A 54,793-nucleotide genomic window follows, 5' to 3' on the forward strand; every position below is an offset into this window, starting at 1 on the left:
AAACTCGACCCTAGCAAAATCAAGTACTTACGATCTCGTGTTCACTGCGCGTTCCGCCAGCGCTGTCCAACTTGGGTTTGGAAGACCGATGGCACAATCGGAAATACCCCTTATTCTCGCGAAGTGGGATGCGACTGCCATGCTTGGCCTATGCACCGGCACGGACTGGATGGACAGGCTGCGATCGGGGGTGAGCCATGAAGATCGCGGCCGGCCGGAACTACCGGAAACAGGATGATAAGCATATGACGGCGCGAACCGCGATTCGCCGCCGCTGTTTTCCCTAGGCCTTGGTGCCAATGCCGCGTTCCACCAGCGCGTTGGCAATGGCGGCGATCTCATCGGCCGGGCGGCTGTCATCCCAAACGCCAAAACGCAGGCCCAAAAACACATTCATGCCCATGATCGCCCAGGCATGAACTTCCTCAACATCAGCGCGCACATCACCACGCGCCGCCGCCTTGGTCAGTCGGGCTGTCATGCGCGATGCCGTATTTTCATAATGAGCGCGATAGGCGGCTTGATCGACGAACTCGGCTTCATCGATGATGCGGTAGATTTCCTTATGTTCGCGTGCGAACTCCAAAAAGCTTAGAAGGCCTATCCGTTCCGCCTCGATACCATTGCGAGCGTCGGCAATACGCGGGCCGACATAATCGCGCACCTGGCCCGACATGTCGGCAACGAGCGCGCGGAAGATATCATCCTTGCTGTCGAAATAGGTGTAGAAACTGCCCAGCGCGCAGCCAGCCCTACGGGTGATGCCGCTGATCGAGCCATCATGAAAACCCTTTTCGCCAAATTCTTGTGCGGCGGCTGCCAGCAGCGCATGGCGCGTGCGCTCGCCTCTGGCGGTACGCGGCGTCTTGTCATCCTTGGCGGTGGCATCCTCGGCCATGTCCACTCCTCGCAAAATCTGTGTTCTTTTTGCCGCACTGAACCGGCCTTGTCTGCGTCTCTCTATTTCAAGTTGAAAGATGGTTCAACTTTCATTATTGAATCGGGCAACGGTAAGTGCCCCGGCAGATTGGGCACCCCATTTTCAGGAGAGGACCGACCATGAAGGCCCATTGCAGCATCCGCGCCATCGCCCTTGCCTCCGCCGCCTGGAGCGGCATATTGGCCATCCCTGCCCTCGCTCAGAACGCTGCCGCGCCCGCAGTCGAAGAGGAGGCCGCTATCGTTGTCACCGCCCGCCGTCGTGAGGAAACGCTGATCAGCGTACCGATCGCGGTCAGCGCCTTTTCCGGCGACGCACTGGAACGGGGCGGAGCGATCGACATTACCGACCTTGCCAACATGACGCCCAACACCACGCTGGAAGCCTCGCGCGGCACCAATTCGACGCTGACCGCCTTCATCCGCGGCGTGGGCCAGCAAGACCCGGTTTCGGGCTTTGAACAGGGCGTGGGCATCTATCTCGACGATGTTTATCTCAACCGGCCGCAGGGCGCGGTCCTCGACATTTACGATGTCGAGCGAATCGAAGTGCTGCGCGGGCCGCAGGGTACGCTTTATGGTCGCAACACCATCGGCGGCGCGGTCAAATATGTGACCAAGATGCTGCCGCAGGAATTTTCGCTCAAGCTCAAGGGCACCTATGGCAGCTATGACCAGGCCGACGGCATCATCAGCGTGTCGGCACCATTGAGCGACCTGATCCGCGTCGGTGGGGCCTTTGCCCGTCTGTCGCGCGGCGGCTTTGGCGACAATCTCACCACGGGCGATGAAAATTACAACAAGGATATCTGGGCGGGCCGCGCCACCTTTGAAATGGGTGGTTATGGCGAGCCCGTGCTGATGCGGATCACCGGCGATTATACCAAGGATAATAGTAGCGCGCGGGGCGGCCATCGGCTGATCCCCGGCCAGCTATCGGGCGCGCCGGTGTTGGACAATGTGTTCGACACGCGCGGCGGCCTGGTCGATCCCAAACAATATGTGAAGTCCTATGGTCTCTCCATGAACATCACCGCTGAACTGAGCGACGCGGTCACGCTGCGGTCGATTAGCGCCTGGCGCAAGGATGACAGCGCCTCGCCGATCGATTTCGATGCGCTGCCAGCAGTCGACGTGGATGTGCCGGCCTTCTACTTCAACGAGCAGTTGAGCCAGGAATTCCAGCTTCTCTATGACAAAGGTCCGCTGCATGGCATGATCGGTTTCTACTATCTCGATGCCAAGGCTGACACGGCGTTCGATGTGAGGCTATTCACGACATTGGCCGGTCTCACCGCCTTTACCAGGGCGGATGTGGATACGGAAACCTACGCGATTTTCGGCGACTTCACCTTCGATATCTCGGATCAGTTGAGCGTATCGGCTGGTGGCCGCTACACGTGGGACAAGCGGCGGGCCGATATTTTGCGGCAGAATTATCTGGGTGGCGGCTCACCGCTATTTGGCGGCGCGGGCGTGGCCTTCGGCGCACCCAGCACCAATTTCAACGGCGAACGCGAATATAAGAAATTCACGCCTCGCTTTTCCGTCAGTTACAAGCCGACCCCTGATCATAATTTATATGCAAGCTATTCCAAGGGGTTCAAGGGCGGCGGCTTTGATCCGCGGGGAGTCGGCACCAACGCGCCTGATCTCAACGGCGACGGTATTCGGCAGGACAGCGAAATCGCATCCTTCCTGAGCTTCGCGCCCGAAGAGGTGGACAGCTATGAGGTGGGCTATAAGGGCAATTTTATGGGCGGCGCGCTCTATGTCGCGGTCGCTGGCTTCTACGCCGACTACAAGGACGTGCAGATACCTGGTTCGGTCGCTTGCTCTGTTGGTGGCATTCCCTCCTTCTGTGGCATCGTCTCCAATGCCGGCAAGGCGCGGTTCAAGGGGCTGGAGTTTGAAAGCACCGCACGGCTGGGGCGTGACCTGATGACGCCAGGCGATCGGCTGAACCTGTCCACTGCGATAGGCTATATCGACGCGGAATATCGCGAATATATCACCAATATCGGTGGCGTGCCGACCGATGTCGCTGCATTCCGCGAAGTGCAGAATACGCCCAAATGGACTGCCAGTGGTACAATGAGCTATACAACCCCCCTTGGCGCGGGAAGCCTGTTTCTGGCAAGCAGCGTGTCTTGGCGTAGCAAGACCTATCAGTTTGAAGTTCCCAACCCTTATATCGACCAGAAGGGCTATGCGCTGTGGGATGCGAGCATCGTCTATACCGCGCCCGACGATCGCTGGACGCTGGGCCTGCATGGCAAGAATATACTGGACAAGGAATATAAGACGTCGGGCTATACCTTCGTTGGGGCAAACAATGCCGCCGGTTTCCCGACGCCCACGCTGGGCCGCGAAGGCACGCTGACGGCCTTTTACGGCAATCCCCGGCAGGTGTTTTTGACCGGGACGGTCAAGTTCTGATCTCCACCTCATCTCCGTTCGGTTCGAGCCTGTCGAGAACCCTTGCGCAACGGTTCTCGACAAGCTCGAACTGAACGGAGATGGGTGAAGCCATATGACCGACCAATCCGCCACCCCCGCTTCCCCCGCCTATCGCGGCGTTGTGCTGGCGATGCTGTTGCTCGTCTATACGTTCAACTTCCTCGACCGGCAGATTCTCGGTATCCTCGCCGGGCCGATCAAGGCGGAGTTGGGGCTGAGCGATACGCAGTTGGGAGCGCTTGGCGGTATCGCCTTTGCGCTCCTCTATTCGACGCTGGCGATCCCGCTGGCGCTGCTGGCCGATCGCACCAGCCGGACTTGGGTCATCACCGTCAGCCTTGCTGTCTGGAGCGGATTTACCGCGCTGTGCGGTCTGGCGGGCAATTTCATGCAATTGTTCCTGTGCCGCATCGGCGTGGGTGTTGGCGAAGCGGGCGGGGTCGCGCCCTCCTATGCGGTGATCTCCGACTATTTCCCGGCGCATCAGCGGGCGCGGGCGCTGTCCATTTACTCGCTCGGCATTCCGCTGGGTTCGGCGGGCGGCGTGCTGCTCGGCGGCTATATCGCCCAGACCGTGGAGTGGCGTACCGCCTTCATTGTCGTTGGCTTGCTGGGCCTGCTGATCGCGCCGGTTTTTCGCCTGGTGGTGCGCGAACCTGTACGGCCGGTACAGGCCAGCGACGCTGCGCCCGTGTCCGCCGTGTTCGGCATATTGGCGGCCAAGCGCAGCTTTTGGTTCCTGGCGGTTGGCGCGGCGTGCAGTTCGATGTGCGGCTATGGCGTCGCCTTCTGGCTGCCCAGCCTGCTGATGCGCAGCTTCGGGCTTGACCTGATGGGGGCCGGGCAGTTTCTGGGCGGGCTGCTGCTGATCGGCGGAGTGGCGGGCGTGTTGCTGGGTGGCTGGCTGGGCGATGCGATGGGTGGCAAGGACAAGGCCTATTATGCCTGGGTGCCTGCGATCAGCTATGTGGTGGGGATGCCGCTGTTCGTGGTCGGGGTTCTTTCTGACAGTGTAGGTTTTGCCTTTGCGCTGTTCCTCGTGCCACAGGCGCTGGTCTATGTCTGGCTCGGCCCTGTCCTGACAGCCGTGCAACATCTCGTCCCTGCCCATATGCGCGCCAGTGCGGCGGCGAGCTTCCTGCTGATCAACAATCTTGTGGGGCTGGGGCTTGGTAGCTGGTTTGTCGGCGCGCTGTCCGACGCGCTGACCCCCGTCTATGGGATTGAAGCATTGCGCTACGCCATTGTCGGAGCCCTTGGCTTCTACCTGCTTGCCGGATTTTTCATGGCGCTGGGCGGTCGGGCATTGCGCAAGGATTGGGTCGTAGCCTGATCCAAAGGGGGCTTACCTGTCGGCCTTTTCGCCCTATAGGGACGGGCATGACGAACCTAGCCGACATTCAGGAAGAATATCAGTTCCTCGACGCGGACGATCGCTATCGGCTGCTGATAGATCTTGGTCGCGCGCTGGAACCGATGCCGGACGCGCTCAAGACCGATGCGACGCTGGTGCGCGGCTGTTCGGCGGCGGTATGGGTCTATCCGACCGTGCTGGACGATGGACGGCTCCACTTTCTGGCGGACAGCAATGCCGCGATCACCAAGGGGATCATCGCTCTGGTGCTGCAAACGGTGCAGGACCAGCCGCCCGCAGTCATAGCTGCGGCGGATATCGAGGAGGCGCTAGCTCCCTTCGATCTGCGTAATCAACTGAGTTCAAACCGGACGCAGGGCATCCCCAACATGATTGCCCTAATCCGGCAAACGGCAGCCCGTTACACCGCCTGAGCAGGGCCGCTGCGTTATTCGGCTGGCAGGATGGGATCGGCGGCGGTTGGCGCGCGCACGCCTGCACGGTTGCGGCGGGCGAGTTCGCGTTTCAGATCCTCCGGGCGCGGGGCGACCAGAAAGCCGAAGCTGACCGTGCCCTCCTTCGTTTCGACCACATGATGCAGGCGGTGGGCCTGGACGATCCGTTTCATATAGGGTGAGCGAGCGACATAGCGGTTCTTGACGCGCTGATGCACGATGATGTCGTGGAAGCCGAGATAGATGGCACCATAGGCGGCGATCCCGGCACCCATGGCCGTCGCCCAGCCGCCCCAGCCCCATTGCACGCCGCCTAGCAGCAGCAGGATGGAGGGCAGGGCGAAGATCACGAAATACAGGTCATTGGCTTCCCACCGGCCAAGGCGCGGGCGATGGTGGCTGGCATGTAGGAACCAGCCGGGACCATGCATGATCCAGCGGTGCATGACATAGGCGAAACCCTCCATCGCGACGACGGTGGCGAGGAAGATCAAGAGAGGCATGAGGAGGTTCATCGTGTTGATATAGGCGTGCAGGCCGATGGAAGCGACCCCGTAAAGTTACGGCTTTTGGGGTAGCTCGGCCGCGCCATGGATGACCCGCTGCGGATAGGGAATGGTGATGCCATTGTCGCGGAAGAGCTGCCACACGCGGCCCAGCACATCGGACTTCACATTGCCGACCCCGCCCTCCGGGTCGCTGATCCACACCAATATGTCATGTTCGACGCGGCTGTCGCCAAAGCCGGTCAGCCAGACATTGGGTTTGGGATTGCGCAGCACGCGTGGGCTTTCGGCGGCGGCTTGCAGCATCAGCGCCTGGGCGAGCTTGAGGTCGCTGTCATAGCCGATGCCGACGGGAATGCGGACGCGGACATTGCGGTCGGAATAGGACCAGTTCTCCACCTCCTGCGTCATCAGATTTTCGTTCGGGATCAGATGCTCCTTGCCATCGCGGGTGATGACGCTGACAGCGCGTACGCCGATCTTGTTCACCCAGCCGAAACTGTCGCCGACGACGATGACGTCGCCCGGCTTGATCGACCGATCCATCAGCAGGATGATGCCCGCGATCAGATTGCCGAACGTCTTTTGCAGGCCGAAGCCGACCGCCAGGCCGAGCGCGCCAGAAAAGACGGCAAAGGCGGTCAGGTCGATACCCAGCATGTCGACGCCGATGAAGAAGGCGGCGATGATGATGGCGATGGCGGCCAATTTCTGCGCCAGCAGCTTTTGTGTGGGGTCGAAGCCTTCCGCTTGACCAATTGATCGGCCGATCAATTTGTTCGCGAGGCGGACGAGCGCGAACAGTGCGACGCAGGTGGCCGCGATCGACAACAGGCTGAGCAGTGTGACCCGGCGTTTGCCGAGGCTGATGCCGACCGTATCGAGGGTGGCGCCTACAGGCGCGAGCCCACCATTGGTGCCGGAAACGATCGTCAGGAACAGCAGGAGTGCCAGCGGCAGGGTGGCCCAGCGCGGGATGGACAGGGTGCGCAACGCATAGCCTGCAAGCAGCGCCACGGAGAGTCCAAGGCCGATGCCAAGCACCAGATGGCCAACTGAATCATGCGGCCAGAAAGCCGTAGCGATACCGATCAACAGGGCCGAGAAAGCGTAACGCAACATGGCGCGCAGACGGCTCGCGAAGGATTCCCCCAGAGCTTCTACAGGAGCGCGGACCCGCGGCTCGACCCGGCGCGCCAGCCCGGCTGCGGCAAGATGCAGGACGAGCGCGACGCCCAGCGCGATCAGCGGATGGATCAACCCACCGCTGTCGGGCACGCGGTTGAGCAGCCAGGCGATGCTGAGCGTCATCGCGCCGCCCGGAAGCGGGCGAGGCCTGCATCGAGATCGGCGATCAGGTCGTCGGGGTCTTCCAGGCCGATATGCAGGCGGACCATTGGCCCTTCTGCCTCCCAGCGGGTTGCGGTGCGGTGACGGACGGGATCGACCGGCAAAGCGAGGCTTTCAAAGCCGCCCCAGCTATAGCCGATGCCGAAATGGACGAGGCCGTCGATCAGCGCGGCGCGGGCGGCTTCGTCGCCGCCGTCCAGGATGAAACTGAACAGGCCGGTCGAGCCGGAAAAGTCGCGCTGCCATAGCGCATGGCCGGGGCAGTCGGGCAAAGCGGGGTGCAGCACGCGCGCGACGCCGGGCTGGTCCTTGAGCCAATGGGCGACCGCGAGCGCACCATCCTGATGCTGGCGCAGCCGCACGCCCAATGTGCGGAGGCCGCGCGAAGCGAGCCAGGCATCGTCGGGGCTGGTCATCTGGCCGAACAGATAGGCGGTCTGGCGAACCTTGCCGAACCATTGGGCGTTCGCCGTGACACTGCCCATCATCACGTCGCTATGGCCGACGATATATTTGGTGCAGGCCAGAATGGAGATGTCCACGCCATGGGACAATGCCGGGAAAAAGAGCGGCGTCGCCCAGGTATTGTCGAGCAGCGTGACGATGCCCCGTTCCTGCGCGATGGCAGTGATTGCGGGAATGTCCTGCACCTCGAACGTCAGGCTGCCGGGGCTTTCGAGAAAGATAGCCCGCACCTTTTCATCGGCAAGGCGGACAGCGACCCGGACAGCATCGCACGGATCATAATAGATTGTTTCGATACCGTAACTATTGAGTGTCTGGTCGCAGAAATTGCGGGTCGGATCATAGGTGCTGTCGGGCATCAGCAGCCGATCGCCCGGCTTCAGCACCGCCATCAGCGCGCAGGCGATCGCGGCGACACCCGACGGGAAGAGCATCGTGCCTTCTGCGCCCGGTTCCATTTCGGTCAGCGCGTCGGCGAGGGACCAGGCGGTTGGCGTGCCCTTGCGCCCGTAGAAGAGCCGCTCATGCGTGCTGCTGCCCGCGGCCTTTCGCAGATGGGCGACATCGTCATAGAGGATGGTCGAGGCGCGCCAGACGGGCGGGCTGACGATGCCGCCGGGCTGGCCGGGCATGCCGGTCCATTCCGGCTTGCGCCCGGCCTGCACCAGTTTCGTCAGCGGCTTGCGGTCGTCACTCATGCCGGGCCGGTCGCCTTGGGCGTGGCGGGGTCGAAGCCCCATTCGGACCAACTGCCATCATAGAGGGTCACATCGTCCTTGCCGAGCGACTCCAGCCCGGCGAGCAGGATCGCGGCGGTGACGCCGCTGCCGCAACTGGTGATGACCGGGCGGTCGAAGTTGATTCCGGCGTTGGCGTAGAGGGCGCGCAATTCGTCGCCCGATTTCATGCTGTTGTCGGGGTTGAACAGCGACGGCGAGGGCAGGTTGCGCGATCCGGGGATATGGCCCGCCGCCATGCCGGGGCGCGGTTCGGCTTCCGCGCCGGTGAAGCGCCCAGCGCCGCGCGCGTCGAGGACTTGTTCCGCGCCGGTGGCGAGATTGGCGATCAGGTCCGCCTTGGCCCGTACCTGTCCGGCCGCGCGGCGGGCGATGGCGGTGCCGGGGGTCGGGGTGACGATGCCAGCCTCTGTCGGGCGGCCTTCCGCCACCCATTTGGGCAGGCCGCCGTCGAGGATTGCGACCGAGGCGCCCAAGCCATAGAGGCGCATCATCCACCATCCGCGCGCGGCACTGTGCAGCGGACTATTATCATAGACGATGATCCGGCTGTCGGGGTTGATGCCCAGCGTCTGGCAGCGCTGCGTCATCAGCGCATCGGGCGGAAGCATCCCCGGCGTCGCGTCGTCAGGGTCGTTGAGCGTCGCCAGGTCCATAAATACGGCGCCGGGGATATGCGCTGCTGCATATTCTGCGAGGGGATCGCGCGGCGTGCCGGGCAGGAACAGGCTGGCGTCGAGGATGCAGAGGTCCGGCGCGCCCAGATGCGTTGCGAGCCAGTCGGTGGAAACGAAAATGGTCATGCGGTCCCCTATGGCCTGCGTCTTGCCGCCCCTTCTAGGCCGGGGGGCGGCGACTGGAAAGGGCCACGCCTAGCGCGGTGGCAGTTCGGCGGCGGCGCGGGCGGCGGGACGGCGATAGTGGCGCGGTCCCTGGTCGAGCCGAAGGGGTGCGAGGCGCTCGGCGGGTGGTTCCTGCTCCTGCCCGACGATGAAGGCGCGGGCAGTACGGCCCTTGTCGTCCGCCGCATCGCTATATTGATAGCTTGTGTCGAAGGCCGCGATCGGGATCAGCAGGCTGCGATCGCCCATGGGCACCGGCACGATCTGGTCCGGTGCAAGGCGCAGTTCGCCCTCCAGCCGCAGGGTTTCGCCCGGCGCGAGCGCGACGGCAGCGTGGAGCGGCAGGCCGGTTTCGCCGATGAAGAAGCCATCGAGCAGCGCTTGCTGGTTCGCGCCGCCATTGCCGAGGATGCCGCGCACCAACATGTCCTGCGCGGCAAGCGACCCGCGATTGTGCAGCAACAGGCCATAGGTGATGGTGACCCCCATCAGCGAATAGCGCGCCTGCGTGACCATGAGTTGCATGTCGATCCAGGCGCGGTCGGCATCGGTCGGCGCTGGAGGAGGGGGCGGCGGCGCGACAGGGGCAGGTGGCGGCGGAGGAGGCGCGACAGGCGCGGGCACAGGGTCCGCTTCGACCATTTCGCCTTCGTCGGAAGAACGACGGCGACGCAGGAAAAAGCCGACGATGAGGGCCGCCAAGGCGAGCAAGCCGACAATGATCCAACCCCAAGGCATCGTCGATTCTGTAGTCGGACTGGCCGTTGGCGCGGGCGTTGCCGCCGGGGGCGATGTGGTGACGGGGCCTGTCTCATTGTCCACTGGCTCGGCTGGTGTCGGCTCCGGTGGGAGGGCGCTGTCATTTTGCGGGCTGGCAGCTTCCGGCTGGGCGCGCGACGGGAGGGCGGTGCGTGCTTCGCTTGGCCGTGCGGTCTGTCGCTCCGGTTGCGGTTCAGAGGGCTGCGTCGGAGACGGTGTCGGCACAGGAACAGGCGGCGGCGCAACGGTCGGCGCGACGATAGGCGGCGGCGCGACCGGAGTAGCGGGCGCGCGAAAGACATCAAGTTCCGGTCCTTGGCGACGAGGATCTACGGGGGGCGCTGTTGTCCGCGACGGTGGCAGACTGAAGCTGCCGGGTGCGGACTCCTCCGCTTGTTGGGCATGAACAGGCGCGGCCAGCAGCAGTGGCACGGCGAGCATCAGTGAACGAACAGACCCCATATACTGGCCAAGGCACAAGCCGCGCTGAATGGCAAGTGAACAACGTCGCCTGTCCCGTTGGGCCGATGACAACGGGCGGGCAATCGCGTAAGGAGCGGGCATGACCGACCTTAACCAAACCCCGCTCCATCTGGGCCAGACCAGCGCGCTGCCTGCCACGCCGGAAGCCGCCATCCTCGATTATGTGCCCAACCCGCGTCCGGGCAAACCCTATCTGGTACGCTTTACCGCGCCCGAATTCACCTCGCTCTGCCCGGTGACGGGCCAGCCCGACTTCGCCCATCTGGTGATCGACTATGCGCCCGCCGCGACGATAGTCGAATCCAAGTCGCTCAAACTGTTCCTGGGGGCGTTCCGCAACCACGCCGCCTTTCATGAGGATTGCACGGTGGGGATTGGCGAGCGGCTGTTCGCCGAGATGACCCCGATCTGGCTGCGAATCGGCGGCTATTGGTATCCGCGCGGCGGCATCCCGATCGACGTGTTCTGGCAATCGGGCGAACCGCCTGCGGGGCTGTGGCTGCCCGCGCAGGACGTGCCGGGCTATCGCGGCCGGGGCTGAACGCCGGTCAGACCAGCTCGCCGGTCAGCAGCCGGGGCAGCGCCCCGGACTGGCCGCGCGCTTCGGCCATGAAGCGCCCCTTGAGCAGCGACGTGCGCTGCACCGCCGCTAGCCCTGCGCGCCGCGCCAGCTTGGGCAGGCGGCCGGGAATGTCGAACAGGCGGACAAGGCCGTCCATCGCGACGCTCGTCATGATCGCGTCCAGCCCGCGCCAGCGCTGATAGCGCGCGAGCAATTGCGCATCGCCCGGATCGAGGCCGAGGCGCATGCCATCGACCAGCACTTCGACCAAAGCGGCGACGTCTCGCAGGCCAAGGTTCAGCCCCTGGCCCGCAATTGGGTGAATCGCATGGGCGCTGTCGCCGACCAGCGCCAGCCGCATATCGGTGATGCGGGCGGCATGATGGAAACCGAGCGGGTAGGAGGAGCGGGGGCCAGCCATACGGATCGCGCCCAGGAAACCACCGATTCGCTTCTGCGCCTCGGCAAGCCAGGCGCGTTCGGAGAGTTTGAGCATGGCGGGTGCCTGTTCGCTCGGCACGGTCCATACGATCGCCGAGCGGGTGCCCGGCAGCATCGGCAGCAGCGCGAACGGGCCGCCGACATAGAAAATCTCATAAGCCGTGTTGCCGTGCGGCACGTCATGGTCGATCGCGCTGACCATGGCGGTGTGGCTATATTGCCAGCGGGTGGTGCGGATGCCCGCCGCCTCGCGGGTTGGGCTGTTGCGACCCTCCGCCGCGACCAGCAGCGCACCGCGAATCGTCGCGCCGCTCGCCAGCGTCAGCACGACGCCATCCTCATTGCGATCCACATGGGTCGCGCGGTCGGGCTGGTAGCGGGTCAGGTTGGTCGCACGCTGCGCGGCCTGTTCCAGCGCGACGCGCAGGTCGCGGTTGGGGAACATGGTGCCCATCACGCCGTCATCGTCGGCGTCGGGCATGAAATCGAGCGCGCCAGGTTCCAGCCCATCGCTCACCCAGATGCGGTCGATCGGGCAACCCTTGCCATCGAGGAAGGGCATGACGCCGATCGCCGAGAGCATCGCGCAACTGGTCGAGGAGATGGCCGACACGCGGCCGTCGAAACCGCTGGCGGTGGTATCCACCGGATCGGCGGGATCGACGATGGCGGTGCGTACGCCATGGCCGGAAAGAGCTATGCCAAGGGTCAGGCCGACAAGGCCGCCACCCAATATCACGACGTCGAAGCGTTCCATGGCCCCTGTCTAGGCGGTCGGGACCGACTTGAAAAGCGATGGCTGGCCCGCTCGCCCAAAAGGGCAGGGGCCAGCTCGATAACCTCAGACGATATGCACCCAACCGGCCGGATCAGCGACGGTCCCGCGCTGAATGCCGGTCAGTTCGCCGCGCAGGCTTTCGGTGACGAGGCCACCATCGCCATTGCCGATGGTGAAGTCACCATCCTTGCTCCTGACCGTGCCGATCGCGGTGACCACCGCCGCCGTGCCGCAGGCAAAGGCTTCGCGCAGGGTGCCGCTGGCGGCATCGGCGCGCCACTGGGCAAAGCTGTACGGTTCTTCGCGCACATCATGGCCCTTGGCGCGGGCGAGGGTGATGATGCTGTTGCGGGTGATGCCGGGCAGGATGGTGCCGGTCAGTGGCGGGGTGACGATTGAGCCATCCTCCATCACGAAGAAGACGTTCATGCCGCCCAGTTCCTCGACCCATTTATTTTCGGCGGCATCGAGGAAGACGACCTGGTCGCAGCCCTGTTCGGTCGCTTCCTTCTGCGCGACCAGGCTGGCGGCATAATTGCCGCCGCATTTGGCTGCACCCGTGCCGCCGCGCGCGGCGCGGGTATAATGTTCGGACACCCACAGGGTAACGGCCTTCTTGCCGCCCTTGAAATAGGCACCGGCCGGCGAGGCGATGACGCAGAAAATATATTCCTTCGACGGGCGCACGCCGAGGAACGCCTCGCTCGCGAACAGGAAGGGACGCAGATAGAGGCTGCCTTCGCCGCTCGGAATCCAGTCCGCATCGATCTTTACCAGCTCCGCAACGGCCTCCAGGAACAGGTCTTCGGGGATTTCGGGCATCGCGAGCCGCTCGGCCGATTGCGCGAAGCGGCGGGCATTTTCCTCCGGCCGGAACATGGCGATGCTGCCATCGGCCAGGCGATAGGCCTTCATGCCTTCGAAAATTTCCTGGGCATAATGGAGCACGGCGCAGGCCGGGTCGATCTGGAACGGTTCGCGCGGACCGACGCTATGGCTGTGCCAGCCCTTACCCTCGGTATAGCGGATCGTCACCATATGGTCGGTGAAGAGGCGGCCGAAACCGGGATCCTCCAGCAGGGCGGCGCGCTCGTTCGCCGCCACAGTCTTGCTGCTGCGGGTAACGGTGAAACGCGAACTATGCTGGCCGTCCATAATCTGTCTCCTTGGGTTGGACGGGCTGCCTATGTCACAAAGCGGGACCGGAAACAACGTCACCTATGCTGACCCATCGGGCCGCTTGGGCCAAGCTGGCCTCTTGGCGCTGGGCCATAGCCTCGCTAACGCTGGCCCATGTATTTTTTCTCCGACAACGCCACCCCGCTTTGCCCGCCCGTCATGGCCGCGATCGCCGCTGCCGACCGGGAGGATCATGGCTATGATGGCGACCAGTGGAGCGCCCGGCTTAACGCGGCCTTTAGCGATCTGTTCGAAACGCCGGTCAGCGCGCTGTGGGTCGCGACCGGCACGGCGGCGAACAGCATCGCGCTGGCCTGCCTGTGCCCACCTTATGGCGGCATCCTCTGCCATGACGAGGCGCATATCGTCGTCGACGAATGTGGTGCGCCGGGGTTCTTCACCCATGGCGCGAGCCTGATGCCGCTGCCGGGCGAAGGCGCCAAACTGACGCCGGACGTGGTGACGGAGCGGCTGGCGGTGATTCGCCCCGACGTGCATCAAGTGCCCGCCCGTGCGATCAGCATCACCAATGCCACCGAATATGGCCGCGTCTACACGCCCGATGAGGTTGCGGCGCTGGGGGATATTGCGCGCACCCATGGGTTGGGCTTCCATATGGATGGGGCGCGGTTCGCCAATGCGGTGGCTTTCCTGGGCTGCGCGCCCGCCGATGTCACCTGGCGGGCGGGCGTCGATGCACTGAGTTTTGGCTGTATCAAAAATGGCGGGATGGTGGGCGAAGCGTTGCTCTTCTTCGGGCCGGAGCGGGAGCGCCGGGCCGCAGAAGCGATGCGCTGGCGCAAGCGGTCGGGCCATTTATTTTCCAAGGGCCGTTATCTTGCCGCGCAGATATTGGCGATGGTCGAGGACGGGCTGTGGCTGGCCAATGCCAGCGCCGCCAATGCCGCCGCGCAGGCGCTGGCCGCGGCGGCGACGGGGCGGTTGCTGCATCCGGTCGAGGCGAACGAATTGTTCCTGCGTCTTTCCGCGCCAGAAGCCGCCAGCCTGCGCGCGCAGGGGTTCGATTTCTATGATTGGGGCGCGGGCGCGGTGCGGATCGTTACCAACTGGTCGCAGGATGCGGCCGGCGTCGCGCCGCTGGCCGATGCCCTACGCAGGCTTGACCATGGCTGACGAAAGCCGGGGCGGCATCGTCCTGCCCTTCATCCTCGTCACACTGATCTGGAGTTCGACCTGGATCGTCATTCGCGATCAACTGGGCAACGTGCCCGCCAGTTGGTCGGTCTGCTACCGCTTCGCGCTGGCCGGGGTCGCGATGATGGCCTTTGCGCGGATGCGCGGCGTATCGCTGCGGATCGGTGGTGCGGGGATGATCTTCGCCGGGTTGCTGGGGACGGCGCAGTTCGTGCTGAACTTCAACTTCGTCTATCGCGCGGAAGAACATCTGACGTCTGGGGTGGTCGCGGTTTTCTATGCGATGCTGCTGATCCCCAATTCGATTCTGGCGTGGATCGTGTTTCGTCAGCCGGTCAGCCGCGCTTTCATCGCCGGGTCGGCGGTGGCCATGACCGGGATCGCGATGATGTTGGTGCATGAATATCGGGCAGCCAGCGTCGATCCGGACAAGGTTCTTTTGGGCGTCGGCTTTTCGGTCATCGGGCTGTTCAGCGCTTCGGCCGCCAATGTGATGCAGGGCATGGATATCGCCCGGCGGTTGCCGATGGTGGCGATGCTTGCCTGGGCGATGCTGATCGGGGCGGGGATCAATGCGCTGTTCGCCTGGGTGACGGCAGGGCCGCCGGTGGTCGAGCTGCGCCTGACCTACCTGTTGGGGATAGGCTGGTTGGCTTTGGCGGGATCGGTGGTTACCTTCCCGCTCTATTTCCGGTTGATCCAGCGATTGGGCGCTGGGCGGGCGGCCTATACGGCGGTGCTGATCCCGGTAATCGCGATGCTGATCTCGACGCTGGTGGAGGGCTATCGCTGGACGGGCCTCGCTGCATCGGGCGCGCTGCTGGCGGTGGTCGGGATGGTGATCGCGTTGCGCGCCAAAAAGGCCTAACGGCGCAGACCCGGCTGATAATGCTGCTTGGCCGCGTTGACCCGGTCGATCAGGCTGGACAGCGACGGCTGGACGCTCGTGATCGGCGCGGGTGCGGACAGGCGGGTCATGCGGTGGCTGAGTGCGGTGAAGGCAGTTTCGATACTGTCCATGGAGAGCGATCCTGTGGTTGCGACAGGTCTCTCTTCACGCGCACATGGTTAAGAAGGGGTAAGCATGACCCCTGTTTGCGGCAAACCGACTTCCTCCTTCAGGCAGGCCAGCAGTCCCTCGGCATAAGTGGGATAGCGCAACTGCCATCCCAACAGCCGCTTCGCGTGACCATTGGCGACGCGGCGATTTTCGGCATAAAAGCCCCGCGCCATGGGCGAGAGTTGGGCCTGATCCATCGTCAGCAGCGGGGGATAGGGCAAGGCCAGCATATCGCAGGCGGCTTCGATCACCCGATTTTGGGCGCAGGGCAGGTCATCCGACAGATTATAGATGCCGGGCGGGCCGTCGAAGGAGGCGATGATGCCCGCCACGATGTCATCGACATGGATGCGGCTAAAGACCTGGTCCGGCAGGTCGATGCGATGCGCGCGGCCCTCGCGCACCCGGTCCAGCGCCGATCGGCCCGGCCCGTAGATGCCCGGCAGGCGGAAGCGCCGCATGTCGGGGCGGAGCGTGCCCCAATCGCGATCAGCATCGGCGCGCGCCGTGCGACGGCCGGTGCCGATCGGACTGGCTTCGTCCACCCACGCGCCGCCGGTGTCGCCATAGACGCCGGTGGAGGAAAGATAGCCGGTCCAGCGGGCAGGCGCGGCGGCGATGGCCGCGCCGTAGCGAGGTAGGACGGGATCGACGTCGCCTTCGGGTGGGATCGAGGAGAGGATATGCGTGGCGCTGGCGATGGCAGCGCGGACGGCGGGTTCGTCATCGAAAGCCAGCGTGTCGGCCCCGGCGCTGCGGCGCGTGCCGGTGACATGCCAACCTTCGTTCCGCAGTCGGGTGGCGAGGCGGGAAGCGGTATAGCCCAGCCCGAAGATCAGCATATGGGACAAAAAACATCCCTCCGTTCGTTTCGAGCGCAGTCGAGAAACGCCGCGTCCATGTTTCTCGACTGCGCTCGAAACGAACGGCTGTAGAGATTAAACCGTGAAGCTCTCGCCGCAGCCGCAACTCCCCTTGGCATTGGGATTGGCGAAGGTGAAACCGGCGGTGAAATCATCCTCGACCCAGTCCATGGTCGATCCGATCAGATAGAGAACCGATCCGCCATCAATGTAGAAAATGCCGCCGGGGGTCTCGATCTTCTCATCGAATTTCGCTTCTTCGGTCACATAGTCGACCGAATAGGCAAGGCCCGAACAGCCGCGCTTGGGGGTCGAGAGCTTGACGCCGATCGTGCCTGCGGGCGCCTGCGCCATCAGGTCTGCGATACGCTGCTCGGCGCTCTTCGTCAGGATGACGGCAGCCGGGCGGGCGCGGGTCTTGGTCTCGACAGTCATTACAACATTCCCAGTTCGAGCTTGGCTTCGTCGCTCATCTTCTGCGGATCCCAGGGCGGGTCCCAGATCAGGTTGACCTGCGCGTCACCGACGCCGGGCACCGCGCCGACGCGCAGTTCGACTTCGCCGGGCATGGATTCGGCGACCGGGCAATGCGGCGTGGTCAGCGTCATGGTGACGACGACATGCGCTTCGTCCGTCACATCGACGCCGTAGATGAGACCAAGGTCATAGATATTGACCGGGATTTCCGGGTCGTAAATCTCCTTGAGCGCATCGACCACGGCATCATAGAGATTGCCGCCCGGCTCGCCTGCGGCGATCGGGGTCGGCTTGGCAGCGAGAAAGCCGTCGAGATAGTCGCGCTGGCGTTCGCCGGACGCGGGCGGGCTGTCGACCCGTGCCTTGGGTGGCGCTTCGACCGTTTCGACTTCTTCCACCATGATCTTGCGCTCTTCGCTCATCATCCAAAAATCTTTCTTACCCGCTCCAGGCCGCGCACCAGCGCGTCCACGTCGCTTTCGTCACTGTAAATGCCAAAGCTCGCCCGTGCGGTCGCTTCGACGCCCAGATGCCGCATCAGGGGTTGGGCGCAATGATGCCCGGCCCGGATCGCAACGCCGGTTTCGTCCAATATGGTGCCGACATCGTGCGGATGCACCCCCTCTACCGCGAAGGACAGGATGCCGGCGGAGTCTTCGGGGCCGAAGACGCGGATGCTGTTGAGGTTTTCGAGAGCCGCGCGCGCTTTGGCCACCAACGCACATTCATGCGTGTGGATCGCGTCCAGCCCGATCGCTTCGACATAGTCGATCGCCGCCGACAGGCCAACGACGCCGGTAATGTGCGGCGTGCCCGCTTCGAACCGGGTCGGGGCGGGGGCGTAGGTGGTTTTCTCGAACGTCACCTTGTCGATCATCGACCCGCCGCCCTGATAGGGGGGCATGGCGTCGAGCAGTTCCCCACGACCCCACAGCACGCCGATGCCGGTCGGGCCATAAAGTTTATGCGCAGAAAAGACGTAGAAATCGCAATCCAGCGCCTGCACATCCACGGCGATCCGGGGGACTGCCTGGCAGCCGTCGATCAGGATCTTGGCGCCAACCATATGCGCGATATCGGCGGCGCGGCGGCAATCCAAGACACTGCCCAGCACGTTTGACACATGGGACAGCGCGACCATCCGGTGGCGCGGCGTGATCATCGCGCGCATCGCGTCGAGGTCGATCCGGCCATCGGCGGTCAGCGGAAGGACGTCGATATGCGCGCCGACCTTTTCCGCCACCATCTGCCACGGCACGATATTGCTATGATGTTCGAGGGTGGAGAGCAGGATGCGGTCGCCCGCCTTGAGCTGTTCGCCCGCCCAGCATTGGGCGACGAGGTTGATCCCTTCGGTCGCGCCCCGAACATAGACGATTTCGCTGTCCGACGCCGCGCCGATGAAGCTGGCGACCTTGCGACGGGCGGCTTCGTAGGCGAGCGTCATGTTTGCCGAGCGTTCGTAGACGCCACGATGGACGGTCGCATAGTCCGCGCCATAGGCGCGGGCGATGGCGTCGATGACGGCCTGCGGCTTCTGCGCGGTCGCGGCGCTGTCGAGATAGTGCCAGTCGAGAACGCCGGGGAAGTCGTGGCGGAGGGAGAGGCTCCCCTTACAGGGGAGGATGGTGTTGCTCGTCATACCAGCGACTCCAGCTTGGCGATCGCGGCCGCTTCAAACTGTTCGCGCAGGGCTTCGTCGGGCATGTCGTCGAACACGCCGGCGACGAAGGAACGCAGCAGCAGCGTCTTGGCGGTCGCCGGGTCCATCCCGCGCGAGGCCATGTAGAAAAGCGCGGCCTTGTCCAGTTCGCCCACCGTCGCGCCATGGGCGCATTTGACGTCGTCGGCGTAGATTTCCAATTCGGGCTTGGCGTTGGCGGTCGCAGTGCGATCGAGCAGCATCGCCTTGATCGACTGGAACGCATCGGTGCGCTGCGCGTCGCGGGCGACGTTGATGCTGCCGAGATAACTGCCGGTAGCGCGGCTGCCGAGGACCGACCGGACGGTCTGGCCGCTGGTCGCGTCGGGCTGCGCATGGGTGACCGAGGTGATGATCTCCAGCGTCTGGTCGCCACCGCCGATGATCGCGCCATGCAGCCCGAAATGCGCGCGCGCGCCCAGCGTGACGGCAAAGGTCACCCGGCCGAGCTTGCCGCCGATGTTGAGCAGATGGAAATCGCAGCGCGCATCGTCGGCGACGGTGATGACATAGTCATGCACCGCTGCGCTGCCATCAGCAGCGTCCTGCAACAGATGATGGTTGGCGGTGTCGCCGGTGGCCACATCGATGCGGATCGGTGCGGGCAGGGGCCATAGCGAGGCGACAGCCTCCAGATCGCTATAGCGCCAGTCTTCCTGGCGGCGGGTGGGCAGAGCGAGGGCGATCACAGGCACGACTCCTCCGCGTCTCTGCGTCTCCGCGTGAACAAAGTCATCTCACGCGGAGGCGCAGAGACGCGGAGAAAAAGGGAGATGCCTGCGGCGCTCATGCGGCAACTACCTCAGCATAGCCCTCTCGTTCCAGCTCCAGCGCCAGTTCGGGGCCGCCCGATTTGACGATGCGTCCGTCGGCAAGCACATGCACAAAGTCGGGCTTCACATAGTCGAGCAGCCGCTGATAATGGGTGATGAGCAGCACGGCCTTGTCGGGCTTGCGCATGATCGCATTGATCCCTGCGCCCACGATCTTGAGCGCGTCGATGTCGAGGCCGGAGTCGGTCTCGTCGAGGATCGCGAGCTTGGGATCGAGGATGCCCATCTGCACCATTTCGGCGCGCTTCTTCTCGCCGCCCGAAAAGCCGACATTCACCGGCCGCTTGAGCATGTCCATGTCGAGGCCGAGCAGCGCGGCCTTTTCCTTGGCGAGGCGGATGAATTCGCCGCCGTTCAGTTCCTTTTCGCCGCGCGCGCGCTTCTGGCTGTTGAGGCTTTCGCGCAGGAATTGGAGGTTGGAGACGCCGGGGATCTCGACCGGATATTGAAAGCCGAGGAAAAGCCCGGCCGCGGCGCGCTCATGCGGCTCCAATGTGAACAAGTTCACACCGTCGTAGAGCGCCTCGCCGCCAGTCACGTCATAGCCTGGCCGTCCGCCCAGCGTATAGGCCAGCGTCGACTTGCCCGCGCCGTTCGGCCCCATGATCGCGTGGATTTCCCCCGCATTGATGGTGAGCGAGAGCCCTTTCAGGATCGTCTTGCCGTCGATGGTGTTGGTCAGATTGTCGATATTAAGCATGGATCATTCCCGGCGGTGCAATATTTGAAATCCTCCCCTGCAAGGGGAGGGGGACCATCGCATCGCGATGGTGGAGGGGTGTCACCCTATCGATGGCGGGACACCCCTCCGTCAGGGCTGCGCCCTGCCACCTCCCCTGCCAGGGGAGGACGAAGGATGCTCCGCACATCGCCTTATCCTTCATGCGCGCGCTGGAGGGTGCGGGCGGTCCAGAAGGCCATGTCGCGCACATCGCCCGGCGCGGGGAAGAGCGTGTCGATGTAGCGCTTCACCGGCATATAGGGCCACCAGTCGGCCTCGCCTTCGGGCGGTCCCTTTTCCAGCAGGGCGACGACGAACTCACTGACCGGCCCCATGCGGGCGAGGTTGGGTGCCTTCGCCTTGTGGAACGCCTTGTCCTTGCGCAGCTTCTCGGTCATCGCCGCGTCCGCCTTTTCGAGCGCAGCGCGGCTGGCGGCCTCGAACGCATCGAGATCGCCGAAATCGGCGCGGGCGCGGGGCTCCAGCTCGCCGTCTTCCAGTTCATAATCCTCGGTCAGGATACGGATCGCGGCGGTCCATGACTGGCCATTGCCGACATCCTCCGCGAAATCCGCGAGGGCATCCTGAATATCATCTTCGTCGCTCAATTTTCAATCCTTTAGATCAAGCAGAAACGAGATCGCGCTCTGCGCGTCTCGGTCGATAAAGCCTTCGCCTGGAGGATAATGCGGTGTCCCATCCGACGAAAAATAGTCCAGCGCCCGATCTGCTTCTCCAGCAACACGGACACTATGGGGCATCAGACCGTCGAACCAAAAGACCGACACTTTTGTCCAATCACCCGTTTCGGGTTCGAGGCCAGTCGTTTGAGTCAAAGCGACCAGCTTCAAGACCGACTCACTCATGACTCACTCCTTCAAGCCCCTCCCCTTCAGGGGAGGGGTTGGGGTGGGGCGTTCGCCGATCGGGGAGGCTTTCGAGGCAATCGAGCAGCGCTCGTCCCACACCTTCCAGATTGCGCATCACGTCATCATTCGTGACCCGAAAGACATGATAACCATGCACTGCCAATTGATCGGTACGCCGCGCGTCAGCCGTCTGATCGCCATGCGTGTGCCCGTCAATTTCCACCACCAGCGCTTTACGAGGGCACAGAAAATCAGCGATGGCGTTGCCGATCACGGCCTGTCGACGGAACTTATAGCCTCCAAGCTGAGAACGCGCGAGAATGCTCCATAACCTGGCTTCTGGATCGGTTGGATTGCGGCGATTGGCGCGGGCATATGTCGCCGTCGAGTCGAGCTGCCTGGCCGAGACGCCCCACCCCCGGCCCCTCCCCTGAAGGGGAGGGGAGTCTATCTGGATTGCCCAGTCGTTTAGGTCGGTCTGCTTGCCCACTAGCCAACCGATCCTTCCAGCGAAATGCCCAGCAATTTCTGCGCTTCCACCGCGAACTCCATCGGCAATTGCTGCAGAACCTCCCGCGCAAAGCCATTGACGATCAGGCTGACGGCGCTTTCCGCATCCAGCCCGCGTTGCATGGCGTAGAAGAGTTGGTCGTCGCTGATCTTGCTGGTCGTCGCTTCATGTTCGATCTGGGCGCTGGGGTTGCGGACCTCGATATAGGGGACGGTGTGCGCGCCGCACTGGTCGCCCAGCAGCAGGCTGTCGCATTGGGTGAAGTTGCGCACGCCTTCCGCGCCGGGGGCGACGCGGACGAGGCCGCGATAGGTGTTGTTCGATCGGCCCGCGCTGATCCCCTTGGACACGATGGTCGAGCGGGTGTTCTTCCCGTTGTGGATCATCTTCGTGCCGGTGTCGGCCTGCTGCATATTATTGGTCAGCGCTACGGAATAGAATTCGCCGACGCTGTTGTCGCCGTTCAGCACGCAGGACGGATATTTCCAGGTGATGGCGCTGCCGGTTTCCACCTGGGTCCATGACACCTTGCTGTTCTTGCCTTGGCATAAGGCGCGCTTGGTCACGAAATTATAGATGCCGCCCTTGCCATCCGCATCGCCAGGATACCAGTTCTGGACGGTGGAATATTTGATCTCGGCATCGTCCAACGCGACCAGTTCCACGACCGCCGCGTGGAGCTGATTTTCGTCGCGCATCGGCGCGGTGCAGCCTTCGAGATAGGAGACATAGCTGCCCTCGTCGGCGACGATCAGCGTGCGTTCGAACTGGCCGGTATTTTCCGCGTTGATGCGAAAATAGGTGCTCAGTTCCATCGGGCAGCGGACGCCCTTGGGGATGTAGACGAAGGTGCCGTCGGAAAAGACCGCGCAGTTGAGCGTCGCGAAATAATTGTCGTGCATCGGCACGATCTTGCCCATCCACTTTTTCACCAGATCGGGATATTCGCGCACTGCTTCGCTGATCGAACGGAAGATGACGCCGGCTTCCTCCAGTTCCTTGCGGAAGGTGGTGGCGACGGACACCGAATCGAACACCGCATCGACGGCGACGCGGCGGCTGCCCTTCACACCGGCCAGCACTTCCTGCTCGGCGATGGGGATGCCTAATTTCTTGTAGGTGGCAAGGATTTCGGGATCGACTTCATCGAGCGAATCCAGCTCCACCTTCTTTTTCGGCTCGGCATAATAATAGGCGTCCTGATAGTCGATCGGGGGAACGTTGAGCTTCGCCCAGTCGGGCGGCGTCATCGTCTTCCACATCGCAAAGGCCTTCAGCCGCCAGTCGAGCAGCCATTGCGGCTCCTTCTTCTTGGCGGAAATGAAGCGGACGGTGTCTTCGTTCAGCCCCTTGGGCGCGAAATCCTGTTCGATGGCGGACGACCAGCCATGTTCGTAGGTCGATGCGCGATCGGCCGCGTCCTGCGCTTCCTGGTTGCGGACAGTGGTGATTTGCTCGGTCATGCCATTTCTCGTGTAAGGCTGGCGATGGTCACGCCAGCCAGGGCAGCGCGGATCGCTTCATTGGCGACGTTCATATGCGGGCGAATGCGGCAATCCTGCTCCAGCGTGCAGTCATGCGTGCCCGTGTCGGCGCAGGCGGTCATGGCGATCGGCCCTTCGACCGCCTCCACCACATCAGCAAGCGTGATGGTGGCGGGCGGGCGCGACAGGCGGACGCCGCCGCCCGTGCCGCGGCTCGATTCGAGCAGACCCGCCGACGACAGGCGACCCACCAGCTTTTGCGCGGTGGGGAGCGGGATGCCGGTTTCGGCGGCCAGGGTGGTCGCGTTCATCTTGGCGGCACCGCAATGGCGCGCAGCGGCGGACATCAGCACGACCGCATAATCAGCGAAGCTTGATAATCTCATGCCAGTTGCGAACCATTCTTAAATCGGATCAATATCGTCCGATTGGCATTTGGTCCTCTCAGGCTGCGGAATCAAGGGCTAATTAGGACAGGCGGTTGAGCATCGCCACGTCGCTACCCAGCGAACGGCGCAGCAGGGTGAGCTGCGCGACGGCGGAGGGTTCGTTCTGCAACTGATGCGGGGTCAGGCCGATGAAGTGCTTGATTTCGCGGATACAATGGGACTGGTCGTAGAAGCCCGCCTCCTCGCATAATTGCTGCCAGCTCTCGCCGTCCAGCGCAATTCGGGCGGAACAGCGCAACGCGCGATATTTGCGCGCCAGCAGCTTGGGCGGAGCACCATAATATTTGTTGGTGAGCCGCGCGAGCTGGCGCGGCGACAGGTCGGTCGCTTCGGCCAGCGCCTCGATTCGCGGCGATCCTTCTCCCATCAGCCAGGCATCGACCGCATCCAGCAAGGCCCAGATCGGGCCGCGCAGCGGCTTGACGAGGCGGCCAAGCGCGGCCCAGCATCGTGCCGCGATCTCCTCGGCCTCGGCTTCGTCGATCGTCCGCAATTCCGCCAGCAGCTCGGCATGATGTGCGCCGCCAACCGCCACCAGGTCGCACAGGCGGTCGGCCAATGTGCTGGCGTCGCCGCCATGGAAGGATTGCCATCCGGCTGGCAGCAGCGAAATGCCCAGAACCCGACTGGGTCGGTCGAGTTCGAACCGGGTCGCGCCCATCGTTGGACCGAGCAGGCAGACTTCGGGCGTCTGCATCACGACATCGTCCTGAAAATGATAATGGCCGCCGCCTGCCAGCATGAAGCGCAATTGTGGCACATCAGCACGGGTCGCGTCGCCATAGTGATCGGCATCGACGGTGAACAGATAAAGCGAACCGAAATAGGCGCGCAATTGTTCGGGTGGCGCAAAATAGCGCAGTCGCACCGGCCCCTGCGCAGCGGCCACTGTATAGGACAGCGGACCCCCTTCGTCCGGCAGGGCAACAGCGCCCCCGGTCATGCCGAATTTGTGCAACCCCATTTTCTTCACCCCAAGGGGTTTACTATGCGCCAACTGCACCTGCGCGCAAGTAACATGGTGAAAGATCTGTTACTTTTCTGCTCTTTTACTGCACTGCACATAAAAATGACCCGGCGATTTTCATCGCCGGGTCAGGAAAAGGTCTCATCGGCTGGAAGCCGTCGAGCCTTCGGGTCGCAGGGATGCTTTAGGCGTGAATCGAAGCAAGATTATTGGATGAATCAGACATTCCGCTGCCCTAAACCGTCTCATTCATGACGTTTTCTGTCATGATATGTCACTAACAGTCGATTGTGGCGCTTTGGCCACAGCGACTCGACGTGTCGGCGTCGCGCTGGCATAGGCACCTCCCATGTCCTATCGTCTGATCCGCCCGCTGCTGTTTGCGCTCGATGCCGAGCGCGCCCATCATCTGTCCCTTGCTGCGCTGCGAATGATGCCGACGCCGACGCCGTTGGTACCCGATCCGATGCTGGCGACCATGGTAGCGGGCATTCGCTTTCCCAATCCGGTCGGATTGGCGGCAGGCTATGACAAGGATGGGCGGATCGCGCACAAGATGCACGGCCTGGGCTTTGGCTTTGCCGAACTGGGGACGCTGACCCCGCTGGCCCAACCGGGCAATCCGCAGCCGCGCCTGTTCCGTCTGGTTGAGGACAGGGCGGTCATCAATCGCTTCGGTTTCAACAATGGCGGGCAGGGTGCGGCGGCGGATCGCATCGCACGCTATCGGCGGCCGGTAGGTCAAGGCCCCGTCATCGGGATCAATATTGGCGCGAACAAGGATGCGGCGGCCGCCGGGCGTGGCATCGCCGATTATGTCACCGGCGTCACCTGCATGGCCCCGCTGGCCGATTATCTGACGGTCAATATTTCGTCGCCCAATACGCCGGGCCTGCGCGCGCTGCAGGGCCGCAGCGCGCTCGACGCCTTGCTGAGTGCCGTAATGGCCGCGCGCGCGCCGGGTGGGCCGCCTATTTTCCTGAAGGTCGCGCCGGATCTGGAACCGGCCGATGTCGAAGATATCGCCGCGGCCTGTATCGACCATCGGGTCGATGCGCTGATCGTGTCCAACACCACCATCACCCGGCCCGCGCTGCGATCGGCCCATGCGGGCGAAGCGGGCGGGCTGTCGGGCGCGCCGCTCACTGACCTGTCGCTGGCGCGGCTGCGCGATTTTCGTCGCCTGCTGGGCGATCGGATGCCGCTGATCGGGGTGGGGGGCATTGCTACGGGCGCGCAGGCCTATGCCCGCATCCGGGCGGGGGCGTCGCTGATCCAGCTCTACAGCGCGCTGGTCTATGAAGGGCCATATCTGGCGCGGCGGATCAACCGGGAATTGAAGGCGCTGATGGCGCGCGACGGGGTGGCGACCATTGCCGATCTGGTGGGTATCGACGGCTGATCCGTCCAAGGGGGTGGAAAGGGTTGCGATCGGCAACTCCCGCTATAGGGTAAGCCCCATGACATGTCGTTTTTCTGGCCTGCTGGCCCCTTTCGCCCTTCTCGCTCTAGTGCCGCTGCCTGCCGTCGCGCGCGAGCCGGTATCGACCAATGCCACCGTTTCCGCCGCAGATCCGCGCGCGGCGCAGGCGGGACAGGAGATATTGCGCAAGGGCGGCAGCGCCACCGACGCCGCCATCGCCATGATGCTGACGCTGAACGTGGTCGAGCCGCATAATAGCGGCATCGGCGGCGGCGGTTTCCTGATGCATCATGACGGGGAGACCGGCCTGCTGGAATCGATCGACGGGCGCGAGACGGCCCCGGCTGCTGCCCGGCCCGATCGGTTCATGGGGACCGATGGCCAACCGCTGTCCTTCCGCAATGCCTGGCCGGGCGGCTATTCGGTCGGGGTGCCGGGCAATGTGCGGTTGGCGTGGGACGCGCACCGCAAATGGGGCAAGCTGCCCTGGGCCGACCTGTTCCAGCCCGCCATCCGCGCGGCGGAAGAGGGGTATGAAGTGCGCCAGCGGCTCGACACCGCGATGAAGGCGGTGGCAGGCGTCTGGGCCGACTTCCCTGAAATCCAGAAATATTTCTGGATCGATGGCAAGCCCGCGCCGATGGGCACGATGCTCAAGAACCCGCCGCTCGCCGCATTGTTCAAGCGGATCGCGACGGAAGGGCCGGACGCTTTCTATACGGGCGAAAATGCGCGCATCCTGGCGCAGACCGTCACCAGCGCGCCCAAGAACCCGGTGCCGATGACGGAAGCGGATATTGCGGGCTATCAGACCAAGCTGCGCAAGCCGGTTTGCGGCAAATATCGCGTCTATACCGTGTGCGGCATGGGTCCGGCTTCGTCGGGCGGGGTCACGGTGCTGGAGATATTGGGCATGGTCGAGCGCTTTCCGCTCGGCACATGGGGGAAGGATGATCCCCGGTCGTGGCACGTTATCGGCGAGGCGATGCAACTCGCCTATGCCGATCGTGGCAAGTGGCTGGGCGACCCGGATTTCGTGTCGGTGCCGCTGACGGGGATGATCGACCCCGCCTATCTCAAGCAGCGGTCCGCGCGCATCCGGTTGAACAAGGCGCTCAACGACTATCAGCCCGGCACGCCGCCCGGCGCGCAGCCGCGCACGGCTTCGCGGCCTCAGCCCGAAAGCGGCACCAGCCATTTCGTCGCGGTGGACCGGGATGGCGACATCGCCGCCTGGACATCGACGGTCGAGAGCTTTTTCGGCAGCCAGTTGATCGCCAATGGCGTGATCCTGAACAATGAACTGACCGATTTCAGCTTCACCCCGGAAAAGGATGGCGCGCCGGTCGCTAACCGGGTCGAGCCGGGCAAGCGGCCGCTGTCATCCATGTCGCCGACCATCGTCTATGACGACAAGGGCACGCCTGTCTTCACCGTCGGCGCGGCAGGCGGCAAGACGATCATCATGCAGGTGGCCAAGGCGCTGATCGCGCATTTCGACTGGGGCCTGCCGGCGCAGGAGTCGATCGCGCACGGGCTGATCTACTTCAACGGCGAAGGGCTGGTGCTGGAGCAGGGGACGTCGCTGGAGGCGATGAAGGCACCGCTCGAAAAGCTCGGCCATCGCGTGTCGTTGTCGCGCATGGGGCTGAAGGCCAATGCGGCCGAGCGCCTGCCCGATGGCCGCTGGCAGGGCGCGGCCGATCCGCGCAGTCCGGGCGTGTCGTTGCAGGAGTGATGTCTATTGGGTGCCTTCCTCCCCTGGCAGGGGAGGTGGCTGCGCGTAGCGCGGACGGAGGGGTGTCACGCTCTCGATAGGGTGACACCCCTCCACCACTTCGTGGTCCCCCTCCCCTTACAGGGGAGGATTTAAGGGAGTTGGCAAAAAAAAGGGCGGCCCGTGAGCCGCCCTTTTCGTCTTACTTCTTGGCGAACCAGGCCGTCAGCGCGGGCTTCAGGCGGGTGCGGGTTTCGATGCGGGTGTTGATCGCGGCGATGGCGCGATCAACCACCTTGCGCGATTCGGGCGTCAGATATTGGGTGGCATAGGCGTCCAGCTTGGTCGCCATCGCCGGGTCGGCCGATCCGCCACCCAGCCGCGCGAGTGCCTGGCTGCGTGCGGAGACGTCGATCAGCCCTTCATATTGCGCGCGGTGCGCCAGTACATAGTCCACCGCCAGCATGGGATGCTCATAGCCGACCTGCGCAATGATCGCGGCGCTGGTGGTCTTGCCCGGTTCGTCGGTCAGGGCGAGGTCGAGCGCCTGGCGGGCGAGCTTTTCGTCCTTGGCCCCGCCGAGCAGCGCATAGAGCGTGCTTTTTTCCAGGTCGGTCTTTGCGCCCTTGGCCAGAGCGCGCAGCCTGTCCCACGTCGCCTGATCGGCATTTTTGGCGATAATCCCCATCCAGACGTTGCGCAGCGGGCCGTCGAGCGCGGCGGGATCGCTTGCCAGTGCGGCGAAGCGGCGATTGGCTTCGGCGACCACGGCCTTGTCACCCATCTCGCCCAATGTACCGACCAGCGCCGAGCGCAGCACAGGCACCTGCGGATTTTCACCCGGCTTGGCATCATAGCCGATTCCGGTCAGCACCGGCGACAGCTTGGCCGAGGCATAGGCCGCGACCTTGGCCTGCGCTGCCTTGTCGCTTTCCAGCATCGCATAGGCGCTGGCCAGATAGCCCGGCACCTGCGCCAGCACGGCGGGGGTGGCGGTGGTGGGTACGGCGTCGATCAGGTCGAGCGCCAGGCCCATGGGCTGATAGCCGCCGAGGCCAAGCTGGAAATTGTCGGCCAGCAGCCCGGTCTGGTCGATCGCGGGCAGCTTGGTGAAACTGGCGGCCAGCGCGTTCACATTAGCGGCGGGATAGAGCGAGCGATAATAGCCCGTCTGCCCGGCATTGACGACATAGGCACCACAGCCCGGCAGCGTCATCTGCCCCTTGCCCTGCAGGATCAGCCGCTGCGGCGCGCCGCCGATGGTTTGCGCCATCACGGGCACGTTCCAGCTCAAGGGCGCCTTGTCCTTCTTGTCGCGGCTGAATTCGCCCTGGCTCAGGGTCAGCAGCGTGTTGCCGCCCTGGCATTGCGCGCTGTCGACCTTGACCAGCGGAATGCCGGGCTTGGACGTGAAGTCATGCGCGATCGACACCAGCCCCTTGGCCCCTGCGCCCTCGACTGCCTTCCACAGGTCGTCGGTGACGGTGTTGCCATAGGCATGGGCCTTCATATAGCTGCGGATGCCGGTCTTCCATACTTCCTCGCCAGCATAGCCCTCCAGCATGGTGATGACGGCTTCGCCCTTTTGATAGGTGATGGCGTCGAACGCCTGGTTCACCTGATCGACGGTGGTGATCTTTTGGACGACGGGGTGGGTGGTGGCGAGCGAGTCGAGGCTCATTGCCGCCTCGCGCCCATCGACGCGGGTCAGCAGCATCTGCCAATCGGGCTGCAGCGTGTCGGTGACCTTGGTGGCCATCCAGCTTGCGAAGCCTTCGTTCAGCCACAGATCGTCCCACCAGGCCATGGTGACGAGATCGCCAAACCATTGATGCGCCATTTCATGGGCGACGGTTTCATAGATGCGGCGCTTGGTCGCTTCGGAGGTGAAGCGCGGATCGACCAATAGGGCGCGCTCGAAGGTGAAGATCGCGCCCCAATTTTCCATGGCGCTGAAAAACTGGCTCTGACCCGGCCCAGCGACATTGTCGAGCTTGGGCAGGGGATAGGGGACGCCGAAATAATCGTTGAAATAAGGCAGGATCGCTACCGATGCGTCGAGCGCCAGTTGCGCCTTGCCCGTATTCCCCTTGCCGGTGATGACGCCGATTTCGGTCGCGCCGGACATCTTGGTCGCGCGCTCCAGTTCGCCGAGACCGAAGAAGAGCAGGTAGGAGGACATTTTGGGGCTGGTGCCGAACGTCACCTGGGTCTTGCCGCCGCCCAGATCCTTGGTCGATGTGACCGGCATGTTGCCGACCGCCAGTTCGCCCGTGGGGATGATGGCGCTGAGGTCGAAGGTCGCCTTGTAGCTCGGCTCGTCCCAGCTCGGTACGAAGCGGCGCGCGTCGGGCGCTTCGAACTGGGTGAAGAGCGCGCGCTTCGCTGCGCCGTCATTGTCGGTATAGTCGAGCGCGAACAGGCCGTTCGCCTGGGTGTTGATGACGCCGGCATAGGCGATGGCGAGCTTGTAGGTGCCGGGTGCGAGCGGCTTGCCGAAGTCGAGCGTCACCGTCTGCGCGTCGGCATCGACCTTGGCCGTGCCCTTGATCGCCTTACCCTTGGCAGGCGTCAGCATGACGTCGCCGAAGGTCAGGTCGGCGGCGTTCAGCACCAGCGTCGGCATGGCCGTGCTGACGGCGACGTCGATCGTCACCTTGCCGGTGAACTTCAGATTGGCGGCGTCCGGCGTAACCGTGATCGCATAATGGCTGGGCACCGCGCCGCGCGGCAATTGGGTGGTGATCCCGGCGGCGGGACCGTCAGATGGGGGATTGGGCGTCGTAGCCTGGAGCGGCGTGGCAAGGGCGATGGGGGCGGCGGCCAGCAGCAGCGGCAGGATTTTGGCGAGGGACATAGGCTTTTGAGACTCCGACACGTCTTAACGGCGCGGCCACATGGCTCTGCGCCCTGATGCAACGCGGGATCAACCGTTTCGCTGCGTCGGTCAAGCGATGTAATGCTATTACAACGTCGTTGGTCGAACCCGAACGTCCGTTGGTCGGCGGGTGCCTACAGCATCCGCCGCATCACATTGTCCTTGAGCAGATAATGATGCCGCAACGCCGCGCCGATATGGAGCAGGATCAACGCCGCCCAGATGAAGCCCATAATCTCATGCCCTTCGCCCGCCAGATCGACGATCAGGTCGCCCTTGGTCACTGGAAATTTGGGGACATCGAACAGGAAGAACCAGTTCAAGGGCCGCGTGCCCGCCGACGTCATGATCCACCCGGACAGCGGCAGCACGATCATGAAGATATAGAAGAGCGCGTGGGTGGCGTGCGCCGCGCCTTTTTCCCAACCGGGCATGGCGACGGACAGGCGCGGCGCAGGATTGGCCAGCCGCCAGACGATCCGCACCAAAGTCAGCGCCAGGACGGTCAGCCCGATCGACTTGTGGATCGGGATCACGGCCCAATCCTTGGGCAGCGCATCATGACCGATGCCCAGCACCAGCGCGAGGATGATGAGCAAGGCCATGGCCCAATGCAGGGCGCGGGCGACTCCATTATAGCGGTCCATGGCAGCGCTTCCTTCTGTTCGTTTCCTAGCCGTGACGATTGGCGACGAGATTATCCACCACCGAAGGATCGGCCAGGGTGCTGGTATCGCCTAGCGCTTGCGCGGAGACTTCGCCCTCCGCAATTTTACGGAGGATGCGGCGCATGATCTTGCCTGACCGGGTCTTGGGCAGGCCGGGCGCGAACTGGATGACGTCGGGGGTGGCGATCGGGCCGATTTCGGTGCGGACCCATTTGACCAGCAACTGGCGCAATTCGTCGTCCGGCTCGATCCCGGCGTTTAGCGTGACATAGGCATAGATGCCCTGTCCCTTGATATCATGGGGGAAGCCGACCACGGCGGCTTCGGCGACGCTTTCATGCAGCACCAGCGCACTTTCGACCTCGGCCGTGCCCATGCGATGGCCCGACACGTTGATGACATCATCGACGCGCCCGGTGATCCAATAATAGCCATCGGCATCGCGGCGCGCGCCGTCGCCCGTGGTGTATTTGCCGGGATAGGTGGTGAAATAGGTCTGGAAGAAGCGGTCATGGTCGCCATAGACGGTGCGCATCTGCCCCGGCCAGCTACGCGCGATGACCAGATTGCCCTCGGCCGCGCCGTCCAGCACCTGCCCCTCGGTATCGACGATCTGCGGCACCACGCCCGGCATGGGCATGGTTGCGGACCCCGGCTTGAGGTCGGTGGCACCCGGCATCGGCGCGATCATCGCGCCTCCGGTTTCGGTCTGCCACCAGGTATCGATGATCGGGCAGCGGCCTTCGCCGACGACGCCATGATACCAGCGCCACGCCTCCGGGTTGATCGGTTCGCCGACCGTGCCGAGCAGGCGCAGGGAGGCGCGGCTGGTCGCCTTCACATGGGCGTCGCCCTCCTTCATCAGCGCGCGCAGCGCGGTGGGCGCGGTGAAGAGGGTCTGGACCTGATGCCGGTCCACCACTTCCCACATCCGCGCCGGGGTCGGCCAATTGGGCACGCCTTCATACATCAGCGTCGTCGCGCCATTGGCCAGCGGGCCATAGACGATATAGCTGTGCCCTGTGACCCAGCCGATGTCGGCGGCGCACCAATAGATGTCGCCGGGCCGATAGTCGAAGCAGAGTTCATGGGTGAGCGCGGCCCAGAGCAGATAGCCGCCCGATGTGTGCAGCACGCCCTTGGGCTTGCCGGTCGATCCCGATGTGTAGAGGATGAACAGCGGGTCTTCGGCATTCATGGGTTCGGGCGGACAGTCGGCCTCGACGTTCGCCGCCGCCTCGTGCAGCCACAGGTCGCGGCCTTCCGCCATCGTCACCGCGCCGCCGGTCGCCTGCACGACCACGACATGTTTGACGCCGGGGCAATGTTTGAGCGCGGCATCGACATTGGCTTTCAGGGGCACGGTCTTGCCCGCGCGGCGGCCTTCGTCGGCGGTGATGACCAGCGTCGAATCGCAATCGATGATGCGGCCCGCCAGCGCTTCGGGCGAAAAGCCGCCGAATACCACGCTATGCACCGCGCCGATCCGCGCGCAGGCGAGCAGGGCGAAGGCGGCCTCCGGGATCATCGGCATATAGATGGTGATGCGGTCGCCCTTGCGCGCGCCAGCCCCTTTCAGGACATTGGCGAAGCGGCACACTTCGGCATGAAGCTGCGCATAGGTGGTGCGGCGCGGTTCTTCGTCGGGGGAGTCCGGCTCCCACAGGATTGCGACCTGATCGCCGCGCGTCGCCAGATGCCGGTCGACGCAATTGGCGCTGACGTTGAGCACCCCGTCCGCGAACCACTGGATGCCGAAATCCGCCTCGGCAAAGCTGCTTTCGTCGCTTTTCGTTGGCGGTATGATCCAGTCGAGCCGTTGGGCGCGCTCCAGCCAATAGTCGTGCGACGCATCGATCGAACGCGCATAGTCGGCGTCCCGCGCGGCTTTGTTCATCAACGCATTGCTGGCCCAGTCCCCCGGCACCGGGAAGAAATCGTCAGGCATGGGGGCATCCTTTCCATCGCATAATCATTATCGCAGTCTCTTCTATCGTCCCGCCCGGCGGATCGGAAGGTCGGACCATGCCGTTTCTTGCCATGCTTTTGGACGATATGACCGAAATTCTTGCGTCGGCTTCCACCATTTTGCCGCTTCCCCCCCGACCCGCGCGCGCCTAACAAGGATCGCCTATGTGGCTGCTTTATCAATTTCCGCTTTGTCCCTTCTCTCGCAAGGTCCGGCTGCTGCTGGGCGAAAAGGGGATCGGCTATGATCTCGTCCGCGAATCGCCCTGGGCGATGCGCGACGAATTTCTCGATCTCAACCCTGCTGGCACCACGCCGGTCATGGCCGATCATGACAAGGGGCTGACCCTGATCGACAGCCAGGCGATCTGCGAATATTTCGAAGAGACGGTGGAAAAGGTGCCACTGATTTCCGGCACCGCCGCCGGGCGCGCCGAAGTGCGGCGGCTGACCGCCTTTTTCGACCAGAATTTCTATGGCGACGTGGTCGGCCCGCTGCTGCACGAACGGATGAAGAAGCGGCTGATCGAGCGCGCGCCGCCCGAAGCCCGCATCCTGCGCGAAGCGATGAAGCGTGCGAACGTGCATATGGATTATATGGACTATCTGCTCGACCATCGTAGCTGGATGGCGGGCGGTACGCTGAGCCTCGCCGACATCGCGGCGGCGGCGCATCTGTCGGTGGCGGACTATCTGGGCGGGATCGACTGGCAGGGGCATGAGCCGGTGCGACGCTGGTATGCCGGCTTCAAGTCGCGCCCGTCCTTCCGGCCGCTATTGTCGGAGCGGATGGAAGTGATTGCCCCACCACCCCATTATGAAAAGCCTGACTTTTAAGCGGGCCTACCAGGTCGGCTGCGCTTTGCATTGTGGAGCGGGTCGATCAGCCGCTGATAGAGGGTGAAGAGATATTCCACCCGTTCGCGGTCGGAGCTGAAAGCGGTCTTGCGGTAAAGCCGGTCGATCGCGAGATCGAGGTCGTGATGCGCCTTGCGCAATTGCGCGGGCATGGTGTCGGGGTCGTAGAGATCGGCCAGGGTCGATGTCGCGTTGCGGGGCAGCGCGCGGGCGTCGAGGACGGCTTGGGCGAAGGTTTCGATCTTGGCGCGCTGGATCGGGGTGGCATCGGGCCATGGGAAATTGTTGTAAACCAGGCCGATGGAGTAGCGATAGCGGCTTTCCAGCCTGCCGCCGATCTGACGCATCCAGGCCATATGCATATGGCTGGTGAGGATAGCGAAATGCCACAGGGTCGCGCCGGGAAGGATGCGGATCAGATTGCTGGGAATGGTCGGCGGTTCCAGCCAGCCGATCGGGATATAGTCGCGGCGTTCCGAACTGACTTCGGGGATGGCGAGGAAGGGCCGGGTCGGGATGACGGTGACGTGAAAGGCCGATGGCGTATCGGCCAGCGCCAGCGACGACTGGCCGGGCGTCTTCTTGCTCTCTTCCGCTTTGCCCAGTGCTGCGATCTCGCCGCGGCGGTAGGCCGACACCTGGCGCAGCCTTTGCCGGATGGTGGGAAGCTGCCGAATATCCGCCGGGGCGGCATCCTGTAGCGCCAATATCCACCGTTCGCCGCCGTTGAGATATTCCTGCGCGCCGACATAGGGGCGTAAAAAGGGTTCGGCGTCCGGTTCCTGCGCCAGCAACTTCGCCCGCGCGTCGGCGTCGAAGATCAGATAGCCGCCATCGATCGGTTTGGACCCGATGACGATGCGCGGTGCGCCGTTGATCGGTCGGCTCTCCTCCCGCACCACCAGATGGGGGTCGGCGTCGCGGGCATCGAACAGATAGGCGGCCAGCGCGCCATGGCGGGTTTCGGTCGGTTCGCCCTTGGCATCGGCATAGCTGAACAGCCGCTTTTGCGCCGGTTCATCGCGGCGTTGGGCCAGGCCGATGATGACGCAATGGACCGCCGCCCGGCCGGGCCAGACGAAGGTGCGATGGGCGAAGGCGATTTCCAGGCCTGCGCGGAAGATCAGCGGCCAGAGTTGCGCCACCTGTTCGCCCTGCACGATCGAGTTGGTCGAAACGAAGGCGATGCGCGCGTCGCCGCCCGCGACATAGCGGGCGGCCTTGAGGAACCAGGCGGCGACATAGTCGAGCGTGCCGCCGCTGCCGGGCAGAGCGGCGAGACGGCGGACCTGTGACCGCTGCGCCTCGCTCTGATATTTCGCGCCGACAAAGGGCGGGTTGCCGAAGACGAAGGTGCAGCCCTGCGCCGGGATGACATGGTTCCAGTCCAGCTCCAGCGCGTCGCCATGGTGGATGCCGGGCGCTTTCACCAGCGGGATGCGGGCATAATGCTGGCCGAAATCCTCGGCCAGGCGGGTGTTGGCGATATGGTCGGTCATCCACAGCGCGACCTGCGCGATCATGGCGGGAAATTCGTCGATTTCGATGCCGAAGAAATGATCGACATCCAGTTTCGAAAGCGCGGCGACATCCATCACCAGTTCGATCCGGCCGTCGATGGTGAGCAATTCGCGCAATATGTCGCGTTCCAGTTCGCGCAGTTCGCGATAGGCGACGACCAGGAAATTGCCCGCGCCGCAGGCCGGGTCGAGGAAAGCCATCGTCCCCAGCCGCTGATGCATCGCGCGCAAGGCGCGCTCGCGGCCGGATTTAAGTGCGCTGGCGCGGGCGAAGTCGGCGCGCAGATCGTCCAGAAACAACGGTTCGATGACTTTGAGGATCGCCTGTTCGGGCGTGTAATGCGCGCCCTGCTTGCGGCGGGTCACCGTGTCGATCACGCTTTCGAATAGCGAGCCGAAAATGGCGGGCGACACATCGCCCCAGTTAAACAGGCTGGCGTCGAGCAACATCGTCCGCATCGCGGCATCGAAGCTGGGCATGGCGATGCGTTCGCGGAACAGTTCGCCGTTGATATAGGGAAAGTCGGCGAGGTCGGCGTCGAGGCTCTGCTGGCGCCGGTCGGGCGGGGTGTCGAGCGTCTGGAACAGTTCGCCGAGCCATCGGCCAAGGTCGCGGCCATCGGCGCGGGTGCGCCGTTCGAGGAAGGTGAGGAACTGGTCCTTGCGCTCGAAAATGCCGGTATCGTCGGCGAACAAAATGAAGAGCAGTCGGACGAGCAGCCGTTCCAGATCATGGCCGACATAGCCGTCGGCGGCGAGCGCATTGTGCAGGCGGCCCATTAGTTCCGACGCCTGGCGGTTGACCGGCGACTGGTTGCGGAACAGGCGCGGCTGAACGCCGATGATGAAGCCGAAGGCCTCCACATGGCGTTTGAGGTCGGTGAGCGGGAAGCGCCATTCGCGGCGGGTTTCCAGATCGACCAGCTCGAAACGCTGGAAATCGCACACCATCATGTGCCGGGGGCGCTGCACGTCGGGCAGCCAGTCATAATAATCGAGCGCCTGGGCCATGGCGCGGTCGAGGTTGCGGCCCGCGCTTTTCTGTTCGACGATCAGCGTACCGGGCCAGAACAGGTCGATGAAGCCGCCGGACCGCGCGGGATCGAGCGATTTGACCCGTTGTTCGTAAACAGCGACCTGCTTGCGCGGCACGCCGAAAATGCCGAAAAACTCGTCGTAGAAGCTGTGGGTCTGACCCTTCTCATAGCCCTTGCCCTGCCATTCAGCAGCAAAATGGGCCGCATTCGTGCGAATTTCCGGCCAACTGAGCCGCATCCCTGCCCTCCCCCCATGATAAGGGAGACGGGGTGGATGGAGGGGCGATCCGCGCCAAGCGGACCCTGGACCATTATGGAGCTGGTCCGATATGGCGCAAAATTGCGGGCGGGATCAGGCCGGATTTCAGTCCATTTTGAACCTGTTACGCCGGGCCAATCAGGCGGCGCGGGCGGCTTCTATCGGGGCCAGAACAGCTTGGTTGCGCCCCGCACGTTTGGCCTGGTAGAGCGCGGTGTCAGCGGCCGAAAGCCAGGCCTCGCTCGACATGCGGCCTGCGCCGATCGTTGCGACGCCGAAACTGGCGGTGACATGCAGCGGGGGATTGTTGGTGATTTCGAACCGCTCGATCGCAGAGCGTATCCGGTTGGCGACGGCCAGTGCGTCTGCATCCCGCGTATCAGGCAGCAGCAGGCCGAATTCCTCGCCACCGATCCGGCCGAACGCATCGCTGGGGCGGGACAGGCCTTTGCAGAGCGCCGCGACCGCTTCGATCACGCGGTCGCCCGCCGGATGACCATAGCGGTCGTTGATCTGCTTGAAATGGTCGATGTCGAGCAGGACCAGGGCGGCCGGGCGGCGGTGGCGGGTGAAAAGCGCGATCCGCTTGTCGAGTTCGGCGATGAAGGCGCGCCGGGTCAGCGCCCCGCTCAGATGGTCACGCTCGGCCAGCAGGCGCAATTCCATCTGTTCCACGACGATGGGGGCAAGGCCTTTGAGCACGTCCATCTGTTCGGTCGAAAAGGTGCGCGGACGGATGTCGATGGCGCAAAGCGATCCCAGATTATGGCCGTCGGGCGTGCGCAACGGCACCCCGGCATAGCTGCGGATATGCGGTTCGCCCGTGACGAGCGGATTATCGCAAAAGCGGGGATCTTCCTGCGCGTCGGTGATGACGAGCGGTTCGTCCTGGCGAATGGTATGGTCGCAAAAAGCCATGCTGCGCGCGGTTTCGGCTATGTCGAGGCCAGTGATCGATTTGAACCATTGGCGTTCGGCATCGACCAGCGACACGGCGGAAATGGGCACATCGAACAATGTCCGCACCAGATCGGTGACCTTGTCAAACGCGCCTTCGGGCGGCGTGTCCAAAATGCCATAGCGTTGCAGCGCCGCAATTCGGGCCGGTTCGTCAAAGAATGTGGCACATGACATTTTACGGCACCCGGTCATCAAACAAGGCCATGCCGGTTTGCGCATGGCGGGGAAATCCGGCGTGGCCTGCGCCCGCCCACCGACCGATATAGATCAAAGTGCCCCTCGGCTCTGAACAAAGGGTTAAGAAGGGCGTCCTTTGGTCGCTAGTATCCTTTTGGTTGAGCCGTGTGTCTCCTATCAGCATATGTCGGCCAGCGCCCTTGAAATCAGGCGGGGTTATGCTCTTTCAGGAAGGCGTCGAGCTTTTCGAGAAATTCCAGCCGATCCGCTTCACGCGAGAAATGATGATCGGCCAGCGGCTGTTCAACATAGATATAGTCCCGTCCCGCGACCTTTCCGGCGGCCTTGAGCTTTTCCGCCATCTCGCGCGACTGGCTCACCTGGACGCGGCGATCTTTCTTGCCGTGCATCAGCAGAATGGGCGTGGCGAATTGTCCGGCGAAGTGGATCGGCGAGACGGCGGCGAAATCGGGGGCCTGCTCCTTCATCCAATCCTTGCGCGTGCTATGATAGAGGAAACGTCGATCATAGCGCATCATGGCAGCGAGATCGGACACGCCCGCATAGGATATGGCGCAACGATATTTGGCGGCATCGCGCTGGGCCGCGCGCATCGCGGCATAGCCGCCATAGGAGGCGCCAGCCATGCACACCCGCTTGGGATCGGCAATGCCCTGCTTGACCGCCCAATCGACCGCGTCATTGAGATCGTCCTGCATGGCAAGGCCCCATTGTCCTTCGCCCTTTTCCGCAAAGGCGCTGCCATAGCCCGATGAACCGCGATAATTGGGCTGCAGCACGGCATAGCCGCGCCACGCCAGGAACTGGACCCACCAGTCCCACTCCTCCGCATCGCGGGCGAAGGGGCCGCCATGGGGCATCAGGATGAACGGCAGATTCTTCGCATCCCGTCCTGCCGGAACCGTCAGCACGGCGGCAATCTCCAGCCCGTCGCGCGCCTTGTAGCGGATGGTCTTGACGGGTGCGAGGCGGGTCTTGGTGGTGAAGCGGTCACTGACGCGCGACAGAACGCTCATCGCACCGGCGTCGGTATCATAATAATAATAAGCGCCGGGCTGATCGGCGGTGCCGACATGCACGACCATGCGCTGGCCGTTACGGCTGGTGGACACGATGCGCGCGCGCCGATCGCCGACCGCCTTGTCGATATCCGCCTGAATCTTCGCCAGATTGGCATCGAACCAGTGCACGGCGGGCGCGTCGGCGGTATAGCGAACGCCCGCGACACCCGTGCCCGCCGCATCTTCGGTGATGCCGCCCAGATCAAAGCCCGGAACCGAAAATATCTTGCTGCCTAGTTCCAGCGTGGCGAGATTCAGTTCGTAGAGCGCATCGGTGCCTTCGCGATCATCGCTGGCGATCGCCTTGCCCGGATCGGCCGTGAAAAGAAGCGGCACCACGAGTGATTCGTCGCGGCGGCGATCGGCACGATCCACGACGCGGAAAGTGGCGCGCCCGTCCGGGCGATAGAGCAGCTTGCTGGTCCGAGTGTTGTCATTATACCCCACGCCCATGCGCACCGCGCCGGTGGCGTCGGCATACCAGTTTCGTACATATTGGCGTGGCGCAATCACCCCGTGCATCTTGCCGGTGCTGACGTCGATCTCATCCACCTTCGGCCAGAAACCGGGGTCGCTGTAAAAGATCGACGTCTGGTAAGAGAGCAGGATGCGTGGCGTGCCATCGCGCGCGACCCAGATGACGTCATCGGCATTTTGCGCGGCGGCCGATTTGGCGAGCATGTTGATCTTGCTGCCGTCGCGCTTAACGCTGGCGACGCGGCTGACATACCAGGGCATGCCCTGGACATTGCTTTCCGCGCCGATGCCCGCGATCAGCCACTCATCATTGACCCACTGCCACCAGTTGAGGTCATTATCGCCCACGGCAATCGAACGGACGCGGTTTGGGCCATCATGCACATCGGCGATGACCAGCAATTGTTCGCCATTGACCGCAACGCGGCTGGCAATGTGGAGCCCGTCGGGCGAGAGCGCCGGGGCATGCATCAAAGGCAGCGCGGCGAAATCCTTGATGGTCCAGCCCGGCGCTTCGGCAGGAGGCGGCGTTGAAGATGGCGCCTGGGCTGACACTGCCGACGCAAGAAAAAGCGCGCCACCCAGCAGCGACGTGAACATAGCCTTCATCGATTCCCCCAGCCAGATCGACCCCGCCCCAGGGAATAGGGCGGGGCCGGCGCGGCGTCATCTGCTTTTTTTGCGGATTATCCGTCGGTTGAGGTCAATCTAACCGCCATGCGCCAGCGCGGCGAGTAGCAGCAGCGCGACGATGTTGGTGATCTTGATCATCGGGTTGACCGCTGGCCCGGCGGTATCCTTATAGGGGTCGCCCACCGTGTCGCCGGTCACGGCTGCCTTATGGGCTTCGCTGCCCTTGCCGCCATGATGGCCATCCTCGATATATTTCTTCGCATTGTCCCATGCGCCGCCGCCCGATGTCATCGACAGCGCGACGAACAGGCCGGAGACGATGACGCCCAGCAACAGCGCACCCAGCGCCGCAAAGCCGTTGGAGACGCCCGCAACCGCCGAGATGGCGAAATAGACCACGATCGGGGCCAGCACCGGCAACAGGCTGGGGACGATCATTTCCTTGATCGCGGCCTTCGTCACCAGATCGACGGTGCGGGCATAGTCGGGCTTGCTGGTGCCATCCATGATGCCCTTATTCTCGGCAAATTGCGCGCGGACATCCTTGACCACGTCGCCCGCCGCGCGGCCCACGGCGGTCATCCCCATCGCGCCGAACAGATAGGGCAGCAGTGCGCCCAGCAGCAGGCCGACGATGACATAGGGGTTGGAGAGGCTGAAATCGACCGGCGCAGTGAGGCCGAGCGCGCTGTTATAATATTTCAAATCCTCGGTATAAGCCCCGAACAGCACGAGCGCGGCAAGACCCGCCGAGCCGATAGCATAGCCCTTCGTCACCGCCTTGGTCGTGTTGCCCACCGCGTCCAGTGCGTCGGTCTTGACCCGGACGCTATCGTCGAGATGCGCCATTTCGGCGATGCCGCCCGCATTGTCGGTCACAGGGCCATAAGCGTCGAGCGCCACGACCATGCCCGCAAGCGCCAGCATGGCGGTGGCGGCGAAGGCGATGCCGATGAGGCCGGCCAGTTGATGCGCGACGATGATGCCGATGACGATCACCAGCGTCGGCAGGGCGGTGGATTCCAGGCTGATCGCCAGACCTTGAATGACGTTGGTGCCGTGGCCTGTTTCGGACGCCTTGGCGATGGAGCGGACCGGGCGATAATTGGTGCCGGTATAATATTCGGTGATGACCACCAAAAGCCCGGTGACGGCGAGGCCCACCATCATCGACCAGAATAGCGCCATGCCGGTATAGCCGCCTACGCCATCCAGGTCCGCACCGAACACGGCGTTCATGTCCCCCAGTGTGCGCCAGGTGACATAATAGATGGCGGGGATGGAGAGCAAAGCTGTGGTCCAGAAGCCCTTGTAGAGCGCGCCCATGATCGACTGGCTGGAGCCAAGCCGCACCATATAGGTGCCGATGATCGAGGTGATGATGCACACGCCGCCCACGATCAGCGGCAGCGCCATCAGGTTGAGCAACACGGCATTGCTGACGCCGGTGACGAGCAGCGCGGTCAGCACCATGGTTGCGCCGATGGTAACGACATAGGTTTCGAACAGGTCGGCGGCCATACCTGCGCAATCGCCGACATTGTCGCCGACATTATCGGCGATGACGGCGGGGTTGCGGGGGTCGTCTTCGGGGATGCCGGCTTCGACCTTGCCCACCAGGTCCGCGCCGACATCGGCTGCCTTGGTGAAGATGCCGCCGCCCAGCCGCGCGAAGATGGAGATGAGCGATGCACCGAACGCCAGCGCGACGAGGCTGTCGATGACGAGACGGTCGTCGGGCGCGTAACCCGAAGGGCCGGTCAGATACCAGAAGAAGACGCTGATCGCGAGCAAGGCGAGGCCCGCCACCAGCATGCCGGTGATCGCGCCTGCCCTGAACGCCACCGTCAGCCCGCTTTGCAGCGTGCCGCGACAGGCTTCGGCGGTGCGGACATTAGCGCGAACGGAGATGTTCATGCCGATGAAACCCGCCGCCCCCGACAGGATCGCGCCGATCAGGAAGGCGATGGCGGATGTGACGCCCAAGAAGAGCAGGACCAGCGCGGCCACGACCACGCCGACGATGGCGATGGTGGTATATTGGCGGCCGAGATAGGCTCTCGCCCCCTCCTGAATCGCGCCCGCGATCTGCTGCATGGTGGCGTTGCCTGCAGGCGCGCTTAGCACCTGTCGGCTGGTGAACAGGCCATAGAGGATGGCCAACAGGCCACACCCTATGGCGATATAGACGATCTGCATGCTTGTTCCTCTCCCCCTGTTATGGCTGTCATCGGCCGCTCCGCAGGGAATGACGGGCGAACGAAAGGCGCAGGGGCGGGCCGCCGGACGGGTTGGGTCCGGCATCGGTCACCGCGTTGATCAGCAGTGGGCACACGCACATAAGCGGTCCAAACGGGCTGAGAATAGGGTGAAGCGAAGCTACAGGGTAGAAGGCGTGCGTCAAGCCCTTCCTCCCCGCTTGGCGGGGAGGGGGACCATGCCCGAAGGGCGTGGTGGAGGGGGCTATCGGCGCAATGCGGTGCCAGGGGCTAGCCCCCTCCGTCAGGCTTCGCCTGTTCAACAGAGGCACGTGACTCTGTTGAACTCCCCGTACCGGGGAGGATTAATGTTCCCAGCCAAGCCGGTCGGGCAACGGCACGATGGCACCGTCGATCATCAGGGTGAGGCCCGCGCCCGCGCTGACATGGCCGACGGGAATGGCGCGCACCGGGGGAGCCAGCCCACGCGGCATCGCGAAAAGCAGTTCATAATCATCACCCGCGCGGGCGGCGGCGATCTGGACCGCGGTGCTGGCCCCGCGCGCCTTTTCGAGCGCCGGGGAAAGGGGGATATGGTCGATGATGATCGCGACGCCGCTGGCCTGGCCCATGCGCTGCGTGTCGATCAACAGTCCGTCCGACAGGTCCATCATGGCGCTGGCGTGGGGGGCAAGGAGCGCGCCTTCGGCCAGGCGCGGGCGCGGGCGGCGATAAGCATCGACCAGTGGGCCGGACGCGGCCGCATCGGCACGGGCGAGATCAAGGCCAATGCCCGCGTCGCCGACCGGACCAGTGACGTAGAGGATATCGCCCGGCTGCGCGCCGTTCCGCGTGGGAATGGGGCCGGTTGCCTCCCCGATGGCGGTCAGGCTGTAGCTGCGCGCGCTGGCGAGCGGCATGGCGACAGTATCGCCGCCGAGTAGCGGCATGGCGTGGCGATCGAGCGCTTCGCCCAGCCCCGCGATGAAGGCCGCGTCCCAGTCTTCGTCGCCCGACAGCGCATAGTTGAGCAGGCAGCCGACCGGCCGCGCGCCCTTCGCCGCCAGATCGGACAGGTTCACCGCGGCGAGTTTCCAGCCGATATCGGCGGGCGGGTCGGTGGGGAGATAATGGACGCCCTCGACCATCGTGTCGCTGGTCAGGATCAGGCGCGTGTCGCCAACGGGTAGGATCGCGACATCATCCATCAACCCTTGCGCGGCGGGATCGTTCGCCAGCAGGCGCAACAGGGTGAGGAAGCGGGATTCGGCGGACATGGCAGGAGTCTAACCTTCTCACCGCTGATCCGAAATGCTTTCCTCCGTTCGTTTCGAGCGAAGTCGAGAAACGCCGCGCGCAGGTTTCTCGACTTCGCTCGAAACGAACGGAGGGCGGTGATTACGCCCGCACATCCTTGGCCACGCCATCAAGCAGGCCGTTGACGAAGCCCGATTCGCGCTTGTCGTAAAAGGCGTGGGCGACATCGACATATTCGCTGATGACCGTGCCGGTGCCGACATCGGCGCGGGCGAGCAATTCATAGGTGCCTGCGCGCAATATCTGGCGCATCGGCTTGTCGAGCCGGTCGAGGCTCCAGCCGCTCGACAGGCGGGCGGCGATCAGCGCGTCGATCTCGTCGCGGCGCTTGTCCACGCCGGACACGACATCGTCGAAAAACGACTGTTCGGCCGGGGCATAGGTCACATCCTCGATCGTTGCGCCAAGGCGATGGGTGTGAAATTCATGCAGCAGGATGTGGAGCGGCGTGCCCTCCATTTCGAGCTGGTAGAGCGCCTGGACCGCGGCAAGGCGCGCAGCGGAGCGGGATTTGGATCGTTCGTTCATCGGATGCCCCCTACGCCTGTGTTACTTCAGGCGCAACGCCACGGATGCGGCATGGGCGGGCAAGCCTTCCGCTTCCGCCAGCGCGACCGCCGCCGGGCCGATCGCGCCGATGGATGCCTGATCGAGGCTCAGGAAGCTGGTGCGCTTCATGAAGTCCAGCACCGAGAGGCCCGACGAAAAGCGCGCGCGGCGGCCGGTGGGCAGGACGTGGTTCGGCCCGGCGACATAATCGCCGACCGCTTCGGGCGTCATGCGACCCAAGAACACCGAGCCTGCGTGACGCACCTTGGCGAACAGCGCGTCGGGATCATCCACCGCCAGTTCGAGATGTTCGGCGGCGAGCCGGTTGACCAGCGGCATCGCCTCTTCGAAATCGCGCACGACGATGATCGCGCCATTGGCTTCCCAACTGGTGGTCGCGACGGCCTGCGTCGACAGTAGCGGCAGGCGGCGCTGCACGGCTTGTTCGACCGCGTCGGCAAAAGCGGCATCGTCGGTAAAGAGGATCGACTGGCTGGTCGGGTCATGTTCCGACTGGCTGAGCAGGTCAGCGGCGATCCAGTCGGGATCATTCTTGGCATCAGCGACGATCAGGATTTCCGATGGGCCTGCAACCATGTCGATGCCGACCACGCCGTAAAGCTGCCGCTTGGCTTCGGCGACCCAGGCATTGCCGGGGCCGGTGATGACGTCCACCGGCGCGATCCGGTCGGTGCCATAGGCAAGCGCGGCGACAGCCTGCGCCCCGCCGACACGCCAGATTTCCTCGATCCCTGCAATCTGCGCGGCGGCCAGCACCAGCGGGTTGATCTCGCCATTCGGCGTCGGCGTCACCATCGCGATACGGCTAACGCCCGCGACCTTGGCCGGTATGACGTTCATCAGCAGCGAGCTGGGATAGGCGGCGCGGCCACCGGGGACATAAAGGCCCGCGGCGTCCACGGCGCTCCACCGCGCGCCGAGGCGCACGCCGTCGCTGTCCACGCCGTCGCTGTCCACCGGACGCTGCTTTTCATGATAGGCGGTGATGCGCGCGGCGGCGAGTTCGAGCGCGTCGCGCAAGGTCGTGGAAATGCCGTCGAGCGCAGCGCGGCATTCGGCGGGCGTCACCGCCCATCCGCTGACGTTCAGGTCGTGCCGGTCGAAGCGTTGTGTATAGTCCGCCAGCGCCGCATCGCCGCCCGCGCGCACGGCCTTGAGGATCGCGGTGACATCGCGCGAGACATCGTCATCAGCCTCGCGGCGCGCATCGACCAATGTGGTGAAGGCGGCGGCGAAGTCGGGCGAGGTGGTGGTAAGGCGTTGGGTCATGGTGTTTATCCCCCCTCCCTTTCAAGGGAGGGGACGGGGGTGGGTGGCGAGCGAAGCGAGCTAGCCGACATCTCGATAGGGCGGATGCTCCCTCCGGTCGCGACCCACCCCAACCCCTCCCTTAAAAGGGAGGGGCGATTTCCTTTTTCACGCCGCATCCTTGACCCCCACAGCCCGACGAAACGCCTCGACCATCGGCGCGAGTTCCGCCGAGCGCATCTTATAGGCAGCACGGTTGACGATCAGGCGGGCGGAGATCGGCATGATGATGTCAGTTTCGACGAGGCCATTGGCCTTCAGCGTCGCACCCGACGAGACGAGATCGACGATCCGGCGCGAAAGCCCCAGCGAAGGCGCCAATTCCATCGCGCCGTTGAGCTTCACACATTCCGCCTGCAGCCCGCGCGCTTCATAATATTTGCGCGTCAGGTGCGGATATTTGGTGGCGACGCGGACATGGCTGATCGCGGCTTCATCTTCGTCGGCGGCGTCGGCGGGCTGGGCGACCGACAGGCGGCAATGGCCGATGTCGAGGTCCACCGGCGCGTAGAGTTCGGAATAGTCGAACTCTTCCACCACGTCCGATCCGACGATGCCGATCTGCGCCGCGCCATGGGCGACGAAGGTGGCGACGTCGAACGCGCGCACGCGAATGATCGACACGTCGGGGCGGTTGGTGGCGAAGCGCAGCGCCCGGCTTTTCTTGTCATGAAACTCCGCCTCCGGCTCGATACCGGCTTTGGCGAGCAAGGGCAGCGCTTCATCGAGGATGCGGCCCTTGGGAATGGCGAAGGTGAGGGTGCGAGTCATGACGCGCGGGCCTTAGCCGGGCGCGGGGGGCAGGGCAAGGATTTGGGGGGTGGAGAAGCGGTGGGCTTCGCTATATTGCTTAGGGCATGCCCTATCAACCACCTGAGTTCGGAATTCGCACTTTAGCCAATATGGCCGGATGTATTGTGGCGATCCCTCTGTTGCCGGTTTTTCTTGTGGTGAAGCTGGTCATGATACCGTTCGAGAAGCCAAGAAATCTCTCGCCAGAGCAAGTCGTCGACTATCTCAAAGGCTTTCTGGACGGAACCGATGGACCATGGGACTGGGACAACTTCACCACTAGACCTGTTGCTGACCCACAACTTGACGATATCAGAGATCGCGTTGCGGCTCTTGATGTTCCGCTGAGTGACGCGGATATTGGCCCGCTGGAGGCGCTACTTGCCGAAGCTGAGGCCATTGCCGCAGCAGATTCCAACGGTTTCATACGATAATTATCGTCATCCCCGCGCAAAGAAAAAGCTAAAATAAGCCGCTGTTTCTATACATAAAAATAGAGCTTAATTGGCCTGTGCAGAAACTGTGCAGGCCGCCTCTCTCCTTTTGTGCAGGTTGTGGTGTTTTTATCACGGGCTGCTTGGGTGTCCAGCGAAACCGTAAGGCGCTCCACAGGCCCGCGTTTTACGCGAACAAGTCCCCCTGCTTGCTGGCTTCGACATAGGCGCGCCATTCGGGGTTCGTCGCTGCTTCTTCATCCAGCCATGCGATGACCTGTGCCACCACGTCGCCGCCCAGCGCCTCAATGGTTCCGGGCCGGTGGAAATGCGAACGGTAGCCGGTGGCGGTAATGGGCAGCGCTGCACCGCGCGGTTCGACGCTACGAATCACCAGATGGGCAATCACATTCCATTTGAGGGGCGTATAACTGGCTTCGATCCCGATGTCCTGCCATACAAAGCGGTAGGTCTGCGGTTCCATGTCAGCCCCCCGCGAATACATGCACGACGTCCCACGCGGTTTGCACCGTGAAAAGATCGCCGTTGATTTCAGCATCGCGGGCCATAGCTTGATAGTCGATATAGTAGCGCAGCGCGTGGGGGATGGCGGTGGTTTCCTCCGTCAGCTCCTGCACATAATCGGCAAGGCTGGGATAAGTGCCAAGGTGGCGATCCTCCAACGCTTCGCGGGCTTCCTCAAGATCACCGCTGCAATGATCCAACAGCGCCGCGCCCAATGCCCCATGCTCTGCGATGAAGCTGGCCAGTTCCGCCACGGTGTCGAGGCTCGCATGTTCGCTGATGCGAACGCCGCCGAACCCCTCATGGTCATGGATGGCCCATTCTTCGGCCCCGGCGATGGGCGACGCGGCCAGCATGGCGGCGACCTCATCCCATAGCGCCCATGCCTCCTGCGCGCCGTCGATCCACGCCCCATGCAGGATGCCTTTGTTATACGCGGCGAGGCACGCGACATAGATACGGGGTTGTTCGGTCTGGCTTGTGGTGATGGTTGCTCCCATAGTTTCCTCCGTTTGGCTTGGGTTTCAGGACGACTCTGAAACCCTGCCCGTCGGCGAGACCGGGGGTGCAAGCGGAGCAAGCGGCTTTGCGGGGAACCGGCTGCACGTAATGCAATGGAGGAAGCTGGGCGAAAGGCGCTTCGCAGCGCGCCGGGGGCTGGCCCTAAGCCGCGTTAGCGATCGAAACCGAAGGCGGAGACTAAAGGCTCCGGGGGCGAAGCGCCGAGAGCGCGTGCCGAAGGCAACGCGTATCCTATCTGGGCTTCCAACACACCCTTGGACTTGATATGTTCCCATCGTCCAGCAATGGAGTTAGAACATGGACGCCAAAAAACACCGTCGATCGATTGCGCTGATGTGCCCCACCTGCGGGCAGAAGGATTTTGAGCGCGACGGCGAGGACGATGCGCCGCTGCGCTGTGTCGGATGCGATCGCCGTTTCACACGCGAAGAACTGATCCGGGAAAACGGCGAGGTCATTGCCGCCGAGGTGGATGAGGTGAAAGCGGAGGTCTTGAGGGACGTGACACAGGAAATGCGGAACGCTTTCAAAAAGACGTTCAGCGGCTCGAAGCATATCCGGTTCAAATGATGGCGCTGTCATTCACGCTATCGGATGTCGCTGCCTTTCTGGCTCTTGTCGTGGCGATCTGGTCAGCGATCCAGACGGGCCGTTTTAACAAGCGACAAAGCGCGTTTGCGGAGACGGCGGAGCGGTTGAATCAGTTACTGATCGACAAGGAGGCATCAGACTCGCAATCGCAGCGGAAAGCGGATGTGAGTGCCACCTTCATCAAGATCGGCAAGAACAATTATCGCCTCAAGGTCTTCAACAAGGGCATGGTGCCTGCTCGAAACGTGCGGCTGGAAATGCTGTCGGGCGAAAGCCTTGTCGGTCAACATGAGTTGCAACAGAAGTTCCCTTTGCAGGTTCTGGAGCGGCACCAATCAGTGGAGCTGATCACGAGTGTCCATCACCAATCCCCTCGGCGTGCGCATGTGCGCCTGCATTGGGATGACGATGCTGGTGAAGCGCACAACAAGGAATTGTGGATCGACGTTTTCTAAAGGGGGTATACTCGCACCGTGATTATGATGTTCGACGAGATCAGGATTGCCGCTGCTCAACAATTCGCGGCGGAACAGAGAAATCCGAATGGCGGCCATGAGTCCACGCCGGAGGAAATTAGCGATGCGGTCGTCAGATTTGCAGATAGCCTCGGCTCGGAGCCTGCCCGCTTCGTGCCTGTCGTGGCGGATGGCTATGGCCTGTTCGGCTGGTGCATTGATGGCGTGAACGAGAAGGTCCGCGCGATGGGGGGAGCGCCGGTATTGGGTTGGGCTATTTGGGAATGGCCGACCGCAATGCTCACCGCCGAATTTCATTGCGTGTGGGCCGATCCGACCGGCGAGCTATTCGACATCACGCCCAAGCCAAAAGGCCAAACGCGCATCGTGTTTGTGCCGGACTACAGTTATCCGGCGAATTTCAATTTCGATGAGCGTCCGCGTAATCGCCGGATGCGCATATGGCCGGATACGGACAAGGCCGCGCTCGCGATTGCTCATGAAGCCGGGCTTTCCGACAGCCAGCGCGCATATGAAAGCCGAAGGGCGACGAAGGCAGGCATTCTCTTGCTGCAATGGCTCGAACGAAAAATTCCCGACGCGCCTATGGTCGTCGCGGTGGATGAAGCTATCGCTGCGTGCGGCGCATTCGAGGAACATTATGATAGCTTGGGAATGTCAGGCCCCATTCGCGTGGATGATCGTTATCACGCGCTTGCAAGGCGACGGGAGGCTGCGCTGAATGCGTTGAAGCTGCTCTGTTCCAAGGGGAATCAGGCAAACGGAGCCGGGAGGTGAGTGACGCTATGACTTCGTTTCATGGGAATGGTGATGCCGGGTTTTGGCTTGAATATACGTGCCCGACTGCCAGCGTCTTCGACTATGGCAGGGGCGGTGACACTGGCCGCTTCATATATCCAGCCTGTTGCGCCAATGTGTGCGAGTCCGGTTTTGCTCGCCTGAGTCGTAAACTGTTCTGGCGGGGCATTAGCGTAATCTCTGCCTTTAGCTTTAGAATAATAGTGGGCAACGCCTTCCTCTTGCCCATCTACTGGTAATCAAGAATGGGAAGCGAACGCCCTTTTTTAGCATACACCAAGCAATTTTATCACCGGCTTGCCATCACGCAGTTTGTTCATAATATGGGTTACAACCGAGGCAAAATCGTTGGAAAATTATGGCGTTTGACTATGATTTTTTGGTCGGCCACGCTGGCCGCTCCGTCGCGCTAGATGTCTTGCGCCGAACCAAGCTGCTAGGAACGCTTCCGGGGAAGCACTATTTTTATCTCACCATCGACCTCACCGTACCGGGTGTGGAGATCCCTGCTCATTTGCGAGCGAAGTATGCGCCTCAGCTAACCTTTGTTCTTCAAAATCTGTTCCGTGAGCTAGTGGTCGAAACAGATCGGTTCGCGGTCACACTTACCTTTTCGGGCGAACCGGCGCGCTTAGAGGTGCCCATCAATGCATTAATGGGCCTTGTCGATCCATCGGAGGATTTCGGGGTTGAGTTTCCCGAAATGACCCCTAGCAGCCTGCGCGAGGCGCATGGCCTTGTTGCTTATGTGGGCGATGCGCTGGCTGTTCTGGAGCCTCTCAACCGCGTCGATTACGGAGCAAGCCTTGATAAGGTACGTCGAGCGGTTCTCGCGTGGACGATGCGGAATGTCGTTCAAGAAACGGGCCTAGCAGGTCCATCCTTCCTAGAACTTATGATCGACAACTATTCGCCCGGAGCCCAGCAAAACATTCTGGGCGCGGTTCATGCCCCCGAGGTCATTCAAAAGATTGATCGAACATGCAGTTCATTTGAGCTTTTGCCCAATATGTTCAGTTACGACAACCAGCATGGTCGTATTTCTTTGCCGCTGGCCGCGATTCGCATGGCGCGATGGGGTGGCGATGGGTTTGTGATGCTGGAAGAAGCTCCCCCGGATGTGATCGAGGTGGACTCCACTTCCGCTGCGGCTCGCTTGCAGATTGACGCGCAACGAGCATCCCGGGCGATAGCGGTGTTCACCTTGCGACAGGCAGCGCTTCTCGGGCGCCTGCCCTTTGGCCATCATTTCTACATCAAGTTTCTCACGCATTTTCCCGGCGTGGTCATTTCGGATGACCTCGCAGTACGTCATCCGCACGATATGACGGTCGTTATTCAGAACAGCTATGACGAACCCGCGTGTGATAACGACGCTTTTCTCGTCACGCTGAGTTTCGGGGGCGTTGAGCAACGGCTCCGAATCCCGTTTTTATCGATTCTCTCCTTCAGAGACCCGGATGCCGGTTTTGACAGCGCGTTTCTCGAAGTTGACCCTAGCAACGCCGGTCGTGACCAAAAATTCTTGGATGCCGCCCTTGCACGCATAGGACAACCTTCCGCAATCGATGCACTAGACTACATGAAGTTGGAGCAACGCGCCACTCGTGCAGCGGTTGTCGAAACGGTTGAATATTTACGCAACGAACAGCAGCAACTACTGTCCTCTGAGCGCTACGAGGTCACGCACCACAGCGGAATGATATTTGCCATTGATAGTCGGGTGCATGAAACCCTCTCGGTGACAACGGCTGGTATGTCGTGGCAAGACGGTAGCGATCATAGGGAGGTGCAGTTTTCCGACCTGAAGGCTTTTACGGCGCATAGTTCCGTTGGCAGTTTTACTCTAGAGTTTGACAAAAGCAGTGATTTAGACGGATCACCACTTCATGCAATTGAACCGTTTCATTTATATTTGGTAAAACGAGACATCGCGAATAATGCGGGCTCAGTCCACGAAATTAGTGGAAAAGACACTACAGGAAAGAAGGCATATTACTATATATTCGTGCCTCCAGGGCGGGAACGTGAGTTTTTAAGTGCATTTGAAGATGATGATGAGGTCGTCGATCTTGACGAATATGGCATTGTATTGGGATCATATTATGCAGAGGACGTTGATGAGCGTAAAAAGCGGCAATTTTTAGCTCTGTACGATTTCAATAAATGACTATTTACGTAAGGCATCATCGATGATCCACAATATATCCGCCTGCCATTGGGATGATTCGCCGGATGCTCGTAACTGCTGCACCGTTGTACGGTCTGCTTCCCCCAGTAGCGCCATAACTGCTTGAATACGCAAGCGTTCATTCTCGCTAGATAGCAGTTTCGAGAGTTGACGAACCATCTTTGGTTTATCGTTAGTCCCCAATGCAGCCACGATTCTATCCTGAATCGCGCGCTCCGATCGATTGAGGGCGAAATCAATCGCGACGTCGGTGCAATAGATATGATCCACGCCCAATTCCAGGGCGGAAAGAGCTAGAATACCACGCGAGTACCAGTCGTTGGTGTTTCTAAGAGCCGAAAGGATTGCGTTTACATCCTCATCGCGACCGGAATATATGCGCTTTTTCACGGGATTCGCACCGAAGAATTTTTGCCGCCTCGCGTTATCCAACCAATGAAGGTGCGGATCGGCAACCGTGAGGCGAGCGATTTTAGAAAGCATTACCGCCGCTGACCGGTGCGCGAGAGCGGTACGCCTTTTCTCGCCCATCATGCGCGCAAGCGCCTCCCGATCTACAACGTCAGGATCAATCCACGGGCTGATGCCAACACTGGCCATACACAGCCAGTTGAGTGTCCAAGCGGCAAAATCGGCTCGGCTGTCCGCACATTCAAGAAGGGGAAGCATGATACGCACGACGCCTTCTAGCGTGCGCCGTTCTGCTGCTTGCAGAACGTAGGGCTGGGTAGCGAACGCCCAATTGAGCACTTCAAACATTGCCGCGCAGGCGGCGAGTGGATCAGCCCCGGCGATGCGCGAGCGGATGTCGTCAACGAGCGTCGGCTCTTGCAGCCAATCCCGTTGATCGATAGCGCTATGGAGTGACCGGGAAGCGCCGGGCAGCCGGTCGCCATAAAGACCAAGAATGGTTCCCCACGGCTTAGGGCTTAATTCCGGGCCGCCAAAGTCTTCCCGTAGCCTGGCAAATATCTCTTCACTGGTTTCCGGTGTGTCCCCCGGCGCTACCAGTGCGCAACATCGCCGAACGGCTTCCCATGCCTGTTGCCCCCCCGGCGCGCGGCCATGCTGCATGACCTGAAATATGAAGGCCAGATTGTCCGGTTCGGAAGTAGCGCGATCGAGGAATCGACGGGCTGCGGGTTCGGGCATCTCCAGCAGCATCAGGCGAAGTTGGTCCCATCGAGCGAACGGGATGCGCGCTTCTATTGATCCCAGAAGTGCATGGATCGCCTCGTCGGCATCGGGTGATTGCCCCCCGCTGTCAGGCGACCAGTTGCCGAACATGGCTGAGACGCCCAGCCAATCTCTGATCTCATCAATCACGAAGTCATATTGGGCTTCATGATAATAGTCGGGAGGCAATGGTCGGTTACGCAAAAGCCCGCTGTCGATCATCGCGCGGCGATAGGCATCACTGTTTGATTGCCGACCGATTTCAACCGACTGGCCGAGAAAATCGAACGCCCGATCAAGTTCAAACGACAGAAATGGCCCGTCCACCGCCGCGCCAGTGGATTGCAGTGCGCGCAAGGCGATGTGTCCCGCCGGTCGTTCCCAGCCTGAAATGTCGCGCAAGCCGCTGGTAGCAGCCCGTCGTTCGATCAGGACATTCAGCAATGCGCGCGCCAAACTATCATCATGAAAGTCCAGCGCCCGGCCGGATAGATCAAGGTCGGCGGCCAGCAGTTCAAGGAACAGCGGGAGGCGCGTTGCCTGCAACAGGATCGGCGTACGCGAAATCTGTTCGGCAAACTCTCGTGCCCGCTCGTCGGGTTGCGCCACACCAGCATGTGCATACAGAACAGACACCATCCGGTCGCGCTGCGCGATGGAAAGGTCGCTCAACTCAACTTCCAACGCCCGGAAGCTGCCCCGCACGAGACGTCCCTGGCTCCATCGACTGGCCATCATAACCTGGATACGGGGATAGGCGCGTTGCGATTGATCGATCATATCCACGATCAGCCGGGCCATCGCTTGGTCGGTGATCTCATCAAGGCCGTCTATCAGCAACAAGGTGTCACCATGACTGCGTATGTGGCTCAAGATCGCTTCTGGCAGCGTCAATGCCGTATCGCCCAATTCTGGCGAAAGATGCCGTGACGCCTCCCTTATCAGCGCGTCCCACGTGTCCCCGGCTTTCGGCGACTGGAGCCTGCGAAGATCGAGAAAAACCGGAAGCAGGGGGATATCGAGCAATTCATGCGGGGCACTGAGTTCCTCCCATCGATTAGTATCACCGAGCCAGCGTGCCGCATAAGCAAGGGATATCGACCGCAAGAAGCAGGATTTACCGATACCCGCCCGCCCGAAAATGGCGATGCGGTTGCTGACCAGCATATGCGCACCAAGCCTTGTATGCGTATCCTCGCCAATACTGGCACCGGCCTGATTTTCGGATCGCGCTTCGATATTGGTGTTAGCAGGCTCCTCTGCGCCCGGTAGCAACGACCGGGTAAAACTTGGCCGCAGTAGCACCGGCACATAGATCTCCGAAAGCTTCCACCGACCGCCGCTCGGCCCCCAGTCGCCGATTGTGTCCACTCGGTCCCACAAGGCCGATGCCGTTTGGAGATAGGCGGTCAAGACTGAAATACTTTCGTCAGGGCTGCTACCAGCAATACCATCGCCCGATGCAGATGGCCGAACCTGATCAATGGCGTCTGTATCGTTGTGTATTTGTACGAACGTACCCTTCCGAGGCGCGCCCGGCTTTTTCAATTTCAAATATGCGCTGCGAAAGTCAGCTTTCCACACATCGTACGACGGCCTGTCAGCAAAAAATAAATCCTCGACAGGGTTATACTGACTTGGACGCGTCCCCTTCCGCCAGTTTTTCACCGTTGCTGGATCAATATGCCAATCGCCCTCATGTTTCGGCTTGCCCTTCTCTTCAAGCGTGATTTTCTTGCATATTTCCTCAGCATCCCATGCCCAAGTTGGACAGCGCTGGCGGAACGCGCAGTGAACACGAGATCGTAAGTACTTGATTTTGCTAGGGTCGAGTTTG

50 protein-coding genes are annotated in these 54,793 nt (G+C 62.6%); 15 read left to right on the top strand and 35 right to left on the bottom strand.

Going from position 1 to position 54,793, the window contains the following annotated elements; all coding sequences use genetic code 11:
• On the top strand, positions 1-238 hold a 238-nt coding region (locus tag V2I08_RS14710), incomplete at its 5' end, for a hypothetical protein (protein ID WP_349635798.1).
• Between the two features lie 45 nt (positions 239-283).
• Here the strand turns inward: V2I08_RS14710 and V2I08_RS14715 are convergent.
• Positions 284-898: a TetR/AcrR family transcriptional regulator gene (locus V2I08_RS14715; protein WP_349635799.1), complete on the bottom strand. Its 615-nt coding sequence runs from the start codon at positions 896-898 to the stop codon at positions 284-286.
• 161 nt (positions 899-1,059) lie between these two features.
• On the opposite strand from V2I08_RS14715, the gene V2I08_RS14720 reads away from it, so the two are divergent.
• From V2I08_RS14720 to V2I08_RS14730, 3 genes are all read left to right on the top strand, one after another.
• Positions 1,060-3,378: a TonB-dependent receptor gene (locus tag V2I08_RS14720; protein ID WP_349635800.1), complete on the top strand. Its 2,319-nt coding sequence runs from the start codon at positions 1,060-1,062 to the stop codon at positions 3,376-3,378.
• 94 nt (positions 3,379-3,472) lie between these two features.
• Positions 3,473-4,732: an MFS transporter gene (locus tag V2I08_RS14725; protein WP_349635801.1), complete on the top strand. Its 1,260-nt coding sequence runs from the start codon at positions 3,473-3,475 to the stop codon at positions 4,730-4,732.
• A 47-nt stretch (positions 4,733-4,779) separates the two neighbouring features.
• Positions 4,780-5,187, top strand: coding sequence for a SufE family protein (locus tag V2I08_RS14730; RefSeq protein ID WP_349635802.1), 408 nt, complete (start codon positions 4,780-4,782; stop codon positions 5,185-5,187).
• Between the two features lie 14 nt (positions 5,188-5,201).
• On the opposite strand, the gene V2I08_RS14735 is transcribed toward V2I08_RS14730, so the two are convergent.
• The 5 genes from V2I08_RS14735 to V2I08_RS14755 form a co-directional block, all read right to left on the bottom strand.
• Complete coding sequence (locus V2I08_RS14735) at positions 5,202-5,723, bottom strand: beta-carotene hydroxylase (protein WP_349635803.1); 522 nt, start codon at positions 5,721-5,723, stop codon at positions 5,202-5,204.
• A gap of 45 nt (positions 5,724-5,768) precedes the next feature.
• Positions 5,769-7,025: a mechanosensitive ion channel domain-containing protein gene (locus tag V2I08_RS14740; RefSeq protein WP_349635804.1), complete on the bottom strand. Its 1,257-nt coding sequence runs from the start codon at positions 7,023-7,025 to the stop codon at positions 5,769-5,771.
• On the bottom strand, positions 7,022-8,269 hold the full coding sequence (gene metC / locus V2I08_RS14745; RefSeq protein ID WP_405053655.1) for a cystathionine beta-lyase: 1,248 nt from the start codon (positions 8,267-8,269) through the stop codon (positions 7,022-7,024). The genes V2I08_RS14740 and metC overlap by 4 nt, the downstream gene beginning before the upstream one ends.
• Positions 8,224-9,069 carry a 3-mercaptopyruvate sulfurtransferase gene (gene sseA, locus V2I08_RS14750; protein ID WP_349635806.1) on the bottom strand — a complete coding sequence of 282 codons (846 nt, stop codon included), beginning with the start codon at positions 9,067-9,069 and terminating at the stop codon, positions 8,224-8,226. Before sseA ends, metC begins: the two co-directional genes overlap by 46 nt.
• A 69-nt stretch (positions 9,070-9,138) precedes the next feature.
• A complete protein-coding gene (locus tag V2I08_RS14755; RefSeq protein WP_349635807.1) occupies positions 9,139-10,329 on the bottom strand; it encodes a hypothetical protein in 1,191 nt (396 codons plus the stop codon).
• A 100-nt stretch (positions 10,330-10,429) separates the two neighbouring features.
• On the opposite strand from V2I08_RS14755, the gene queF reads away from it, so the two are divergent.
• On the top strand, positions 10,430-10,891 hold the full coding sequence (queF, locus tag V2I08_RS14760) for a preQ(1) synthase (RefSeq protein ID WP_349635808.1): 462 nt from the start codon (positions 10,430-10,432) through the stop codon (positions 10,889-10,891).
• 7 nt (positions 10,892-10,898) lie between these two features.
• On the opposite strand, the gene V2I08_RS14765 is transcribed toward queF, so the two are convergent.
• Together V2I08_RS14765 and V2I08_RS14770 are read right to left on the bottom strand one after the other, a co-directional pair.
• Positions 10,899-12,110, bottom strand: coding sequence for a UbiH/UbiF/VisC/COQ6 family ubiquinone biosynthesis hydroxylase (locus V2I08_RS14765; RefSeq protein WP_349635809.1), 1,212 nt, complete (start codon positions 12,108-12,110; stop codon positions 10,899-10,901).
• An 84-nt stretch (positions 12,111-12,194) separates the two neighbouring features.
• Positions 12,195-13,286: a branched-chain amino acid aminotransferase gene (locus V2I08_RS14770; RefSeq protein ID WP_349635810.1), complete on the bottom strand. Its 1,092-nt coding sequence runs from the start codon at positions 13,284-13,286 to the stop codon at positions 12,195-12,197.
• A gap of 138 nt (positions 13,287-13,424) precedes the next feature.
• Between V2I08_RS14770 and V2I08_RS14775 the strand changes: the two genes are divergently transcribed.
• Both V2I08_RS14775 and V2I08_RS14780 read left to right on the top strand, forming a co-directional pair.
• On the top strand, positions 13,425-14,444 hold the full coding sequence (locus V2I08_RS14775; protein ID WP_349635811.1) for a beta-eliminating lyase-related protein: 1,020 nt from the start codon (positions 13,425-13,427) through the stop codon (positions 14,442-14,444).
• Positions 14,437-15,333, top strand: coding sequence for a DMT family transporter (locus V2I08_RS14780; RefSeq protein ID WP_349635812.1), 897 nt, complete (start codon positions 14,437-14,439; stop codon positions 15,331-15,333). Before V2I08_RS14775 ends, V2I08_RS14780 begins: the two co-directional genes overlap by 8 nt.
• On the opposite strand, the gene V2I08_RS14785 is transcribed toward V2I08_RS14780, so the two are convergent.
• The 13 genes from V2I08_RS14785 to V2I08_RS14845 form a co-directional block, all read right to left on the bottom strand.
• On the bottom strand, positions 15,330-15,485 hold the full coding sequence (locus tag V2I08_RS14785; protein ID WP_349635813.1) for a hypothetical protein: 156 nt from the start codon (positions 15,483-15,485) through the stop codon (positions 15,330-15,332). The genes V2I08_RS14780 and V2I08_RS14785 overlap by 4 nt on opposite strands.
• A gap of 48 nt (positions 15,486-15,533) precedes the next feature.
• The gene (locus V2I08_RS14790) at positions 15,534-16,376 is read right to left on the bottom strand and encodes an SDR family NAD(P)-dependent oxidoreductase (protein WP_349635814.1); all 843 of its coding nucleotides are present in this window, start codon (positions 16,374-16,376) and stop codon (positions 15,534-15,536) included.
• An 87-nt stretch (positions 16,377-16,463) separates the two neighbouring features.
• Positions 16,464-16,823, bottom strand: coding sequence for an iron-sulfur cluster assembly accessory protein (locus V2I08_RS14795; protein WP_069065862.1), 360 nt, complete (start codon positions 16,821-16,823; stop codon positions 16,464-16,466).
• Positions 16,823-17,287, bottom strand: coding sequence for an SUF system Fe-S cluster assembly protein (locus V2I08_RS14800; protein WP_349635841.1), 465 nt, complete (start codon positions 17,285-17,287; stop codon positions 16,823-16,825). The genes V2I08_RS14795 and V2I08_RS14800 overlap by 1 nt, the downstream gene beginning before the upstream one ends.
• Positions 17,287-18,507 carry a cysteine desulfurase gene (locus tag V2I08_RS14805; protein WP_349635815.1) on the bottom strand — a complete coding sequence of 407 codons (1,221 nt, stop codon included), beginning with the start codon at positions 18,505-18,507 and terminating at the stop codon, positions 17,287-17,289. The genes V2I08_RS14800 and V2I08_RS14805 overlap by 1 nt, the downstream gene beginning before the upstream one ends.
• A complete protein-coding gene (locus tag V2I08_RS14810; protein WP_349635816.1) occupies positions 18,504-19,256 on the bottom strand; it encodes a SufD family Fe-S cluster assembly protein in 753 nt (250 codons plus the stop codon). Before V2I08_RS14810 ends, V2I08_RS14805 begins: the two co-directional genes overlap by 4 nt.
• A 97-nt stretch (positions 19,257-19,353) precedes the next feature.
• A complete protein-coding gene (gene sufC, locus V2I08_RS14815) occupies positions 19,354-20,100 on the bottom strand; it encodes a Fe-S cluster assembly ATPase SufC (RefSeq protein ID WP_096060951.1) in 747 nt (248 codons plus the stop codon).
• 173 nt (positions 20,101-20,273) lie between these two features.
• On the bottom strand, positions 20,274-20,729 hold the full coding sequence (locus tag V2I08_RS14820; protein ID WP_349635817.1) for a hypothetical protein: 456 nt from the start codon (positions 20,727-20,729) through the stop codon (positions 20,274-20,276).
• A gap of 3 nt (positions 20,730-20,732) precedes the next feature.
• Positions 20,733-20,987: a hypothetical protein gene (locus V2I08_RS14825; RefSeq protein ID WP_349635818.1), complete on the bottom strand. Its 255-nt coding sequence runs from the start codon at positions 20,985-20,987 to the stop codon at positions 20,733-20,735.
• The gene (locus tag V2I08_RS14830) at positions 20,980-21,480 is read right to left on the bottom strand and encodes a DUF559 domain-containing protein (RefSeq protein WP_349635819.1); all 501 of its coding nucleotides are present in this window, start codon (positions 21,478-21,480) and stop codon (positions 20,980-20,982) included. The genes V2I08_RS14825 and V2I08_RS14830 overlap by 8 nt, the downstream gene beginning before the upstream one ends.
• Complete coding sequence (gene sufB / locus V2I08_RS14835; RefSeq protein ID WP_313922650.1) at positions 21,480-22,964, bottom strand: Fe-S cluster assembly protein SufB; 1,485 nt, start codon at positions 22,962-22,964, stop codon at positions 21,480-21,482. Before sufB ends, V2I08_RS14830 begins: the two co-directional genes overlap by 1 nt.
• Positions 22,961-23,371, bottom strand: coding sequence for an Rrf2 family transcriptional regulator (locus tag V2I08_RS14840; RefSeq protein WP_043149212.1), 411 nt, complete (start codon positions 23,369-23,371; stop codon positions 22,961-22,963). The genes sufB and V2I08_RS14840 overlap by 4 nt, the downstream gene beginning before the upstream one ends.
• An 82-nt stretch (positions 23,372-23,453) precedes the next feature.
• Positions 23,454-24,377 (bottom strand): helix-turn-helix domain-containing protein, encoded by a 924-nt coding sequence (locus tag V2I08_RS14845; RefSeq protein WP_349635820.1) that lies wholly within the window; start codon positions 24,375-24,377, stop codon positions 23,454-23,456.
• 373 nt (positions 24,378-24,750) lie between these two features.
• On the opposite strand from V2I08_RS14845, the gene V2I08_RS14850 reads away from it, so the two are divergent.
• Together V2I08_RS14850 and ggt are read left to right on the top strand one after the other, a co-directional pair.
• Positions 24,751-25,803, top strand: coding sequence for a quinone-dependent dihydroorotate dehydrogenase (locus V2I08_RS14850; RefSeq protein ID WP_349635821.1), 1,053 nt, complete (start codon positions 24,751-24,753; stop codon positions 25,801-25,803).
• 58 nt (positions 25,804-25,861) lie between these two features.
• A complete protein-coding gene (ggt, locus tag V2I08_RS14855; protein WP_349635822.1) occupies positions 25,862-27,562 on the top strand; it encodes a gamma-glutamyltransferase in 1,701 nt (566 codons plus the stop codon).
• A 181-nt stretch (positions 27,563-27,743) separates the two neighbouring features.
• Here ggt and V2I08_RS14860 read toward each other — a convergent pair whose 3' ends face one another.
• The 3 genes from V2I08_RS14860 to acs form a co-directional block, all read right to left on the bottom strand.
• Positions 27,744-30,398 (bottom strand): M1 family metallopeptidase, encoded by a 2,655-nt coding sequence (locus tag V2I08_RS14860; RefSeq protein ID WP_349635823.1) that lies wholly within the window; start codon positions 30,396-30,398, stop codon positions 27,744-27,746.
• A 155-nt stretch (positions 30,399-30,553) separates the two neighbouring features.
• Complete coding sequence (locus V2I08_RS14865; protein ID WP_349635824.1) at positions 30,554-31,066, bottom strand: cytochrome b; 513 nt, start codon at positions 31,064-31,066, stop codon at positions 30,554-30,556.
• A 25-nt stretch (positions 31,067-31,091) separates the two neighbouring features.
• A complete protein-coding gene (gene acs, locus V2I08_RS14870) occupies positions 31,092-33,035 on the bottom strand; it encodes an acetate--CoA ligase (protein WP_349635825.1) in 1,944 nt (647 codons plus the stop codon).
• A 185-nt stretch (positions 33,036-33,220) separates the two neighbouring features.
• On the opposite strand from acs, the gene V2I08_RS14875 reads away from it, so the two are divergent.
• On the top strand, positions 33,221-33,892 hold the full coding sequence (locus V2I08_RS14875; RefSeq protein WP_037476369.1) for a glutathione S-transferase family protein: 672 nt from the start codon (positions 33,221-33,223) through the stop codon (positions 33,890-33,892).
• On the opposite strand, the gene V2I08_RS14880 is transcribed toward V2I08_RS14875, so the two are convergent.
• From V2I08_RS14880 to hisG, 8 genes are all read right to left on the bottom strand, one after another.
• Positions 33,889-36,708 carry a DNA methyltransferase gene (locus V2I08_RS14880; RefSeq protein WP_349635826.1) on the bottom strand — a complete coding sequence of 940 codons (2,820 nt, stop codon included), beginning with the start codon at positions 36,706-36,708 and terminating at the stop codon, positions 33,889-33,891. The two genes, V2I08_RS14875 and V2I08_RS14880, sit on opposite strands and share 4 nt — an antisense overlap.
• 159 nt (positions 36,709-36,867) lie before the next feature.
• Complete coding sequence (locus V2I08_RS14885; protein ID WP_349635827.1) at positions 36,868-37,863, bottom strand: sensor domain-containing diguanylate cyclase; 996 nt, start codon at positions 37,861-37,863, stop codon at positions 36,868-36,870.
• 209 nt (positions 37,864-38,072) lie between these two features.
• Complete coding sequence (locus V2I08_RS14890; protein ID WP_349635828.1) at positions 38,073-40,034, bottom strand: alpha/beta fold hydrolase; 1,962 nt, start codon at positions 40,032-40,034, stop codon at positions 38,073-38,075.
• Positions 40,035-40,133: 99 nt separating this feature from the next.
• On the bottom strand, positions 40,134-42,257 hold the full coding sequence (locus V2I08_RS14895) for a sodium-translocating pyrophosphatase (protein ID WP_349635829.1): 2,124 nt from the start codon (positions 42,255-42,257) through the stop codon (positions 40,134-40,136).
• Positions 42,258-42,621: 364 nt separating this feature from the next.
• The gene (gene thiL / locus V2I08_RS14900) at positions 42,622-43,533 is read right to left on the bottom strand and encodes a thiamine-phosphate kinase (protein WP_349635830.1); all 912 of its coding nucleotides are present in this window, start codon (positions 43,531-43,533) and stop codon (positions 42,622-42,624) included.
• A 121-nt stretch (positions 43,534-43,654) separates the two neighbouring features.
• Positions 43,655-44,101 carry a transcription antitermination factor NusB gene (gene nusB / locus V2I08_RS14905; protein WP_037472088.1) on the bottom strand — a complete coding sequence of 149 codons (447 nt, stop codon included), beginning with the start codon at positions 44,099-44,101 and terminating at the stop codon, positions 43,655-43,657.
• Between the two features lie 21 nt (positions 44,102-44,122).
• Positions 44,123-45,412: a histidinol dehydrogenase gene (hisD, locus tag V2I08_RS14910; protein ID WP_349635831.1), complete on the bottom strand. Its 1,290-nt coding sequence runs from the start codon at positions 45,410-45,412 to the stop codon at positions 44,123-44,125.
• A 147-nt stretch (positions 45,413-45,559) separates the two neighbouring features.
• The gene (gene hisG / locus V2I08_RS14915; RefSeq protein ID WP_349635832.1) at positions 45,560-46,222 is read right to left on the bottom strand and encodes an ATP phosphoribosyltransferase; all 663 of its coding nucleotides are present in this window, start codon (positions 46,220-46,222) and stop codon (positions 45,560-45,562) included.
• A gap of 86 nt (positions 46,223-46,308) precedes the next feature.
• Between hisG and V2I08_RS14920 the strand changes: the two genes are divergently transcribed.
• Entirely contained in the window at positions 46,309-46,677 is a 369-nt protein-coding gene (locus tag V2I08_RS14920) for a hypothetical protein (protein WP_349635833.1), read from the top strand.
• Positions 46,678-46,864: 187 nt separating this feature from the next.
• Here V2I08_RS14920 and V2I08_RS14925 read toward each other — a convergent pair whose 3' ends face one another.
• Positions 46,865-47,161: a hypothetical protein gene (locus tag V2I08_RS14925; RefSeq protein ID WP_349635834.1), complete on the bottom strand. Its 297-nt coding sequence runs from the start codon at positions 47,159-47,161 to the stop codon at positions 46,865-46,867.
• Position 47,162: 1 nt separating this feature from the next.
• On the bottom strand, positions 47,163-47,702 hold the full coding sequence (locus V2I08_RS14930) for an antirestriction protein ArdA (RefSeq protein ID WP_349635835.1): 540 nt from the start codon (positions 47,700-47,702) through the stop codon (positions 47,163-47,165).
• Between the two features lie 319 nt (positions 47,703-48,021).
• Here V2I08_RS14930 and V2I08_RS14935 point away from each other — a divergent pair, with 319 nt between their 5' ends.
• From V2I08_RS14935 to V2I08_RS14950, 4 genes are all read left to right on the top strand, one after another.
• Positions 48,022-48,294, top strand: coding sequence for a hypothetical protein (locus tag V2I08_RS14935; RefSeq protein WP_349635836.1), 273 nt, complete (start codon positions 48,022-48,024; stop codon positions 48,292-48,294).
• A complete protein-coding gene (locus V2I08_RS14940) occupies positions 48,291-48,770 on the top strand; it encodes a hypothetical protein (RefSeq protein ID WP_349635837.1) in 480 nt (159 codons plus the stop codon). Before V2I08_RS14935 ends, V2I08_RS14940 begins: the two co-directional genes overlap by 4 nt.
• Before the next feature lie 24 nt (positions 48,771-48,794).
• On the top strand, positions 48,795-49,568 hold the full coding sequence (locus tag V2I08_RS14945) for a hypothetical protein (RefSeq protein WP_349635838.1): 774 nt from the start codon (positions 48,795-48,797) through the stop codon (positions 49,566-49,568).
• 379 nt (positions 49,569-49,947) lie between these two features.
• The gene (locus tag V2I08_RS14950; protein WP_349635839.1) at positions 49,948-51,759 is read left to right on the top strand and encodes a ClpXP protease specificity-enhancing factor SspB; all 1,812 of its coding nucleotides are present in this window, start codon (positions 49,948-49,950) and stop codon (positions 51,757-51,759) included.
• Here V2I08_RS14950 and V2I08_RS14955 read toward each other — a convergent pair.
• The coding region (locus V2I08_RS14955; protein ID WP_349635840.1) for an NACHT domain-containing protein at positions 51,760-54,793 on the bottom strand (3,034 nt) is incomplete at its 5' end. It abuts the gene before it with no gap.

The organism is Sphingobium sp. MK2 (genome assembly GCF_040170545.1).
Classification (GTDB): domain Bacteria; phylum Pseudomonadota; class Alphaproteobacteria; order Sphingomonadales; family Sphingomonadaceae; genus Sphingobium.

Excerpts from the sequence above, each read along its gene's own strand:
- V2I08_RS14715 (WP_349635799.1), bottom strand. The coding sequence starts at position 898 with ATGGCCGAGGATGCCACCGCCAAGGATGACAAGACGCCGCGTACCGCC.
- V2I08_RS14720 (WP_349635800.1), top strand. The coding sequence starts at position 1,060 with ATGAAGGCCCATTGCAGCATCCGCGCCATCGCCCTTGCCTCCGCCGCC.
- V2I08_RS14725 (WP_349635801.1), top strand. The coding sequence starts at position 3,473 with ATGACCGACCAATCCGCCACCCCCGCTTCCCCCGCCTATCGCGGCGTT.
- V2I08_RS14730 (WP_349635802.1), top strand. The coding sequence starts at position 4,780 with ATGACGAACCTAGCCGACATTCAGGAAGAATATCAGTTCCTCGACGCG.
- V2I08_RS14735 (WP_349635803.1), bottom strand. The coding sequence starts at position 5,723 with ATGAACCTCCTCATGCCTCTCTTGATCTTCCTCGCCACCGTCGTCGCG.
- V2I08_RS14740 (WP_349635804.1), bottom strand. The coding sequence starts at position 7,025 with ATGACGCTCAGCATCGCCTGGCTGCTCAACCGCGTGCCCGACAGCGGT.
- metC (WP_405053655.1), bottom strand. The coding sequence starts at position 8,269 with ATGGGGCTTCGACCCCGCCACGCCCAAGGCGACCGGCCCGGCATGAGT.
- sseA (WP_349635806.1), bottom strand. The coding sequence starts at position 9,069 with ATGACCATTTTCGTTTCCACCGACTGGCTCGCAACGCATCTGGGCGCG.
- V2I08_RS14755 (WP_349635807.1), bottom strand. The coding sequence starts at position 10,329 with ATGGGGTCTGTTCGTTCACTGATGCTCGCCGTGCCACTGCTGCTGGCC.
- queF (WP_349635808.1), top strand. The coding sequence starts at position 10,430 with ATGACCGACCTTAACCAAACCCCGCTCCATCTGGGCCAGACCAGCGCG.
- V2I08_RS14765 (WP_349635809.1), bottom strand. The coding sequence starts at position 12,110 with ATGGAACGCTTCGACGTCGTGATATTGGGTGGCGGCCTTGTCGGCCTG.
- V2I08_RS14770 (WP_349635810.1), bottom strand. The coding sequence starts at position 13,286 with ATGGACGGCCAGCATAGTTCGCGTTTCACCGTTACCCGCAGCAGCAAG.
- V2I08_RS14775 (WP_349635811.1), top strand. The coding sequence starts at position 13,425 with ATGTATTTTTTCTCCGACAACGCCACCCCGCTTTGCCCGCCCGTCATG.
- V2I08_RS14780 (WP_349635812.1), top strand. The coding sequence starts at position 14,437 with ATGGCTGACGAAAGCCGGGGCGGCATCGTCCTGCCCTTCATCCTCGTC.
- V2I08_RS14785 (WP_349635813.1), bottom strand. The coding sequence starts at position 15,485 with ATGGACAGTATCGAAACTGCCTTCACCGCACTCAGCCACCGCATGACC.
- V2I08_RS14795 (WP_069065862.1), bottom strand. The coding sequence starts at position 16,823 with ATGACTGTCGAGACCAAGACCCGCGCCCGCCCGGCTGCCGTCATCCTG.
- V2I08_RS14800 (WP_349635841.1), bottom strand. The coding sequence starts at position 17,287 with ATGAGCGAAGAGCGCAAGATCATGGTGGAAGAAGTCGAAACGGTCGAA.
- V2I08_RS14805 (WP_349635815.1), bottom strand. The coding sequence starts at position 18,507 with ATGACGAGCAACACCATCCTCCCCTGTAAGGGGAGCCTCTCCCTCCGC.
- sufC (WP_096060951.1), bottom strand. The coding sequence starts at position 20,100 with ATGCTTAATATCGACAATCTGACCAACACCATCGACGGCAAGACGATC.
- V2I08_RS14825 (WP_349635818.1), bottom strand. The coding sequence starts at position 20,987 with ATGAGTGAGTCGGTCTTGAAGCTGGTCGCTTTGACTCAAACGACTGGC.
- sufB (WP_313922650.1), bottom strand. The coding sequence starts at position 22,964 with ATGACCGAGCAAATCACCACTGTCCGCAACCAGGAAGCGCAGGACGCG.
- V2I08_RS14840 (WP_043149212.1), bottom strand. The coding sequence starts at position 23,371 with ATGAGATTATCAAGCTTCGCTGATTATGCGGTCGTGCTGATGTCCGCC.
- V2I08_RS14845 (WP_349635820.1), bottom strand. The coding sequence starts at position 24,377 with ATGACCGGGGGCGCTGTTGCCCTGCCGGACGAAGGGGGTCCGCTGTCC.
- V2I08_RS14850 (WP_349635821.1), top strand. The coding sequence starts at position 24,751 with ATGTCCTATCGTCTGATCCGCCCGCTGCTGTTTGCGCTCGATGCCGAG.
- ggt (WP_349635822.1), top strand. The coding sequence starts at position 25,862 with ATGACATGTCGTTTTTCTGGCCTGCTGGCCCCTTTCGCCCTTCTCGCT.
- V2I08_RS14860 (WP_349635823.1), bottom strand. The coding sequence starts at position 30,398 with ATGTCCCTCGCCAAAATCCTGCCGCTGCTGCTGGCCGCCGCCCCCATC.
- V2I08_RS14865 (WP_349635824.1), bottom strand. The coding sequence starts at position 31,066 with ATGGACCGCTATAATGGAGTCGCCCGCGCCCTGCATTGGGCCATGGCC.
- acs (WP_349635825.1), bottom strand. The coding sequence starts at position 33,035 with ATGCCTGACGATTTCTTCCCGGTGCCGGGGGACTGGGCCAGCAATGCG.
- V2I08_RS14875 (WP_037476369.1), top strand. The coding sequence starts at position 33,221 with ATGTGGCTGCTTTATCAATTTCCGCTTTGTCCCTTCTCTCGCAAGGTC.
- V2I08_RS14880 (WP_349635826.1), bottom strand. The coding sequence starts at position 36,708 with ATGCGGCTCAGTTGGCCGGAAATTCGCACGAATGCGGCCCATTTTGCT.
- V2I08_RS14885 (WP_349635827.1), bottom strand. The coding sequence starts at position 37,863 with ATGTCATGTGCCACATTCTTTGACGAACCGGCCCGAATTGCGGCGCTG.
- V2I08_RS14890 (WP_349635828.1), bottom strand. The coding sequence starts at position 40,034 with ATGAAGGCTATGTTCACGTCGCTGCTGGGTGGCGCGCTTTTTCTTGCG.
- V2I08_RS14895 (WP_349635829.1), bottom strand. The coding sequence starts at position 42,257 with ATGCAGATCGTCTATATCGCCATAGGGTGTGGCCTGTTGGCCATCCTC.
- thiL (WP_349635830.1), bottom strand. The coding sequence starts at position 43,533 with ATGTCCGCCGAATCCCGCTTCCTCACCCTGTTGCGCCTGCTGGCGAAC.
- nusB (WP_037472088.1), bottom strand. The coding sequence starts at position 44,101 with ATGAACGAACGATCCAAATCCCGCTCCGCTGCGCGCCTTGCCGCGGTC.
- hisD (WP_349635831.1), bottom strand. The coding sequence starts at position 45,412 with ATGACCCAACGCCTTACCACCACCTCGCCCGACTTCGCCGCCGCCTTC.
- hisG (WP_349635832.1), bottom strand. The coding sequence starts at position 46,222 with ATGACTCGCACCCTCACCTTCGCCATTCCCAAGGGCCGCATCCTCGAT.
- V2I08_RS14920 (WP_349635833.1), top strand. The coding sequence starts at position 46,309 with ATGCCCTATCAACCACCTGAGTTCGGAATTCGCACTTTAGCCAATATG.
- V2I08_RS14925 (WP_349635834.1), bottom strand. The coding sequence starts at position 47,161 with ATGGAACCGCAGACCTACCGCTTTGTATGGCAGGACATCGGGATCGAA.
- V2I08_RS14930 (WP_349635835.1), bottom strand. The coding sequence starts at position 47,702 with ATGGGAGCAACCATCACCACAAGCCAGACCGAACAACCCCGTATCTAT.
- V2I08_RS14935 (WP_349635836.1), top strand. The coding sequence starts at position 48,022 with ATGGACGCCAAAAAACACCGTCGATCGATTGCGCTGATGTGCCCCACC.
- V2I08_RS14940 (WP_349635837.1), top strand. The coding sequence starts at position 48,291 with ATGATGGCGCTGTCATTCACGCTATCGGATGTCGCTGCCTTTCTGGCT.
- V2I08_RS14945 (WP_349635838.1), top strand. The coding sequence starts at position 48,795 with ATGATGTTCGACGAGATCAGGATTGCCGCTGCTCAACAATTCGCGGCG.
- V2I08_RS14950 (WP_349635839.1), top strand. The coding sequence starts at position 49,948 with ATGGCGTTTGACTATGATTTTTTGGTCGGCCACGCTGGCCGCTCCGTC.